Below are 56957 nucleotides of genomic sequence, written 5' to 3' on the forward strand. Positions count from 1 at the left end.
GCCCACATGCTCGGCTCCTCGCTGATGTGGATCGCGGTCCTGCGGCTCGCCCTCAGCATGCGCGAGCGCCCGGCGGCCGCCCCGGCGATCCCGGCCCAGACCGACCCGGAGCTCGCGAAGGCCTGAGGCCCCGCCCGCTCCCGTACGTACGCACGGACACACAGAAGGGCCCACCGGCTCCCCGCGAGCCGGTGGGCCCTTCGCGTGTGCGCCCCGCGCCGCTTCAGCGGTCGGAGGGGCCACCGATCTGGATGCCCGCCATCCGGGTCCACTCGTACGGACCGGTGACGACCTTCGCGGCGAACTCGCCGTCGAACTCCTCGTGGAGCGTCAGCCCGGCCTTCTCGGCGGCCCGCTCCGCGAGCGCGTACGTGGGGGCGACCAGGTCGCCCCAGAGGCCGTCCGCGCCGACGAGGACGATCCGGGTGCCCGCCTGGCCGATGTGCTCCAGGTGTCCCTCGGAGCCGCCGTGCTCCTCGGAGAAGGCCTGGATCTGCTTGGCGAGCCGGGCGACCCTGCGCTCGTCCTTCTTCGTGTCTGCCTTCGTGTCTGCCATGGCAAGGATGCTACCGACGGGTAGATCGAACGGCGACGGCCGGGCCGCGTGGTGTTTCCCACGCGGCCCGGCCGTCGGCCGAGCGGTTCTGACGGAGGTCAGCGGAGGAAGGGGTCCACCGCGACCGCCACGAAGAGCAGCGAGACGTAGGTGATGGACCAGTGGAAGAGCCGCATCTCCTTGAGCTTGGCGCCCGTCGCGCCGTCCTTGGCGCGGTTCAGGAGCCCGTGGGCCTCCCAGAGCCACCAGCCGCCGGTGACCAGGGCCACGGCGGTGTAGAACCAGCCCGTGTAACCCAGCGGGGTGAGCAGCAGCGAGACGGCGACCATGACCCAGCTGTAGGCCACGATCTGCTTGGCGACGACCTTGTTGGAGGCGATCACCGGCAGCATGGGGACGCCCACGCGCGCGTAGTCCTCCTTGACCTTCATCGACAGCGGCCAGTAGTGCGGCGGCGTCCAGAAGAAGATCACCATGAAGAGGACGACGGCGGCCCAGGACATCGAGTTCGTGACCGAGGACCAGCCGATGAGCACGGGCATGCAGCCGGCGATGCCGCCCCAGACGATGTTCTGCGCGGTCCGCCGCTTCAGGATCATCGTGTAGACGACCACGTAGAAGAGGAGCGCGCCGAGCGAGAGCCAGGCGGAGAGCCAGTTGACCAGCAGGCCGAACCAGAGGGTGGAGACCACCGCGAGGGCGAGGCCGAAGACCAGGCCCTCGCGCGGCGACACCATGCCGGTGACCAGCGGACGCTGCGATGTCCGGTCCATCAGGGCGTCGATGTCGCGGTCGATGTACATGTTCAGCGCGTTCGCGCCGCCCGCCGACAGGTAGCCGCCGAAGCAGGTGGCGAGCACCAGCCAGAGGTTCGGCACGCCCTGCTCGGCGAGGAACATCACCGGGACGGTCGTGATGAGCAGCAGCTCGATGATCCGCGGCTTGGTCAGCGCCACGAATGCCTTGACGCGGGCCCCGAACGGCCGATGGCCCCCCGGGCTGGGAGTCAAGACGACCCCTGCGGGTCGGGACTCGACGGCCGTCACGCACACCCCTGACAGAGAAATCCCAGCAAGCTCCCCGAATGAAAGCGGGGTGAAGCTTGCGCGTACCACGCCACTCTAGACGTTGCCCAGACGCCGATCTTCGCGGGGGTGGGGTCGTGTTGGAGGGGTACGTCCCAAGAGGTGGACGCGGTTCGGGAGGCGAAGTGCCACGGCCACCGGCAGTCTTGCCATGTGCGCTCATTTGAGGGGCATGAGCACGAAAAGAGGGCCGTCCGACGGGGGTAGGCTCGACACCGCCGGTACACCCTCAGTCACCGGCTTCAGACATGTGGAGAGGAGCCCTGACCCAGGGTGAGCACTAAGCCGACCACCACAGACCTCGAGTGGACCGAATTGGACCAGCGGGCCGTAGACACCGCCCGCATCCTGGCCGCGGACGCCGTACAGAAGGTCGGCAACGGCCATCCCGGTACGGCGATGAGCCTGGCGCCCGTCGCGTACACCCTCTTCCAGAAGGTGATGCGCCACGACCCGGCCGACCCCGAGTGGGTCGGACGCGACCGGTTCGTCCTCTCCGCCGGCCACTCGTCCCTGACCCTCTACACCCAGCTCTACCTGGGTGGCTTCGGTCTCGAACTGGACGACCTGAAGGCCTTCCGGACCTGGGGTTCGAAGACCCCCGGCCACCCGGAGTACGGCCACACCGCCGCCGTCGAGACCACCACCGGCCCGCTGGGCCAGGGCGTCGCCAACGCCGTGGGCATGGCGATGGCCGCCCGCTTCGAGCGCGGCCTGTTCGACCCGGAGGCCCCGGCCGGCACCTCGCCGTTCGACCACCGCGTCTACGCGATCGCCGGTGACGGCTGCCTCCAGGAGGGCATCTCCGCCGAGGCGTCCTCACTGGCCGGCCACCAGAAGCTCGGCAACCTGATCCTGCTGTGGGACGACAACCACATCTCGATCGAGGGCGACACCGAGACGGCCGTCTCCGAGGACACGCTGAAGCGGTACGAGGCGTACGGCTGGCACGTGCAGCGCGTCGAGCCGCAGGAGAACGGCGACCTGGACCCGGCCGGCCTGTACGCGGCGATCAGGGCCGCCGAGGCCGAGACCGGGCGCCCGTCGTTCATCGCGATGCGCTCGATCATCGCCTGGCCCGCGCCGAACGCGCAGAACACCGAGGCCGCCCACGGCTCGGCGCTCGGCGACGACGAGGTCGCGGCCACCAAGCGCGTCCTGGGCTTCGACCCGGAGAAGACCTTCGAGGTCTCCGACGAGGTCATCGCGCACACCCGGGCCCTCGGCGAGCGCGGCCGCGAGGCGCGCGCGCAGTGGGAGAAGCAGCTCTCGGAGTGGCGTGCGGCCAACCCGGAGCGCGCGGCGGAGTTCGACCGCATCGAGGCCAACGAGCTGCCCGCGGGCTGGGCGGAGAAGCTCCCGGTCTTCGAGCCGGGCAAGAGCGTCGCCACCCGTGCCGCCTCGGGCCAGGTCCTCAAGGCGCTCGGCGCGGTCGTCCCGGAGCTGTGGGGCGGCTCGGCCGACCTGGCCGGCTCGAACAACACGACGATCGACAAGGACTCGTCGTTCCTGCCCGAGGGCAACCCGCTGCCGGAGGCCGACCCGTACGGCCGCACGATCCACTTCGGCATCCGCGAGCACGCCATGGCCGCGGAGATGAACGGCATCGCCCTGCACGGCAACACGCGCATCTACGGCGGCACCTTCCTGGTGTTCTCCGACTACATGCGCAACGCGGTGCGCCTCTCGGCCCTGATGCACCTGCCGGTCACCTACGTCTGGACCCACGACTCGATCGGTCTGGGCGAGGACGGCCCGACGCACCAGCCGGTGGAGCACCTGGCCTCGCTGCGCGCGATCCCGGGTCTGAACCTGGTCCGTCCGGCCGACGCCAACGAGACCGCCCTGGCCTGGCGCGAGATCATGCAGCGCCACACCAAGGTCTACGGCAAGGGCGCCCCGCACGGTCTGGCGCTCACCCGCCAGGGCGTGCCGACGTACGCGCCGAACGAGGACACGGTCAAGGGCGGCTACGTGCTGTTCGACGCCGAGGGCGGCGAGGCGGAGGTCGTGCTGATCGCGACCGGCTCCGAGGTGCACCTGGCCGTCGAGGCCCGCGAGCGGCTCCAGGCCGCCGGCACGCCCACCCGGGTGGTGTCGATGCCGTCGGTGGAGTGGTTCGAGGAGCAGGACCGGGCGTACAAGGACTCCGTCCTGCCGCCGTCGGTCCGCGCCCGGGTCGCGGTCGAGGCCGGCATCGGCCTGACCTGGCACAAGTACGTCGGTGACGCCGGCCGGATCGTCTCCCTGGAGCACTTCGGCGCCTCGGCGGACGCGAAGGTCCTCTTCCGCGAGTTCGGCTTCACGCCCGAGGCGGTCGTCGCCGCCGCGCGGGAATCGATCGCCGACGCCGCGCGCTGACCCCGATACGTACGACTTAATTGGAGATGCAACTCTCATGACAGACGCACTCAAGCGCCTCTCCGACGAAGGCGTCGCGATCTGGCTGGACGACCTCTCGCGCCAGCGGATCACCTCCGGCAACCTGGCGGAGCTGATCGACCAGAACCACGTGGTCGGGGTCACCACCAACCCGTCGATCTTCCAGAAGGCGATCTCCGAGGGCCACGGCTACGACCAGCAGGTCTCCGACCTCGCCGCCCGCCGGGTGACGGTCGAGGAGGCGATCCGGATGATCACGACGGCGGACGTCCGCGACGCCGCCGACATCCTGCGTCCCGTCTTCGACGCGACCGACGGCCAGGACGGCCGGGTCTCCATCGAGGTCGACCCCCGCCTGGCGCACGACACCAAGGCGACGGTCGCCGAGGCCAAGCAGCTCGCCTGGCTGGTGGACCGGCCCAACGCGCTGATCAAGATCCCGGCCACCGAGGCGGGTCTGCCGGCGATCACCGAGGTCATCGGCCTCGGCATCAGCGTCAACGTGACGCTGATCTTCTCCCTGGAGCGCTACCGCCTGGTCATGGACGCCTACCTGGCGGGTCTGGAGAAGGCCCGCGAGCGCGGCCTGGACCTCTCCACGATCCACTCGGTGGCCTCCTTCTTCGTCTCCCGCGTGGACACGGAGATCGACAAGCGCCTGGACGGCATCGGCACCGACGAGGCCAGGGCGCTCAAGGGCAAGTCCGCCCTCGCCAACGCCCGTCTGGCCTACGAGGCGTACGAGGAGGTCTTCTCCGGCGAGCGCTGGGAGGCCCTCGACAAGGCGCACGCCAACAAGCAGCGCCCGCTCTGGGCCTCGACCGGCGTGAAGGACCCGGCGTACAAGGACACCCTGTACGTGGTGGACCTGGTCGCCCCCGGCACGGTCAACACCATGCCCGAGGCCACCCTGGAGGCCACCGCCGACCACGGCGAGGTCACCGGCGACACCATCCGGGGCACGTACGACGACTCCCGCGCGGTCCTGGAGGCCGTCGCGAAGCTGGGCATCGGCTACGACGAGGTCGTCCAGCTCCTGGAGGACGAGGGCGTCGAGAAGTTCGAGGCGTCCTGGAACGACCTGCTCAAGTCCACCGAGGCGGAGCTGAAGCGCCTCGCACCTTCGGAGGCGTAACACCTTGAGCGCAGCACACGGAGCCAACCCGCTCCGTGACGCCGCAGACCGACGGCTCCCGCGCATCGCGGGGCCGTCGGGTCTGGTGATCTTCGGCGTCACGGGCGATTTGTCCCGAAAGAAGCTGATGCCCGCCGTCTACGACCTGGCCAACCGCGGCCTGCTGCCGCCGGGCTTCTCGCTCGTCGGCTTCGCCCGGCGCGAGTGGCAGGACGAGGACTTCGCGCAGGAGGTCTACGAGGCCGTCAAGCAGCACGCGCGCACCCCCTTCCGCGAGGAGGTGTGGCAGCAGCTCATCCAGGGCATGCGGTTCGTCCAGGGCGACTTCGACGACGACGAGGCCTTCGAGCAGCTGAAGACCACCGTCGAGGAGCTCGACAAGGCCCAGGGCACCGGCGGCAACTTCGCCTTCTACCTGTCGGTCCCGCCGAAGTTCTTCCCCAAGGTCGTCCAGCAGCTCAAGAAGCACGGGCTCGCCGACCAGAAGGACGGGTCCTGGCGCCGCGCGGTCATCGAGAAGCCCTTCGGGCACGACCTGGTCTCCGCCAAGGAGCTCAACGAGGTCGTCCACGAGGTCTTCCCGCCGCACGAGGTCTTCCGGATCGACCACTACCTCGGCAAGGAGACCGTCCAGAACATCCTGGCGCTCCGCTTCGCCAACACCCTCTTCGAGCCGATCTGGAACCGGTCGTACGTCGACCACGTGCAGATCACCATGGCCGAGGACATCGGCATCGGCGGCCGCGCCGGCTACTACGACGGCATCGGCGCCGCCCGTGACGTCATCCAGAACCACCTGCTCCAGCTGCTCGCGCTGACCGCGATGGAGGAGCCCGCCTCCTTCGACGCCGACGCGCTGGCCGCCGAGAAGACCAAGGTCCTCGGCGCGGTGAAGGTCCCCAAGGACCTGGGCGCCTCCACGGTCCGCGGCCAGTACGCGGCCGGGTGGCAGGGCGGCGAGAAGGCCGTCGGCTACCTCCAGGAGGACGGCATCGACCCGCGGTCGAAGACCGACACCTACGCGGCCGTCAAGCTGGAGATCGACAACCGCCGCTGGGCGGGCGTCCCCTTCTACCTGCGCACCGGCAAGCGCCTGGGCCGCCGCGTCACCGAGATCGCGGTCGTCTTCCAGCGCGCCCCGCACTCCCCCTTCGACCACACCGCGACCGAGGAGCTCGGCCGCAACGCCATCGTCATCCGGGTGCAGCCGGACGAGGGCGTGACGGTGCGGTTCGGCTCCAAGGTGCCCGGCACCCAGATGGAGATCCGGGACGTGTCGATGGACTTCGCCTACGGCGAGTCCTTCACCGAGTCCAGCCCGGAGGCGTACGAGCGGCTCATCCTCGACGTCCTGCTCGGCGACTCGAACCTCTTCCCGCGCGTGGAGGAGGTCGAGCTGTCCTGGAAGATCCTCGACCCGATCGAGAGGTTCTGGGACGAGCACGGCAAGCCCGCGCAGTACCAGTCCGGGACCTGGGGTCCGGTCGAGGCGGACGAGATGCTCGCACGAGACGGCAGGAGCTGGCGCCGGCCATGAAGACCGACCTGACGGACACCACGTCCTCCAAGATCAACAAGGCGCTGGTGCTCGGGCGGCGGGCCATCGGCGCACCGGCCGTCGGCATGGTGCTCACCCTCGTCATCGTCACCGACGAGGAGAACGCCTACGACGCGCTGAAGGCGGCCAACGAGGCGTCCCGCGAGCACCCCTCGCGGACCCTCGTCGTCATCAAGAGGGTCTCGCGCTCGCCGCGGGACCGCGCCAAGGCGCGGCTCGACGCCGAGGTCCGCCTCGGCGCCGACGCCAGCGCCGGCGAAACGGTGGTGCTCCGGCTGTACGGCGAGGTCGTCGACCACGCCCAGTCGGTGGTGCTGCCGCTGCTGCTCCCCGACGCCCCGGTCGTCGTCTGGTGGCCGGTGGACGCGCCGACCGACCCGGCGAAGGACCCGCTGGGCGCGCTCGCCCAGCGCCGGGTGACCGACACGTACGCCTCCGCGCAGCCCATCGAGGAGCTGACGGCGCGGGCGGAGACCTACACCCCGGGCGACACGGACCTGTCCTGGACCCGGATCACCCCGTGGCGTTCGATGCTGGCCGCCGCGCTCGACCAGGTCGTGTGCGAGGTCTCGGCCGCCGAGGTGGAGGGCGAGGAGTTCAACCCGAGCGTGGAACTGCTCGCGATGTGGGTGGCGGACCGGCTGAAGGTGCCGGTGCGGCGCTCGAAGTCGGCGGGGCCCGGCCTCACCTCCGTACGCCTGGAGACCGACTGCGGGCCGATCGTGCTCGACCGGCCGGACGGGTCGCTCGCCACGCTCTCCATCGAGGGACAGCCGGACCGCGGGGTGGCGCTCAAGCGCCGCGACACGGCCGAGCTGATCGCGGAGGAGCTGCGCCGGCTCGACCCGGACGACACCTACGCGGCGGCGCTGAAGTTCGGCGTCGGGCGGCTCGACGAGCGGGCGGCGGTCACCGCGCCCGAGCCCGAGGAGGAGGCCGGGGCCCCGGCGGTCGAAGCCGTCGCGGAGACCGCTCCCGACGCCTCCCCCGCCGAGGAGGAGGCCGCTCCCGCCGCCAAGCCCGCGGCGAAGAAGGCCCCGGCCAGGAAGGCGGCCAAGTGAGCGCCCCGCAGCTCGTCGTCCACCGCGACAAGGAGCTGATGGCGCAGGCCGCCGCCGCCCGGCTGATCACCCGGATCGTGGACGCCCAGGCCTCCCGGGGCTCCGCCTCGGTGGTGCTGACCGGCGGACGCAACGGCAACGGGCTGCTCGCGGCGCTCGGTTCGGCGCCCGCGCGGGACGCGGTCGACTGGTCGCGGCTCGACCTGTGGTGGGGCGACGAGCGCTACCTGCCCGACGGGGACCCGGAGCGGAACGACACCCAGGCCCGCGAGGCGCTGCTCGACCGGGTGCCGCTGGACCCCGCGCGGGTGCACGCCATGCCCGCCTCGGACGGACCGTACGGCGACGACGTCGAGGCCGCCGCCGCAGCCTACGCGGAGGAGCTGGCCGCCGCGGCCGGTCCCGGCGGCCGAGGCGGCGTGCCGGGCTTCGACGTGCTGATGCTGGGCGTCGGCCCGGACACGCACGTGGCCTCGCTCTTCCCGGAGCTGCCCGCCGTGCGCGAGACCGAGCGGACGGTGGTCGGGGTGCGCGGCGCGCCGAAGCCGCCGCCGGTCCGGATCTCGCTGACGCTCCCGGCGATCCGGGCGGCCCAGGAGGTCTGGCTGCTCGCGGCCGGTGAGGACAAGGCGAAGGCGGCGGCGATCGCGCTGTCCGGCGCGGGCGAGGTGCAGGCCCCGGCGGCCGGCGCCCGCGGACGCGCGCGCACGCTGTGGCTGCTCGACTCGGCGGCGGCCTCGGAGCTGCCGCGGAGCCTGTGTCCGCCGGCCACGGCCTGATCCTTCCCGGCAGCGTCGGACGGAGGCCCGGTTCACCCCCCGGTGGACCGGGCCTCCGGCGTCTCCGGGGCGTCCGCGGGCTCCAGGAAGGGCGCGAGGAGGCCCGGTACGGCCTCGGCGGCGAAGCTCAGGCCCTGTCCCCGGCCGACGTCGAGGATCTCGTACGCGCCCGATCCGGCCGCCGTCGTGGCGGCCAGGGTGAGGAGACCGGCGCGGCGCTGGAAGTACGACTGCTTGACGGTCCAGCCGATGACGCCGGAGCGCTGGAGGGCGACCGTGGCCCGCCGGACCGTACCCGAACGGGTGACCAGATACGCCCCGCTGACGCCGTGTCCGAGGTTCCGGTGGGCGTCGAGGGCGAGGAGCAGGGCGAGCGGGGTGAGGACGACGGTCCAGCCGGCCGCCACGTACAGCAGGACCGGGGTGAGCAGGAGGCCGAGGACGGCGAGGAGCGCGGCGGGGGTCAGGGCGCCCCACAGGGCCCGGCGGATCCGCCGGTTCCGGGCGGCCCGGGGGTGGGCGGCGAGCGGCGCCCCGGTGGGGGGTTCGGGCTCGCGCAGGACCTGGGCGGCGACCCGGTCGGCGAACGGCCGGGGGACGGCCGGCACCAGGTTCTTGAGGTCGCCGTGCTTGTCCTCGTCCTTCTCGGCGAGGCCGGTGGCGACGGCGTCGACGCGGGCCGCGCCGAAGAGGCGCACGCCGAGCGGTTCGACGAGCTCGACGCCGCGCAGCCGCCGCTCCTCGATGGAGACCGAGCGGGCGGTGAGGAGGCCCCGGGTGACGCGCAGGGTGCCGCCGGGCTCGCGCTCAAGGCGGTAGTTCCACCACATCTCGATCCAGAGGCCGAGGGCGCCGACGGCCCCGGCGGCGAGGGCGACGAGCACCAGCCAGAGGATCGTCCAGGGGATCGCGACGGAGTCGAAGCGCTCCCCTATCCAGTCGATGACCTCGCCCTGGGCGCCGAACCACTCGCTGACCTGCATGACCGCTCCGGCGGCGGCGCCGCCGAGGGCGGGGGCGACGAAGGAGACGGGGGCGTAGCGGATCCAGCGCGGGTCGAGGGCGGCGAGGGCGCCGTCGTGGCGGGGGTCGCCGGATCCGGTGGCGCGGGTGAGGAGGGCGCGGCGGAGCCGCTCGCCCTCGGCGCGGGCGACCAGTTCGAGTGCGAGGGCGGCGTCGCCGCCGCTGTGCTCGCCGGTCCCGATGCGGACCTTGACCAGGCCGAGGACGCGCTGGAGGGGGTTGGCGGTGAGGTCGACGCTGCGGATGCGCTCGCGGGCCAGGGACCGGCGCTTGAGGTGGAGCAGTCCGGTGTGGAGGTCGACCCGCTCCGGGCCGACGCGGTAGCGGGTGCGGCGCAGGCGGACGGAGTCGGCGCCGGTGCCGCCGAGGACCAGGAGCAGGGCGCCGGCCAGGACCCAGGCGAGGGCCTGCCAGAGGGGCCGGGAGCCGGCGAGGCCGAGGGCGACGGGGAGCCCGGCGCCGCCGGCCACCCCGCACAGGACGGCGGCGGTGGCGAACAGGGTGCGCGGATCGAGCCGCCGCCACTCCGCCTCCGGCACGCCGGGACGGTGCGGCTCTTCCACAGCCCGTACGCCGGGCCGCCGCCGTTCCGCCTCCGGCGCGCCGGGACGGTGTTGTTCTCCTTCCGGCGCGCCGGGCCGTCGCCGCTCCTCCTGCGGTGCCTCGGGAGCCGGCTCGTTCACGTGGCGTCCCCGGGTGTGGCCTGGGTGACGGCGGTCAGCCGTTCGGCCAGGTCGGCGGCCAGTTCGTGGTCCAGCCCCGCGATCCGGATCGCGCCCTCGGAGGAGGCCGTGGTCACGGTGACGGTGGCGAGCCGGAAGTACTGCTCCAGGGGACCGCGCGAGGTGTCGACGGTCTGGATCCGGGACATCGGGGCGATCCGCCACTCCTGCCAGAGGGCCCCGGTGCGCACGTAGACGGCCTCGTCGGTGACCTCCCAGCGGTGCACCCGGAACCACCAGGCGGGGAGGAACGCGGTGCAGGCCAGGCCCACGGCCGCCACGGCGCCGGCCGTGACGAGCAGCCAGGACCTGGCGGGCCCGATCAGCGCGCCGAGGACGGCGAGGACCGCCACCGGTGCGGCGGTGGTCGCCAGGAGCTGGACCCGCCACCAGGTGGCGGCCCGCCCGTCCACGGCGTTCCTGGGCGGCCTCAGCCGCACCGCGTTCTCCCCCCGCACGCTTCTACCGTCCGCGCAGCGATCGGTAGGCGGCGACCAGGCCGGCGGTGGAGCTGTCGAGCTCCTCCGTGCCCTCCCCGGTCGTCAGGACCGGTTCGATCCGCTTGGCGAGGACCTTGCCGAGCTCGACGCCCCACTGGTCGAAGGAGTCGATGTTCCAGATCGCGCCCTGGACGAAGACCTTGTGCTCGTAGAGCGCGATCAGCTGTCCGAGGACGGACGGGGTGAGCGCGTCGGCGAGGATCGTGGTGGTGGGGTGGTCGCCCCGGAAGGTCTTGTGCGGGACGAGCTCCTCGGGGACGCCCTCGGCCCGTACCTCCTCGGGCGTCTTGCCGAAGGCCAGCGCCTGCGTCTGGGCGAAGAAGTTGGCCATGAGCAGGTCGTGCTGGGCGACGAGGCCGGGCTCCAGGTCGTCGACGGGCCGGGCGAAGCCGATGAAGTCGGCCGGGACCAGCTTGGTGCCCTGGTGGATCAGCTGGTAGTACGCGTGCTGGCCGTTGGTGCCGGGGGTGCCCCAGACCACGGGCCCGGTCTGCCAGTCGACCCGGTTCCCCTCGCGGTCCACCGACTTGCCGTTGGACTCCATGTCGAGCTGCTGGAGGTAGGCGGTGAACTTCGACAGGTAGTGGGAGTACGGCAGGACGGCGTGCGACTGGGCGTCGAAGAAGTTGCCGTACCAGACGCCGAGGAGGCCGAGGAGGAGCGGCGCGTTCTCCTCGGGCGGGGCGGTGCGGAAGTGCTCGTCGACGAGGTGGAAGCCGTCGAGCATCTCGCGGAAGCGCTCCGGGCCGACGGCGATCATCAGGGAGAGGCCGATGGCGGAGTCGTAGGAGTAGCGGCCGCCGACCCAGTCCCAGAACTCGAACATGTTGGTGGTGTCGATGCCGAACTCCTCGACCTTCTCGGCGTTGGTCGAGAGGGCGACGAAGTGCTTGGCCACGGCCTCCTGGCCGGCGCCGAGGCCGGCGAGGAGCCAGTCGCGGGCGGAGGTGGCGTTGGTGATGGTCTCGATGGTGGTGAAGGTCTTCGACGCCACGACGAACAGCGTCTCGGCGGGGTCGAGGTCGTGGACGGCCTCGTGGAGGTCGGCGCCGTCGACGTTGGAGACGAAACGGAGCGTCAGGTCCCGCCGGGTGTAGGCGCGCAGGACTTCATGAGCCATGGCGGGGCCGAGGTCGGAGCCGCCGATGCCGATGTTCACGACGTTCTTGACCGGCTTGCCGGTGTGGCCGGTCCACTCGCCCGCGCGGACCTCGTCGGCGAAGGCGCCCATCCGGTCGAGGACGGCGTGGACGCCGGGGACGACGTTCTCCCCGTCGACCTCGATCACGGCGTCGCGGGGGGCGCGCAGTGCGGTGTGGAGGACCGCCCGGTCCTCGGTGGTGTTGATCTTCTCGCCGCGGAACATGGCGTCGCGCAGCTCGGCCACGCCGGTGGCGGCGGCCAGTTCCCGCAGCAGCGTCAGCGTCTCGCCGGTGACGAGGTGCTTGGAGTAGTCCAGGTAGAGGTCACCGACCCTCAGGGTGAGGTCGGTGCCGCGCGTCGGGTCGGCGGCGAACAACTCGCGCAGATGGGGTTCGCCCAGCTGCTCGCGGTGCTTGCCGAGGGCCGCCCACTCGGGCAGCCGGTTGAGCCTCGTACGTCCTTCGCCAGTCATCTCGGACATCGCCCTCTTCTTCTTCGTGCGTTTCTGCCCCGCTGCCCCTCCAACCTAATTGATCAGGGGGGCCAGTGACGCGACGGCGAGCGCGAACAGTGCCGCAGCGGCGAGGACGGGCGCGTGCGGCCCCCAGCCGGCGGCCGCCGCGCCGCCGAGGAGGGCGCCCAGGGGCGTGCCCGCGACGGCGAGGGTGCGGAAGGCCGCGGCGATGCGGCCGAGCATGCCGTCGGGGGACCTCTCCTGCACGAGGGTGGTCTGCTGGACGTTCCACACCGTCCCCATGAAGCCGAACACCGCCATGGCCCCGACGGACGCCCCGAGGAGCGGCACCGTCCCCATCAGGACCAGACAGCCGGTCTGGACGGTCCCGGCGAGGAGCACCGCGCGGGTCCGCCCGGTCCGCTCGGCGATCCGGCGGGCGAGGAACCCGCCCGCGACGCCGCCGGCCGCGTAGGCGGTGATCGTGGCCGCGTATCCGCCGGGGCCGGTGCGCAGGCCGTCGGTGACGTGGACGACGAGGGTGGCGATGAGGGCGCCCATGCCGACGTTGCAGAGGGTGGTGGCGGCGCAGAGCCACCGCAGGATCCGGTCGGCGCGCAGGGCGGCGATCCCCTCGGCCGTCTCGGCGCGGAGGGTGGATCCGGCCGGGCGGGGCGGCCGTTCCGGCGCCCCGGTCCGCAGCGAGGCGATGAGGAGCGCGGCCAGGACGTAGGTGGCGGCGTCGGCCGCGTACGGCACGGCGGGGCCGGCAAGGAGCAGGGCGGGCACCAGGGGCGCGGCGAGCAGGCCTCCCGCGAACTGCTGACCGGTCGTCAGGCGCGCGTTGGCCGCGGCCAGGGCTCCGGTGGGGACGACGGCGGGGAGCAGGGCGGTGGCGGCGTTGTCGAAGAGGGTCTGCAGGGTGGTGAGGGCGAAGGCGAGGACGAGCAGCAGGACGATGCCGGCCTGTCCGAGCGCGACGGCGACGGCGAAGCCGCCCATGAGCGCGGCGCGGGCGAGGTCGACGGCCCACATGGCGCGCCGCTGGTCGACGCGGTCGGCGACGGCTCCGCCGAGGAGGCCGAAGAGCAGCCAGGGCAGGAAGCCGCAGGCGGTGACGGAGGCGATGAGCAGGGGGTCGTCGGTGAGGGAGGCGGCGAGGAGCGGGAGCGCGGCGGTGCGCAGGGAGTCGCCGAAGCGGGAGACCACGGCGGCCGCCCACAGGCGCCCGAAGCCGCCGCGCCAGGCGGGCGCTGCTCCGCCGCCCACTGCCGCCGTCGCCGCCATGCCGCCCCCTCGGTCCGCCGCCTCCCCGTCCGACCGACGGTAGGGGGTGCCACTGACAACGGCGTCCGGGACGGGGGACGGGCACGGACGGGCAGGTGAACGGGCCCGGTGGACAAAACGGCCGGACGGGCCCGGCGGACGGGACGGCGGACGGGCCCGGCCCGCGAATCGAGTTCGCGGGCCGGGCCCGTTCGTCACACCGTCACGCCGTGCTCAGATCTCGCCGCGGAGCTTGGCGAGGGCCTCGGCGAGGATCGCCTCGCCGTCCGCGTCGCTGCGCCGCTCGCGCACGTACGCGAGATGGGTCTTGTACGGCTCCGTGCGCGGCGGGTCCGGCGGGTTGTCCCGGTCCTGTCCGGCCGGGAAGCCGCAGCGCGGGCAGTCCCAGGTCTCCGGGACCTGTGCGTCGCTGGCAAAGCTCGGCTGTGTCTCGTGCCCGTTCGAGCACCAGAAGGAGATGCGGAGGCGCGGCGCCGACTCGCCCCGCTCGGCCTCGCCCATCGGCCCCGCTCCGACCCGGCTTCCCCGAATCGCGTTGCCACTTGCCACGGTCGTAACTCCCTGCGTGATGGTGCTCGAAGATGCCCCAGTCTACGTAAGGCCCAACGCGCGTCCAGTGATTGGAGTTACCCGTCCAACTTCATCAGCAGACCGAGCACCACAATGCAGGCGAACCAGAGCAGACCGACCACGATGGTGATGCGGTCCAGGTTGCGCTCGGCGACCGAGGAGCCGCCGACGGAGGACTGCATGCCGCCACCGAACATGTCGGAGAGGCCGCCACCCTTCCCCTTGTGCATCAGCACGAGCAGCATCAGCAGCGCGCTGAAGACGATCAGGGCGATCGAGAACCCCATAACCACGGCTGGACCAACTTCCTCGGACTTATACGGACGGGGGCCGGGCGCCTGCCCGACCCCCGCAAGGGTACGACGTAACTCCGCTACCGCATACTCACTGGTCGCGGAAGCGGACGATCTTGACGAACTCGTCGGCGTCCAGTGCCGCGCCGCCCACCAGGGCGCCGTCGACGTCCGGCTGGGCCATGATCGCGGCGACGTTCCCGGACTTCACCGAGCCGCCGTACTGGATGCGGACCTTGTCGGCCAGCTCCTGGGAGTACAGCTCGGCGAGGCGGCCGCGGATCGCCCCGCAGACCTCCTGGGCGTCCTCGGGGGTGGCGACCTCGCCGGTGCCGATGGCCCACACCGGCTCGTACGCGATCACGACGGTCTCGGCCTGCTCGGCCGGGACGTCCTTGAGGCCGCCGTCGAGCTGGGCGAGGGTGTGCTCGACCTGCCGGCCGGCCTTGCGGACGTCGAGGCCCTCGCCGACGCAGAGGATCGGGGTGATGCCGTGCTTGAAGGCGGCCTTCACCTTGGCGTTGCAGACCTCGTCGTCCTCGGCGTGGTACTGGCGGCGCTCGGAGTGGCCGACGGCCACGAAGGCGGCCTTGAGCTTGGCCAGCATCAGGCCGGAGATCTCGCCGGTGTAGGCGCCGGAGTCGTGCGCCGAGATGTCCTGGGCGCCGTACTTGATCTTGAGCTTGTCGCCGTCGACCAGGGTCTGGACGGACCGCAGGTCGGTGAAGGGGACCAGGACGGCGACCTCGACCGCGTCGTAGTCCTTGTCGGTGAGGGCGAAGGCGAGCTTCTGGACGTGGGCGATGGCCTCGAGGTGGTTGAGGTTCATCTTCCAGTTGCCCGCCATCAGCGGGGTGCGGGTGGTCATAAGGGGGTCAGTCCTCCAGTGCGGCGAGGCCGGGAAGCGTCTTGCCCTCGAGGTATTCGAGGGAGGCGCCGCCGCCGGTCGAGATGTGTCCGAACGCGTTCTCGTCGAAGCCCAGGATGCGGACCGCGGCGGCGGAGTCGCCGCCGCCGACCACGGTGAAGGCCGGGGAGTCGACGAGCGCCTGGGCGACGGCCCTGGTGCCCTCGGCGTAGTCGGGGTGCTCGAAGACGCCCATCGGCCCGTTCCAGAAGACGGTGGCCGCGTCGGCGAGCTTCGAGGCGTAGAGCTTGCGGGTCTCGGGGCCGATGTCGAGGCCCTCCTCGTCCGCCGGGATGGCGTCCGCGGCGACCGTGGTGGGGTTCGCGGGGGCCTTGGTCTTCAGGTCCGGGAACTCGGGCGCGACCAGGACGTCGACGGGGAGCACGAACTCCACGCCGCGCTCCTTCGCCCGTGCCAGGTACTCCTGGACCGCCGGGATCTGGTCCTCCTGGAGGAGCGAGGTGCCGACCTCGTGGCCCTGGGCCTTGAGGAAGGTGTACGCCATGCCGCCGCCGATGAGGATGCGGTCGGCCTTCTCCAGGAGGTGGTCGATCACGCCGAGCTTGTCGGAGACCTTGGCGCCGCCGAGGGCGACCGCGTACGGCCGCCGCACGTCGTCGGTCAGCTTCTTCAGGACGCCGACCTCGGTGGCGATGAGGTAGCCCGCGGCGTGCGGGAGGCGCGCCGGGAGGTCGTAGACCGAGGCGTGCTTGCGGTGCACGGCGCCGAAGCCGTCGCCGACGTAGAGGTCGGCGAGGGCGGCGAGGCGGTCCGCGAAGGCGCCCCGCTCGGCGTCGTCCTTGGAGGTCTCGCCCGCGTTGAAGCGGAGGTTCTCCAGGACGGCGACCCGGCCGTTCTCCAGGCCCGCGACGGTCTCCGTGGCGGAGTCGCCGACCGTGTCGGTCGCGAACGCCACGTCGGCGCCGAGCAGTTCGCCGAGGCGGGCGGCGGCCGGGGCGAGCGAGAACGCCGGGTCCGGGGCACCCTTGGGGCGGCCCAGGTGCGAGGCGACCACGACGCGGGCACCGGCTCCGGCGAGCGCCTCGACCGTGGGGACGACGGCGCGGATGCGTCCGTCGTCGGTGATGGTGGTGCCGTCGAGCGGCACGTTGAGGTCGGCGCGGACGAACACCCGCTTGCCTTCGACGCCCTCGTGGAGAAGCTCGTCGATCGTCTTCATCTGTTAACTGACTCCTTGGTACGCGGTGGAGCACACGAACAGGGCTCGCGCAGCGCGGCGTTGCGCTGCCCGAGCCCTGCTCACCATCGAAAGCCCGCCCTGAAGGTCAGAGCCGGCCGCCGACGAAGACGGTGAGGTCGACGAGACGGTTGGAGTAGCCCCACTCGTTGTCGTACCAGCCGAGGATCTTGACCGAGTTGCCGTCCTGGACCATGGTCAGGGAGGCGTCGAAGGTGCAGGACGCCGGGTCGCCCACGATGTCGGAGGAGACGATCGGGTCCTCGGTGTAGAAGAGGAAGCCCTTGAGGTCGCCGTCGTCGGCGGCCTTCTTGAACGCGGCATTGACCTCGTCCCTGGTGACCTCGCGGTCCAGGGTGACGACCAGGTCGGTGGCGGAGCCGGTCGGGACCGGGACGCGCATGGCGATGCCGTCGAGCTTGCCCTTGAGCTGCGGGAGGACCAGGGCGGTGGCCTTGGCGGCACCGGTCGTGGTCGGGATGATGTTCTCCGCGGCGGCGCGGGCGCGGCGCAGGTCCTTGTGCGGGAAGTCCAGGATCCGCTGGTCGTTGGTGTACGCGTGGACCGTGGTCATCAGGCCCTTGACGATGCCGAAGTTCTCGTCGAGGACCTTCGCCATCGGCGCCACGCAGTTGGTGGTGCAGGAGGCGTTCGAGATGACGTGGTGCTGCGCGGGGTCGTACTTGTCCTGGTTGACGCCCATCACGATGGTGATGTCCTCGTCCTTGGCCGGAGCCGAGATGAGGACCTTCTTGGCGCCGCCCGCGAGGTGCTTCTCGGCGTCGGCCTTCTTGGTGAAGATGCCGGTCGACTCGATGACGATGTCGACGCCGAGCTCGCCCCAGGGGAGGTCGGCCGGGTCGCGCTCGGACAGCACCTTGATGGTGTGGCCGTCGACGGTGATGGTGTCCTCGGTGTGGGTGACCTCGGCCTTGAGGCGTCCCAGGATGGTGTCGTACTTCAGCAGGTGGGCCGTGGTCGCGGTGTCACCCAGGTCGTTGACAGCCACGATCTCGATGTCGGCACCCTGCTCAAGGAGCGCGCGGAAGTAGTTCCGGCCGATGCGGCCAAAGCCGTTGATGCCTACGCGGATCGTCACGAACCGATCTCCTCGTTAGGTACGCCGGTGTGTTCGACGCCGGCGAGATTTTTGTTTTTGGGATGTCCCCGACCGCTTACGACCCTACCTCCCCATGGCCGCCGGAGTGACATCGAGCGCATCCGTGCGAGCCCGGAACGTGAGGGAAAACGGCCGGCGGCCCGCACCTACCGACGGGTAAGGGCCGCCTTGGGACGTTTTTCCCCACTACTCTCCGTCAAACGGACGGGATGCTCCCCTCAGCGGTGGAGGGCCTTGAGGGCGCGGCCCAGGAGCCGGGCCCGCTCCGCCGTGCCGGGCACGTGCTCCAGGCCGAAGCCGAGGAGGACGGTGTCCCGGGTGGTGACCGCCGCCCACGAGTGGAAGAGCGCGCCGGAGCGCGTCCAGTCCGAGCCGTTGCCGGGGCTGCCGGCCGGGGCGCCGGGCGTGGACCAGGCGCCGAGGGAGGTCTCGAAGCCCTCGGCCTCGGTGGTGGTCCCGGTGACGAGCCGGACGTCGTCGACGAAGGCGCCCGTCTCGCCCGTGCCGGGGTCGGAGACGTACGAGAGGGAGAGCTCGACCTTCCTGCCCGCCCAGGCGCTCAGGTCGACGGAGGCCTGCCGCCAGCCGTTGGAGGGGCCGGTGAAGGCGTTCCAGGAGCCGGTGGTCCCGGTGGCGGCGCAGCCGTCCTCGCCGACGGTGAGGTAGTGGGCGAGGAAGGGGTGGCCGCGGACGTAGTAGCCCTCGCCGCAGTCGGCCGGGGGCTCGGCGGAGGTGCCGCCGTTGGTGTCGGGCAGGGTGGTCCAGTCGTCCTGTCCGGCGGTGTGGGCCTCGACGACGAGGTTGTCGTAGCCGGGCTCGGTGTCGTGGCTGACCTGGAAGTCCAGGCGGGGCTTCGCGCCCGCCGGGACGCCGGTGAGGTCGACGGTCCTGGCGAGCCGGGCCCAGGTGTCGTCGGCGTGCTTCACCGCGGCGAAGGTCGTGCCCTCGGCGGGTTCGAAGGGGGTGCGGACGCCCGGGTAGTCGCCGGCGGAGGCGCTGCTCGCGAACTGCGGGAAGTCCTTCGGCCTCAGGGTGTCGGAGGTGACGGTGTACGCGCCCGCGTCGTCCAGCGGGTTCCCGGCGGCGGCGCCGAGGGCCGCCCGCGCGCCTCCGAAGGCGCCCGTGCCGGCGAAGGCGGACGGGCCCTTGAGCCCGGCGCGGCGGTAGGCGCCGAGGTAGTACTGGGCGAAGTCGTTGGTCTCGGCGGGGCCGACCCGGGTGAGTCCGCCGGACTTCTCGCCCGCGTTGACCAGCTTGCCGCCCTCGTTGAGGTAGGAGCGGACGGCGAGTTCCGCGGCCCCGGAGGGGCGTTCGGCGCCGGTGTACCAGACGACGGCGTCGAAGTGGGAGAGGACGCCGAGGGCGTCCGGGGCGCCCTGGACGGCGACGTCCCAGACGGCGGCCTTCCGTCCGCCGTCGGCGAGCGCCCTCACGTAGGCGGCGGTGTGCCGTCCGGCGGTGGTGCCGCCCTCGTCGGCGAGGACGAGGACGTCGCCGCGCGCCCGTTCGGCCACCCGGTAGGTGAAGGGGGCGGAGGCGGTGGCCCGGCCCTCGCGGGTGCGGGCGGTGAAGCGGACCTCGACGGAGTCGCCGGGCCGGGCGCCCCCGACCTCGGCGCGGTACTCGTCGAAGTAGAGGTTGTCCTCGCCGCCGTAGGTCTCGCCGCCCTTCCAGGCGCGGAGCTCCTCGCGGTGGACGCGGCCGCCGTTGATCCGGTATTCGAGCGTCTTGCCGCGCAGCGACCTGCGGGCGGTGACGGCGACCTCCTGCTCCCCGCCGCGGGCGTAGGAGGTGGCGAAGGCCTTCGGCGTGAAGTCGGGGGCGTCGGTGCCGACCGGGGAGACGGGCCGGTCCGGATGGGCGGAGGACTCGGCGACGGCGAGCGCGAAGGGCACGTTCTTGGCGAACTCGGCCCGGATCAGCTTCTCGTCGTCCGGGAAGGTGAAGACGGAGGCGCAGTCGGCCGGGTTCCAGGCGTCGTTCGGGTCGACCCGGGAGGCGGTGGCGCAGGTGGACATCTCCGGGGTGAACATCTGCGTGCCGTTGACGTTGGCGGCATGCCCGTCGGCCTCGCCGTTGGTGGTGTACAGCTCGGAGGAGACCTGCGGCCGGTAGCCGGGCACGGCGGAGTTCTCCGGGGTGCCCGCGAGGGCCTTGAGGGCCACGTCGTCGGGGGTGTCGGTGGCGACCTGCCAGCCGACGCCGTACAGCAGGAGCTGGGCGGCGGAGTGGTAGTTGATGCCGTACGCGAAGCCGATGCGCTTCTGGAAGGCGTCGATCGCCCTGGTCTCGGGCTCCGACATGGGGCCCTCGCCGCGGAAGGTCTCGTCGGCCGGGTCGGGGGACGAGCCCTCGTTGTCGTAGCCCCACTTGTAGGCGAAGTTGCGGTTGAGGTCGACGCCGTCGCCGGGGCCGGTCCGCCCGTCGCCGTCGTTGTCGCGGAGGTTCTTGCGCCACTGGCGGTTGGCGGGGTCGGCGTGGGTGTGGTCGTAGCCGTCCGGGTTGGCGGAGAGCACGAACCACAGTTCGGTGGTGTCGACGATCCGGGTGATCCGCTCGTCCTTGCCGTAGCCGTCGAGGTAGTGGTGCATCAGCCGCCGGGTCATCTCGGGGGTGATCCACTCGCGCGCGTGCTGGTTGGACATGTAGAGCGTGGCCGGCTTGGAGCCGTCCTCGCTCCGTCCGGCACCCTTGCTGATCTTGAGGGCGAGGATGTCCTGGCCCTTGAGGGTCTTGCCGATCGAGACGGCCTTGGTGAGCCCGGGGTGGGTCCGGGCGGTGTCCAGGATCTCCTGCTTGAGGCCGCCGGGGCCGCCGTACGGGCGGAAGACGCCGTCGCCGGCGGCGGCGACCCGCTTCTCGGCCCCGTCCGACAGGGCGTGCTCGGCGAGTTCGACGCCTTGGCCGCGGAGCTGTCCGGCCTGGGCGCCGGTGAGGAAGAGCTCGACCGTGGCGCTGCCCTTCGCGGGCACCCGCTCGGTCAGCTCGTGGGCGTCGGCGCCGGCTTCGAGGAGGAGCGGAACCTGCTCCCGGGTGACCTCGGCGTGCCATACGGAGAGGGCGTCGGCGTTCCGGTCGTCGGGCCGCGCTCCGGCGACGGGTGCGGCCGCCACTCCGGCGATCAGCAGTGAAGCCGCGGCGAGGATCGATCCCGCTCTGCGTCTCATGGGCTCCCCTTGGTGTCGTCCGTCTCGAAGGTGAACAGATCTCGCGGGTGGAGCAGGTCTCGCGGATGGAACGGGTCCGACCGGTGCAACGGGTCCCACTGGTGGAACGGGTCCCACTGGTGCAACGGGTCTCGCGGATGGACAGACGACAGACTCATGGGCGCCCCGGGGAGCGTCAAGGGTGCCTCCCGGCGCGTCGCGCACACCGGGAAAAGAAACTGCCGGTGCGTCAGGAACGCACCGGCAGTGAGGGGTCGACCGAAAAGGACCGGCGTCAGCCGACCAGGCTGTCGTCCAGCTCCTCGGTCAGGTTGGACTCGGTCCCGGGGATGCCCAGGTCCTGCGCCCGCTTGTCGGCCATGGCGAGCAGCCGGCGGATCCGGCCGGCCACCGCGTCCTTGGTCAGCGGCGGGTCGGCGAGCGCGCCCAGCTCCTCCAGGGAGGCCTGCTTGTGGTCCATCCGGAGCCGGCCGGCGGCGGCGAGGTGCTCGGGCACCTCCTCGCCGAGGATCTCCAGGGCGCGCTGCACCCGGGCCCCGGCGGCGACCGCGGCGCGGGCCGAGCGGCGCAGGTTGGCGTCGTCGAAGTTGGCCAGGCGGTTGGCGGTGGCGCGGACCTCGCGCCGCATCCGCCGCTCCTCCCAGGCCAGCACCGACTCGTGCGCGCCGAGCCGGGTCAGCAGGGCGCCGATCGCGTCGCCGTCACGGACGACGACCCGGTCCACGCCCCGCACCTCGCGGGCCTTCGCCGCGATGGAGAGCCGCCGCGCCGCGCCGACCAGGGCGAGGGCGGCCTCGGGGCCCGGGCAGGTCACCTCCAGGGAGGAGGAGCGGCCGGGCTCGGTCAGCGAGCCGTGCGCGAGGAAGGCCCCGCGCCAGGCGGCCTCCGCGTCACAGGTCGCGCCGGAGACCACCTGCGGGGGGAGGCCCCGGATGGGGCGGCCCCGGCCGTCCACCAGACCCGTCTGGCGGGCGAGCTGGTCGCCCCCGGCCACCACCCGCACCACGAAGCGCGAGCCGCGCCGCAGCCCGCCGGGGGCCATCACGATCAGTTCGGAGCTGTGTCCGAAGATCTCCAGGATGTCCCGCTTGAGGCGGCGGGCCGCCATCGCGGTGTCGAGCTCCGCCTCGATCACGATGCGGCCGCTCACCAGGTGCAGCCCGCCCGCGAACCGCAGGATCGACGAGACCTCTGCCTTCCTGCAGCAGGTCCGGGTGACGGGAAGCCGGGAGATCTCGTCCTTCACCGCTGCCGTCATCGCCATGGGCCGATCCTTCCATGCATCCGAAAAATACGGTCGTACGCGGCGGCCAGCAGCTCCGGGTCGTGCTTCGCGGAGCCGTCGGGCCGGGCCACCGGCGCCAGCTCGACCGCGGCGCCGAACCGCTTGGCGGCGTCGGCGAGGGAGTCGCGGTCGGGCACGGCGGCCTCGTCGGCCAGCACCACGTCCAGGGCGAGTTTAGGGGCGTGTCGGCCCAAAACCTCCAAATGACGCTGCGGGGAGAAGCCGTCGGTTTCTCCGGGCTGCGGCGCGAGGTTCAGGGAGAGCACCTTCCGGGCCTTGCTCACGACCAGTGCGTCGAGGAGGTCGGGGACCAGGAGGTGCGGGATCACCGAGGAGAACCAGGAGCCCGGGCCCAGGACGACCCAGTCGGCGTCCAGGACGGCGGCGACCGCCTCGGGGACGGCCGGCGGGTCGTTCGGCACGAGGTGCACGGACTGCACCTCGCCGGGGGTGAGCGCCACGGTCGCCTGGCCGCACACGGTGTCCACGTCGTCCGGCCGCTCCGGGTCGTGGCCCTTGACCAGGGCCTGGAGCTCCAGGGGCACGGCGGACATGGGCAGCACCCGGCCCTGGGCGCCGAGCAGCAGGCCGACCAGGTCCAGGGCCTGCACGGGGTCGCCGAGCTGCTCCCAGAGGGCGACGATCAGCAGGTTGCCGACGGCGTGCCCGTTGATCTCGCCCTTGGAGTGGAAGCGGTGCTGGATGACCCGGGCCCAGGTCTGGCCCCAGTCGTCGTCGCCGCAGAGCGCGGCGAGCGCCTTGCGCAGGTCGCCGGGGGGCAGCACGCCCAGTTCCTCCCGGAGCCGGCCGCTGGAGCCGCCGTCGTCGGCGACGGTGACGACGGCGGTGAGGTCGCCGGTGATCCGGCGGAGAGCGGCGAGGGAGGCCGAGAGGCCCATGCCCCCGCCCAGCGCGACGACCTTGGGCTGGGCGCCGCGTCTGCGGAGCGCGCGACGCACCGTGAGGGTGGAGGCACGCCGACGGTACGGCTTCACTCTCGCCCCATGTCCCGGTGCACGACGACGGTCTCGACCCCTTCGGAGGCGAGGCGGGCGGCCAGGCGCTCGGCGGTGGCCACCGAGCGGTGCTTGCCGCCCGTGCAGCCGACGGCGATCGTCACGTACCGCTTGCCCTCGCGGCGGTAGCCCGCGGCGATCAGCTGGAGGAGCTCGGTGTAGCGGTCCAGGAACTCCTTGGCGCCGGGCTGGTTGTAGACGTAGTTCGACACCTCCTCGTTGAGGCCGGTGAAGGGGCGCAGCTCGGGGACCCAGTGCGGGTTCGGCAGGAAGCGCATGTCCACGACGAGGTCGGCGTCGACGGGCAGGCCGTACTTGAAGCCGAAGGACATCACGGTGGCCCGCAGCTCGGGCTCCTCGTCGCCGGCGAACTGGGCGTCCATCTTGGCGCGCAGCTCGTGGACGTTGAGGCTGGAGGTGTCGATCACCAGGTCGGCGTCGCCGCGCAGCTCGCGCAGCAGGTCGCGCTCGGCGGCGATGCCGTCGGTGATGCGGCCGTCGCCCTGGAGCGGGTGGGGCCTGCGGACCGACTCGAAGCGCCGGACGAGGGCCTCGTCGGAGGACTCCAGGAAGACGATCCGGCGGGTGACCCGCTTGGCGTCCAGGTCGGCGAGGGACTCGCGCAGGTTGTCGAAGAACTGCCGGCCGCGGACGTCCACGACGACGGCGATCCGGGCGACGTTGCCCTGGGAGCGGGCGCCGAGCTCCACCATGGTGGGGATCAGCGCGGGCGGCAGGTTGTCCACGACGAACCAGCCGAGGTCCTCCAGACACTTCGCCGCGGTGGACCGGCCGGCCCCGGACATGCCGGAGATGATCACCAGCTCGGGAATGGCCGCCTCGGCGCCGCTGTCGCCGGGGATCTCCTTGGTGCCCGTACTCACGTGTCCTGCTCCGTCTTCTCGGTGGTGCTCGTCGTGCCGTGCGCGCGCGGCCGTGCCGTGACGTCCGCGTCGTCCTCCATGATCTCCCCTGTCGCCGTGTTCACGGCGGGGGCGGCCGGAGCCGCCTGTGCGGGAGCCGTGTCGTCCTCCATGATCTCGCCCGTCGCCGTGTTCACGGCGGGGGCGCCGGGAGCCGCCCCGGCCAGGGCCGCGACGACCGCCTCCGCGGTCTTCCGGCCCATGCCGGGGACCTCGCAGATCTGCTCGATTGTCGCCTGCCGGAGCCGCTTCACCGAGCCGAAATGCTTGATCAGGGTCTGCTTCCGGGTCTCCCCGAGGCCGGGGACGGCGTCGAGGGGCCCGGTCCTGATGCGTTTCGTCCGCTTGGACCGCTGGTAGCGGATGGCGAAGTCGTGAGCCGTGTCACGCACCCGCTGGAGAAGGTACAGGCCTTCGCTGGAGCGGGGCAGCACCACGGGGTCGTCGTCACCGGGCAGCCAGACCTCCTCCAGGCGCTTGGCGAGGCCGCAGACCGCGATGTCGTCGATGCCGAGCTCGTCGAGGGCGCGCCGCGCGGCGGCGACCTGGGGCTGTCCGCCGTCGACCACGACGAGCTGCGGCGGGTAGGCGAACCGCTTGGGCCGCCCGTCGTCCTCGGACTCCTCGGCCGGGACCTCGCCGTCCACCCACTCCCCCGTCCGCTCCTTCTCGGCGAGGTAGCGCTTGAAGCGGCGGCCGATCACCTCGTGCATGGAGCGGACGTCGTCCTGCCCCTCGAAGCCCTTGATCTGGAAGCGGCGGTACTCGCTCTTGCGGGGCAGTCCGTCCTCGAAGACGACCATGGAGGCGACGACGTCCTCGCCCTGGAGGTGCGAGACGTCGAAGCACTCGATGCGCAGCGGCGCCGAGTCCAGGTCCAGGGCCTCGGCGATCTCCTCCAGGGCCCGGGAGCGGGTGGTGAGGTCGCTGGCCCGCTTGGTCTTGTGGAGCACGAGCGCCTGCTGGGCGTTGCGCGCGACGGTCTCCATCAGGTCCTTCTTGTCGCCGCGCCGGGGCACCCGCAGCGAGACGAGGGAGCCGCGGCGGCCGGAGAGCCAGGCGGAGACGGCCTCGGCGTCCTCGGGGAGCGCGGGGACCAGGACCTCCTTGGGGACCGCCTCGCCGCTCTCCTCGCCGTACAGCTGCTGGAGGGCGTGCTCGACGAGCCCGGCGGTGTCGACGGCCTCGACCTTGTCGGTGACCCAGCCGCGCTGGCCGCGGACGCGTCCGCCGCGCACGTGGAAGATCTGGACGGCGGCCTCCAGCTCGTCCTCGGCGAGGGCGATCAGGTCGGCGTCGGTGGCGTCGGCGAGGACGACCGCGTTCTTCTCCATGGCCCGGCGCAGGGCCCCGATGTCGTCGCGGAGCCGGGCGGCCCTCTCGTACTCCATGTCCTCGGCCGCGATCGTCATCCGCTTCTCCAGACGGCGGATGTACGTGCCGGTGCGGCCGGCCATGAAGTCGCTGAAATCCTCGGCGAGTTCGCGGTGCTCCTCGGGGGTGACCCGGCCGACGCAGGGCGCCGAGCACTTGCCGATGTAGCCGAGGAGGCAGGGCCGGCCGGCCGAGGCGGCGTTCCGGAAGACGCCCGCCGAGCAGGTGCGGACGGGGAAGACCCGCAGCATGAGGTCGACGGTCTCGCGGATCGCCCACGCGTGCGCGTACGGCCCGAAGTAGCGCACGCCCTTCTTCTTCTGGCCGCGCATGACCTGGACGCGGGGGAACTCCTCGTTCATGGTCACGGCGAGGTACGGGTAGCTCTTGTCGTCCCGGTACTTGACGTTGAACCGGGGGTCGAACTCCTTGATCCAGGAGTACTCCAGCTGGAGCGCCTCGACCTCGGTGGAGACCACGGTCCACTCGACGGAGGCGGCCGTGGTCACCATGGTGGCCGTGCGCGGGTGCAGGCTCGTGAGCGGCTGGAAGTAGTTGGCGAGGCGCTGGCGCAGGGACTTCGCCTTGCCCACGTAGATCACCCGGCGGTGCTCGTCGCGGAACTTGTAGACCCCCGGGGAGTCGGGGATCTGACCCGGCTTGGGGCGGTAGCTGGAGGGGTCTGCCATGGTCCCCACCCTACTGGCGGGGACCGACACTCCGGCCGGGCGCGCGGGTGCGTCCGGCCCCGTGCGGACGGGGTGGGGACCCGCCCGCACGGGGCTCGCCCCGGCCGGGACCGAGGCGGGCCCGGAGCGGGCCCGGGTCAGGCCGCCGGGCCGCTCCCGGCCGCCCGGCGGCGGCGTATCGCGGCCGTGCCCGCCAGGGCGAGGCCCAGGGCGGCGCCGACGCCGGCCACGGCGGCGGCGGTCTCCCCGGAGGCGTCCGTACGGGGTCCGGGGGCGGCCTGGTGTCCGGGAACCGCGCGGGACGCCGCTCCCGGGGCCGCGGCCTCCTGCGGCCCGTACCCGCCCGCCGCGCCCTTCTTCGCGTAGGCGGAGCCGGGGAGCTTGTCGCCGTACGCCCGTGCGACCCGCTCGCGGTACGCGGCGAGGCTCGTCCCGTTCTTCCCGACGGCCCGCGCCGCGTCCTCGTCCAGCGGGAGCACCTTCGCGCCCTTCTGGACGTACCAGGCGTCGATCTGGGGCTCGCGGAAGACGAGGCCGCCGGGCAGCAGGCGCCCGCCCTGCTCCGCGTACCGGATCTCGTCGTCGCCGGTGGCGATGTTCACCACCTGCCAGCCGTCGGCCCCCCGCACCGTCCACAGGGAGGCCTTCCGCCCGTCCGGGGCGACGGCCCGGCTGGCGCGGAACTCGACGCGGGCGACCGGGGCACCGGCCTTCCCGGCGACGAAGTCCGGGGAGAGGATCCGGACCGGGACGGAGGCGCCCTCGATCCGCGGGGTGCCCGCCGTGCGGGCGGCGGGCGCGGCGGCCGCCCCGGCTCCCTTCCCGTCCCGGGCGAAGAACCGGGACAGGGTTTCCAGGGTCCCCGGCGCGGCGGCGGCCCGCTCGGGGGTGGGCGCGGACGGCAGGCTCTCGGCGGCGGACGCCGGGAGGGCGCCGAGGGCGACGAGGGCGGCGGCGGTCAGGAGGCCGGCGGCGGTGGCACGCGCGCGTGCCGTGGTCGCGGTGATCACGGTGGTCACGCCCCGATCCGGTAGAGCGAGTGGGTCCAGGAGAAGGAGTCGTTGTCGACGTACCAGGCGTGCGAGGCCCAGTTGTAGCGGTCGCTGGAGGGCCAGGGGTCGCCCCAGTAGACCCAGCTGCTCGCGTCGTCGTAGCCGTAGATCACGTGCATGTGCCCGCCGCCGCTGGACCACTGGATCCGGGTCTCGATCGGCCGGTCGGCGTTGATCTCGGTCTGCACGGTGGGGTAGCGCAGCCAGCCGGTCACGTACGAGCCGGGGCGGACGCCGGCCCAGCTCAGACCGGTCTGGACGTTGCCGAGGGTGGCCTGGTTGTTGGGGCAGTCGTAGCCCTGCTGGCGGTTGAAGGCGGCGTTGCAGAACTGGTTCTGGCTGTAGGTGCGGCCGAACCAGGTGGCGATGGTGTTGCCGGCCGCCGCCCAGCACCAGTTGCTCTTCTGCTGGGCCTGCATGGTGATGTTCAGACGCTTGGCGGCGAGGGCGGAGGCGTCCTCACCGGCCGGCGCGGCGGACGCCGGGGTGGTGGGGACGAGGAAGAGGGCGGCTGCGGCGAGTGCCGCGAGGTTCAGCTTTCTTCTGCGCATCGCGTTCCTCCCGGGTGGGGTGGGGGTGTGGAGGAGCGCGTCCGGACGCTGGTCAGGAGCATCTGCCGTTGTCCGGTCCGGGTCAACACGCTTCAATGCGGGATGACATCGGACTGTGAACGGTGCGACCCGGGTGTGAACGGACGCCCTCGGCCCACCTGCCCGCCCGTCCCCGGCGGTGCGACGGTCCGCTCCCCCACCGTGAACGTTCACCGAGGAGTCCTCGTGAGCCACACCGAGGCCGATCTTGCGCAGCTGCTGCACACCGGTCCCTTCCATCTGGCGCTGCGCACCGCGCTCGCCGTGCGCGGGCTGCCGCTCCAGCGGGTCCAGCACCATCTGGCGCACCGGGGCGTGAGGGTCGGGGTGACGAGTCTGAGCTACTGGCAGCAGGGCGCCCGCCGCCCGCAGCGGCCGGAGTCCCTGAAGGCCGTCCGGGCCCTGGAGGAGGTGCTCCAGCTGCCGGGCAACTCGCTCCTGCGCCTGTTGTCGGAGGACACGGCCGCCCGGTCCGAGGTGGAGCGCCCGGCGGGCCGCTCGTACCGCTCGCTGGTGGAGGCGTCCGGCTCGGTGGAGGAGCTGCTCGCGGAGATGGAGTGCCCGACGGACGGGGGGCTGCACACGGTGGGGCACCACGAGCGGGTGCGGATCGGGGCCGGGCGGGAGCTGGTGGGGCGCGAGTCCCAGCACGTGGTGCGGGCGCACCGGGACGGGGTGGACCGCTATCTGGCCATCCACCACGGGGACCCGGGCTGCGACCCGTCGCGGGTGGTGGTGCGGGCGGTGGAGAACTGCCGGACCGGGCGGGTGCGGTGGCACGCGGGGACGGGGGTGCTGGTCGCGGAGCTGCTCTTCGACGCGCGTCTGCGCGCCGGGGACACGTACCTCTTCTCGTACGGCTTCGAGGACGGCACGGCGGGGGCGAGCGGGGAGTACGTGCGCGGGTTCAGCTTCGCGGGCGGGCAGTACGTGCTCCAGGTGCGCTTCGACGAGGCGGCGCTTCCGGTGCGGTGCCGGAGGTTCGCGCAGGTCTCGGCGGGGGCGTCGCGCGGCGGCCGTGCGGAGCTGACCCTGAGCGGCCGGCACCGCACGGTGCACCTGGTGGAGCAGGGGGTGCGCCCGGGGATCCTGGGGATCGACTGGGACTGGTCCTGAACCGTCCGTCCGGTCAGGCCTCGGGTCCGGCGACGAGCCTGCCGCCCTCGACGCGGACCGGGACCTCGGGGAGCGGGACGGTGGCCGGGCCCCGGAGCGCCTTGCCGGTCGTGACGTCGAAGCGGCTGCCGTGGCAGGGGCAGTTGCCCTCGTTCTCCTCGACCTTGTCGAGGACGCAGCCCGCGTGGGTGCACTGGGCGCTGAAGGCCTTGTACTGACCCGCGGCGGGACAGCTGACCACGAGGCGCTGCTCGCGGTAGAGCCTGGCGCCGCCGACCGGGACCTCGTCCGGGGAGCCGAGGGGGACCGGGGCGGTCGGGGTCGGGACCTCGGCGTGGCCGAGCTTGGACTCGGTGGAGCAGGCGGCGGCCCCCAGTCCGGCGGCACCGGCGAGGGCGGCGCCTTTCAGTACGGTGCGACGGCTGGACTGGCCGGACATGAGCGCTCCACGGTGAGATCGGGGACGAGACACCCCAGCGGTGACCGAACCGACGATACCGGCGCGCCCCGCGCACGGGTCGCGGGGGCCGTGGGTGCGGGCGGGGCCGCGCGGGCGGAAGCCCCGGTCCCGGCGACGACCCGTGGGTGCGGCGGCGCCCCCGGCGCGGAGCCCCCGCCGATGGGGCGGAGGTCCGTGCGCGGGGGCGCGCCGGTCCGGCAGGGGCCCGGGCGGGGCCCCTACCGGGTGGCGGGCCGGGTCAGGCCTTGCGGGCCCGGGTCGCCGTCTTCTTGGCGGCGGCCTTGGTCGCGGTCGCCTTGGTCGCGGCCGTCTTCGCGGCGGCCGTCTTCTTCGCCGGGGCGGCCTTCGTGGTGGCGGCCTTCTTCGCCGTCGCCGTCTTCTTCGCCGCCGTCCTCTTCGTGCCGCGCGCCGCCGGGATCGCCGCGTCGCTGATCCGGTCGGCGCCGAGGACCTCGCGGAGGAACTTGCCGGTGTGGCTCGCCGGGACCGAGGCGACCTCCTCCGGCGTGCCCTCGGCGACCACCAGGCCGCCGCCGCTGCCGCCCTCCGGGCCCATGTCGACGACCCAGTCCGCGGTCTTGATGACGTCGAGGTTGTGCTCGATGACGATCACCGAGTTCCCCTTGTCGACCAGTCCGGAGAGGACCTTGATCAGCTTCGAGATGTCCTCGAAGTGCAGACCGGTGGTCGGCTCGTCCAGGACGTAGACCGTGCGGCCCGTCGAGCGCTTCTGGAGCTCGGAGGCGAGCTTCACGCGCTGGGCCTCGCCGCCGGAGAGCGTCGGCGCGGACTGCCCGAGCCGGACGTATCCGAGGCCGACCTCGTTGAGCGTGCGCAGGTGGCGCGAGATCGTCGGGACGGCCTCGAAGAAGTCGAGGGCCTCCTCGATCGGCATGTTCAGGACTTCGGCGATGGACTTGCCCTTGTAGTGGACCTCCAGGGTCTCCCGGTTGTACCGGTCGCCGTGGCAGACCTCGCACGGGACGTAGACGTCCGGGAGGAAGTTCATCTCGATCTTGATCGTGCCGTCGCCGGAGCAGTTCTCGCAGCGGCCGCCCTTGACGTTGAAGGAGAAGCGGCCGGGCAGGTAGCCCCGGACCTTGGCCTCCATCGTCTCGGCGAAGAGCTTGCGGACGTGGTCGAAGACGCCGGTGTAGGTCGCCGGGTTCGACCGGGGGGTCCGGCCGATCGGGGACTGGTCGACGTGCACGACCTTGTCGACGAGGTCGTCGCCGTCCACACGCGTGTGCCGTCCGGGCACCGACTTGGCGCCGTTCAGCTCGCGCGCCAGGTGGGTGTAGAGGATGTCGTTGACCAGGGTCGACTTGCCGGAGCCGGAGACGCCGGTGACGGCGGTGAGGACGCCGAGCGGGAAGGAGACGTCGATGTCCCGCAGGTTGTTCTCGCGGGCCCCGTGCACGGTGAGCCTGCGCTCGGGGTCCACCGGCCGGCGGACGTCCGGGGTGGTGATCGACCTGCGGCCGGACAGGTACTGCCCGGTCATCGACTCCTCGTTGGCGAGGAGCTCCTTCAGGGAGCCGGAGTGGACGACCTTGCCGCCGTGCTCGCCGGCGCCGGGGCCGATGTCCACGACCCAGTCGGCCACCTTGATGGTGTCCTCGTCGTGCTCGACCACGATGAGCGTGTTGCCCATGTCCCGGAGCCGCACCAGGGTCTCGATCAGCCGGTGGTTGTCGCGCTGGTGGAGGCCGATGGAGGGCTCGTCGAGCACGTAGAGCACGCCGACCAGGCCGGAGCCGATCTGGGTCGCGAGCCGGATGCGCTGGGCCTCGCCGCCGGAGAGCGTCCCGGCGGCCCGGTTGAGCGAGAGGTAGTCGAGGCCGACGTCGACGAGGAAGCGCAGCCGCTCGTTGACCTCCTTGAGGACCCGCTCGGCGATCTGCTTGTCCCGGGCGCTCAGGGTGAGCCGCGAGAGGAACTCGGCGCAGTCGCTGATGGACATCGCCGAGACCTCGGCGATGGACCTGTCCATGACCGTGACCGCGAGCACGATCGGCTTCAGCCGGGTGCCCTCGCAGGTGGGACACGGCACCTCGCGCATGTAGCCCTCGAAGCGCTCGCGGCTGGAGTCGCTCTCGGCCTCGGTGTGGCGCCGCTTGACGAAGGAGACGGCCCCCTCGAAGGCCGGGGTGGTGTACGCCCGCTCCCGCCCGTACCGGTTCCGGTAGCGGACCTCGACCTGGGTCTTGTGGCCGTGCATCAGCGCCTTCTTGGCGCGCTGCGGCAGCCCCGCGTACGGGATGTCCGTGCGGAAGCCGAGGGCCTGGGAGAGCCCGCCGATGAGCCGGCCGAAGTACTCCTTGGTGTGACCGTGCGACCAGGGGTGGATGGCGCCCTCGTCGAGGGACTTGTCCTCGTCGGGGACGATCAGCTCCGGGTCGACCTCCATGCGGGTGCCGATGCCGGTGCAGTCCGGGCAGGCGCCGAAGGGCGAGTTGAAGGAGAAGGAGCGCGGCTCCAGCTCCTCGAAGGAGAGGTCGTCGTACGGGCAGTAGAGGTGCTCCGAGTACATCTTCTCGCGCTCGGGGTCGTCCTCGGGGAGGTCGACGAAGTCGAGCACGACCATGCCGCCGGAGAGTCCGAGCGCGGTCTCGACGGAGTCGGTGAGCCGGCGCTTGGCGCTGTCCTTGACGGTGAGGCGGTCGACGACCACCTCGATGGTGTGCTTCTCCTGCTTCTTCAGCGTCGGCGGCTCGCTGAGCTGCACGGTCGCGCCGTCGACGCGGGCGCGGCTGTAGCCCTTGGTCTGGAGGTCGGCGAAGAGGTCGACGAACTCGCCCTTGCGCTCGCGCACGAGCGGGGAGAGCACCTGGAAGCGGCTGCCCTCGGGCAGCTCCAGGACCCTGTCGACGATGGCCTGCGGCGACTGGCGCGAGATGGGGCGGTGGCACTCGGGACAGTGCGGCTTGCCGATGCGCGCGAAGAGCAGGCGGAGGTAGTCGTAGACCTCCGTGATGGTGCCGACCGTCGAGCGCGGGTTGCGCGAGGTCGACTTCTGGTCGATGGAGACGGCGGGCGACAGACCTTCGATGAAGTCGACGTCCGGCTTGTCCATCTGGCCGAGGAACTGCCGGGCGTACGAGGAGAGCGACTCGACGTACCGGCGCTGCCCCTCGGCGAAGATCGTGTCGAACGCGAGGGAGGACTTGCCCGACCCCGAGAGCCCGGTGAAGACGATGAGGGAGTCACGCGGGAGATCGAGGGAGACGTTCTTGAGGTTGTGCTCGCGAGCGCCACGGACGATGAGACGGTCGGCCACGCCGGTCCGCACCTTTCTTGAGAGAGCGGATGTGCCTACACACCAACAACCGGGGACGCCGGATGCTTCCATCGAGCGTATAGCACGTACATTCGATTTCCGGTCTTCCGGAGACCTCTTCACCCGAACGAGTGGTCCGGCCCGGCCGGCGCTAGGGTCGACGCCATGATCGACCACGAGCGTGACCTTGTTTCCGTACAAGAGGCGACCGATCGGCTCCTGGAAGCCGCCGCCTCCTGGGACAACGCCGCGACGGCCGAGCCGTCACGGCTTCCCGGCTGGACCCGCGGCCATGTCCTCGCCCACCTGGCCCGCAACGCCGACGCCCTGGTGAACGTCCTCGAGGGACGTCCCATGTACCCGGACGCCTCGACCCGCGAGGCCGACATCGAGCGCGACGCGTACCGTCCGCTCGACGTGCAGCTCGCCGACGTGCGCGAGAGCGCCGACCGGCTGCGGGCCGTGGGCGGGAGGCCCGCCGACTGGGGCCGGACCGTCGAGCTGCGCAACGGCGTCACCGACAGCGCGGCCCGGGTCCCCTTCCGCCGCTGGGTGGAGGTGGCCCTGCACCACGTCGACCTGGACGCCGGCTACGACCTGGAGGACCTGCCGGAGGAGTTCGTCCTGCGGGAGATCGAGTTCCTGGCCGACCGCTGGGCGGGGCGCCCGGAGGTCCCCCCGGTGACCCTCGGCCTCGGGCAGGACGGATCCGGCCCCACCTGGCGGACCGGCGGCGACCAGGGCGCTCCCGTCGTCCTCGCGGGCACCGGCCCCGAACTGCTCGGCTGGCTGTCCGGCCGGGGCGACAAGGGCGCCCGTCTCGTCGTCCTCTCCGGCGACGGCCTCCCGGACCTGCCCCCGCTATAGGCTGAGCGCATGACGTACAGCGGAGTGGTGAGGGTCGGCGGCCCTGCGGACGTGCACGAGCTGGCGGACCTGATGATCTCGAAGGTCGCGGTCGGTCCGATGGACAACAACGCGTACCTGCTGCGCTGCCGGGCCACCGGCGAGCAGCTGCTGATCGACGCGGCGAACGACGCGGAGACCCTGCTCACGCTGATCGGTGACGACGGCGTCGGCGCCGTCGTCACCACCCACCGGCACGGCGACCACTGGCAGGCGCTGGCCGAGGTGGTCGCCGCGACCGGCGCGCGCACCTACGCGGGCGCGTACGACGCGGAGGGCATTCCGGTCGCGACCGACGTGCCCGTCGAGGACGGCGACACGATCCGGGTGGGCCGGGTCGGGCTGACCGCCCGTCGGCTCGTCGGCCACACCCCGGGCTCGATCGCCCTCGTCTACGACGACCCGCACGGCCACCCCCACGTCTTCACCGGCGACTGCCTCTTCCCCGGCGGCGTGGGCAACACCCGCAAGGACCCGGAGGCCTTCGCGAGCCTCCTCCACGACGTGGAGACCAAGCTCTTCGAGGCCCTCCCGGACGAGTCCTGGGTCTACCCGGGCCACGGCAAGGACACGACGCTCGGTGACGAGCGCCCCCACCTCGCGGAGTGGCGCGAGCGCGGCTGGTGACCCGGGGGCGGACGGAGGGCGCGCGCCCCACCAGCGGCGCGCTCCCGCACGCCCCCGTAGCGGGGGCGGCCGGCGGGTAGATCGCGGGGCATGCACCGCCGTCACTCTCCGTCGCCTCCCACCGGTCCCTCGATGGGCCGGATCGCCGCCGCCTCCCTGGTCGGCACCGCCGTCGAGTTCTTCGACTTCTACGTCTACGGGACCGCCGCCGCCCTCGTCCTGGGGCCGCTCTTCTTCCCGACCTTCTCCCCGCTCGCCGGAACCCTGGCCGCCTTCGGCACCTTCGCCGCCGGCTTCGTGGCCCGGCCGCTCGGCTCGGTCCTCTTCGGCCACGTCGGCGACCGGTACGGCCGGCGCCCGGTCCTCTTCGCCTCGCTGCTCCTGACCGGCTGCGCCACGGTCGCGGTCGGCTGCCTCCCCACGTACGCGACGCTCGGCATCGCCGCACCCGTGCTGCTGCTCCTGCTCCGCTTCCTCCAGGGGCTCGGCCTGGGCGGCGAGTGGGGCGGGGCGGTGCTGCTCACCGCCGAGCACGCGCCGGAGCACCGGCGCGCGCTGTGGGCGAGCTTCCCGCAGATCGGCCCGGCGGTCGGCTTCCTCCTGGCGAACGGGGTGGTGCTGGGGCTCACGGCCGGACTGAGCGACGCGGAGTTCCGCTCCTGGGGCTGGCGGGTGCCGTTCTGGGCCGCGGGGCTGCTCGCCGCGGGCGGGCTGCTGCTGCGCTCCTCGCTCGCGGAGACCCCGCAGTTCGAGGAGCTGTCCGCGTCCGGGCGGCGCGCGGGCGCCCCGCTGGCCGAGGTGGTCCGGGACCACTGGCGGCTGGTGCTGCTGACGGCGGGGGCCCTCGCCGTCGGGTACGCCGTCTTCTACGCCGTCTCCACCTGGGCCCTGGCCTACGGCACCGGGCGGCTGGGCCTGAGCGGCCCGGTGATGCTGGGCTGCGTCATGGCGGCAGTGGCGGTGATGGGCGCGGCCACCCCCTTCGCGGCGCTGCTCGCCGACCGCTGGGGCCGCCGGACGCTCTGCCTGGCCGGGTGCGCGGGCTGCGTGCTCTGGATGTTCCCGATGGTGGCGCTGCTGCACACCGCGCGGCCGGCGCTGATGTTCCTCGGCTTCCTGGGCGCGCTGCTGGCCTTCATCACCATGTTCGCGGTGGTCTCCGCGTACCTGCCGGAGCTGTACGAGCCCCGGGTCCGGTGCACGGGCGCGGCCGTGGGCTACAACCTGGCGGGGGTCCTCGGCGGCGCCCTGACCCCCCTCGCGGCCACCGCGCTCTCCGAGGGCGGCTCCGGCCCGCCGTGGGGCGTGGCGGCGTATCTGACCCTGGTGGCCCTGGTCAGTCTGGGCTGCTTCGCCCTGCTCCCGGAGACCCTGCCGGCCCGCGCGGCGGCGAAGGAGCCCGCGCCCGCATAGAGGAGGCCGTCCGGGAGGGGCGTCCGGAAACGGCGAAGGCCGGCCGGGGAGGGGGTCCCGGGCCGGCCGTCGCCGTGTGTGCCGCGTCAGGCGCCGATGCTGTCCTTCTCGGCGCCGTCGGCATCGGCCACGCTCTGGGCGGCCTCCCGGTCGGCCTGCCGCTTGGAGGCGATCAGGCTGGTGATCGTGGTGATGACCAGAACACCGCAGATGACCGCGAGGGAGACCGGGATGGAGATCTCCGGAACGTGCACCCCGGACTCGTGCAGGGCGTGCAGCACCAGCTTGACGCCGATGAAGCCGAGGATCACCGACAGGCCGTAGCTGAGGTGGACCAGCTTCTTGAGCAGGCCGCCGATCAGGAAGTACAGCTGCCGCAGGCCCATGAGGGCGAAGGCGTTGGCGGTGAAGACGATGTACGGGTCCTGGGTGAGGCCGAAGATCGCCGGGATGGAGTCGAGGGCGAAGAGGATGTCGGTGGTGCCGATGGCGAGCATGACCACCATCAGCGGGGTCATGACCCGCTTGCCGTTGACCCGGATGAAGAGCTTGGTGCCGTGGTAGCGGTCGGCGACGCCGAACTTCTTCTCGACGCTCTTGAGGAGCCTGTTCTCCTCGAACTCGTCCTCCTCCTCGTCGGAGCGCGCCTCCTGGATGAGCTTCCAGGCGGTGTAGATCAGGAACGCGCCGAAGATGTAGAAGACCCAGGAGAAGCTCGCGATGATCGCGGCGCCGGCGGCGATGAAGATCGCGCGGAGCACCAGGGCGATCAGCACGCCCACGAGCAGCACGCGCTGCTGGAGGTGCGAGGGGACCGAGAACTTCGCCATGATCAGGACGAAGACGAAGAGGTTGTCGACGCTGAGCGACTTCTCGGTGATGTATCCGGCGAAGAACTCTCCGGACGCCTGGGCGTTGCCGAAGAACAGCAGGCCGATCCCGAAGAGTGCGGCGAGCACGATCCAGACGATCGTCCAGATCCCGGCTTCCTTGACCGACACGTCATGGGGCTTGCGCCCGATGAAGAAGTCGGCACCGATCAGGGCACCCAGACCGAGGATGGTCAGGACCCACATGGTCGTTGAAACGTCCATTGCGCCTCCGGCGTCGTACGGCTACTTGATCAGCGTCGTCGCTGCCGGAGGTCTCTTCCACCCGGGCGGCGGGCTGACCGCCGCCGGGCCGACGCCCCGGGATCGGATCACTGGGATCCGTCCGTACTGACGGGCACGCCGCGCTTGGGGAGTACTCCCCTCCGCACGAAGAACACTACCCGAAACACCAAGAGAAGGTAAAGGCGAGGGTAAAGGATCATCAAAACGCCAGGTCAGAACTGCTTTCCTCGGCGACCTTCCGCCACTTGGGCGAGGACCTGCCGCAGCACCCCGCTGCCCGGCGGGAGCGTCGGCGGCTCGTACGACCAGGCGTGTCCCACCCACGGGTCGGCGAGGTGGTCGTCGGGCACGGGGGTGAGCCGCAGCAGCGAGCGCCACAGGGGGTCGAGCAGCGGCCCGTACGCGGCCGCGTCCGCCCGGTCCGCCACCATCAGCAGGTGGACGCCGACCGAGGGGCCCTCGTCGGCGAGGTACCGGAGCCGGGTGACCGCCCGGTCGTCGAAGCCGTGCGGGAAGTCGTGCACGACCAGGAGCTGCCGGGCCGTGTCCAGACCGGGCGGCAGCGCGTCGGCCGCGCCGCCCCGCAGCGCCATCTGGAGCAGGTCGACCCGCTCGGTGAGCTGCTCCAGGACCGCCGAGACGCCCGCCGCGCCCCGGGCCGGCGGGGCCGCGAGGACGCCCGAGTCCACGAGCGGCGCGAGGGAGGCGGCGCCCGCTCCGGCCGCGTCGAGGACGTGGACGGAGAAGCCGTCCGCCGGGTGCGCCGCGAGCAGCCGGGCCGCGTGCGCGACCGCGCTGTCCAGGGCGAGCCGCCGCAGCTCGGTCTCGTCGAGGAGGCCGGCCGCCTCCGAGTGGCCCCGCCCGCTGTCCACCCACAGCCCCCGCTCCAGTGGCAGCCGGACGAGCATGGGGATCCGCAGCTCGGTCCGCTCGGGCAGGTGGAGGTCGCCGAGCCGGACGGCCATCGGCTCCTCGGCCGGGACCCGGTAGGCGTGCCAGACGGGGTTGTCCCAGCGGGCGTAGGCGGGCGGCAGGGCCGGCTCGACCACCTCGGACTCGGCCGCGAGCTGGGCGAGGTCCCGGTCCAGGACCGCCCGGGCCCGCTCCACCAGCTCGTCGTGCCGGGCCCTGGCGGTCGCCCGGGCGGCGTCGTTCGCGCCCCCGTTCCGCGCGCGGTAGTCGGAGAGCGTCCGGTCCAGCTCGCGGTCGAGCCGGGACTCCGCGAAGTCGCAGGCGCTGCGGTAGGCGGCGGCGGTACGGGCCAGGTCCTCGAACATCCCCCACACCTGGTTGTACAGGCGCTCGTCCATGGACCAGCCGGAGGCGTCCCCGGCGACCGGCGCGGGCGGCGCCTGGGTCGGGGCCCGCGGCGGCTCCGGCGCCGCGGCGGGCCCGCGGCGCGGGTGGGAGTAGTCGATGGGGCCGCCCCGGGCGGTCGTGTCCGTGCCCCTCGGCGGGGTCACCGGCACGGTCGGCGTCGGGTCGGAGACGACCGGCGGAAGCGGCGGGGGCGGGGGCGTGGGGTCCGAGGACGCCGGGGAGGCGGGAGCCGGAACGACCGGGGTGGCCAGGGGCGTGGGGTGGTCCGAGCCGGCCGGGACCACCGGCGCCGGGGCGGCCGGGAGGACGGGGTCCGGAGCCGTCGGGAGTACGGGGTCGGGGGCCGGGGGCGTCGGCCGGGGCACCCGCTCCGGCTCGGGGGCGCGCGGTCGCGGGGCGGTCGCCGCGGCGGCGGGCTCCGGGGCGGCCGCCGCCAGGATCGCCGCGGCGGCGTCGGCGGGCCGCTCCAGGCCCTGGTCGCCGAGGAGGTCGGCGAGTCCGCCCTCGTACCCCTGGCCCATGGCGCGGACCTTCCAGGCGCCCCGGCGGCGGTACAGCTCCAGGGCGACGACGGCGGACTCGCTGTCGAGTCCCGTGATGGTGTAGCTGGCGATCTCGTCGCCGTCGGGTCCGGCGACCGCGACGAAGGGGGCGGCGACGGCCCCGAAGCGGGTGGCCCCGCCGCGTCCGGGCAGGGCCAGGAGGACCGAGATCCGGTGGACGGTCCCGGGCATCGCTCCCAGGTCGACGGAGAGGCGGTGGTCGGCCGCGGCGGCCCGGGAGACGTCGACGCCGGGGAGCGAGGGCGCGCCGGGGTGGGCGATCCACTCCGCGCCGGGGACCCGGCCCGCCTCGTCGCCGAGGGTGGCTCCGGCGAGGACCGGATGACCGGCCGACACCCGGATCTCCAGTCGGGTGTCGGGCAGGGGGTGGTTCTGCCCCCGGACCAGCTCGGCCGTCATCGACTCTGTCCCCTCGGTGCTTCCCGGCGCGGATTCGCGCGTTCCGGTGCGGTTCAAACGGGTCGTTCGCGGGCCGTCCGGACCAGGGCGCCGGACGGGTCATGCGGGACAGCTCCCGGCGGCGGCTGCCTCCGGGAGCTGTGGGTGCGGGGCGCGCGGGCCGTCTACAGGTGCGGCAGGATCGCCGGCATCAGGTCCTGGAAGGTGCGGCCGTTGGCCGGGTTGCCCAGGGCCGTCATCTGCCAGCCGGAGCCGGCCCGGTGCACCTTCGCCATGATCTGGGCGGTGTAGCGGCCGCCGCCGTCGAGGGTGTAGCGCGCCAGCTCCTGTCCGTTCGTCTCGTCGACGAGCCGGCAGAAGGCGTTCTGCACCTCCTGGAACGTCTGCCCGGTGAAGGAGTTCACCGTGAAGACGATCTGGTCGATGTGGACCGGGATCCGCTCCAGGTCGACGAGGATCGCCTCGTCGTCGCCGCCCTGGCCGGCGCCGCCCACCAGGTTGTCGCCGGTGTGCTTGACCGAGCCGTCGTCGCTGACCAGGTGCCGGAAGAAGACCACGTCGACCGGCTGCTTGTCGGCGAAGAGGACGGCCGAGGCGTCCAGGTCGATCTCGCGGGTGCGCGAGCCGAACAGACCTCGGCGCGGCGCCGCCTGCCAGCCGAGCCCCATCCGCACCTGGGTGAGGCTGCCCCCGCCCTTCTTCTCCAGGCTGATGGCCTGACCCTTGGTCATGTTCACGGTCACGCGCTTGCCCCTCTCGTTGCGTTCCCCGCGCCCGCGGTCCGGTGCGTGCGGTTGTTCAGCACCCTACGCAGGGTCACTGACACCGCGGAGGGGCGGTCCGGTTTTGTGTCGGTCTTGCAACACACCGGACCGCCTCCGGTCAGGCGAGGCCCGCCTCCTTCATCTGGCGCAGCTCCTTCTTCAGTTCTCCCACCTCGTCGCGGAGCCGGGCCGCCACCTCGAACTGGAGCTCGGCGGCGGCGGCGCGCATCCGGTCCGTCATCTCCTCGATGATCGCGGCCAGTTCGGTGGCGGGCCGGTCGCCGAGCTCGACCGTGGAGCCGGCCCGGCCCCGGCCCTTGGGCGCGTGCGCGGCGAGCGCGGGGACGGGGGCCTTGGCGCCCTTGCCCTCCTTCGCCTGCCGGTAGCCGGTGCCGAGCAGCTCCTCGGTGTCGATCTCCTCGCGCGCGATGGTCGCCACGATGTCGTTGATCTTCTTGCGGAGCGGCTGCGGGTCGATGCCGTGCTCCGTGTTGTACGCGATCTGCTTCTCGCGGCGCCGGTTGGTCTCGTCGATGGCCTGCTCCATCGCCGGGGTGATCCGGTCCGCGTACATGTGGACCTGGCCCGAGACGTTGCGCGCGGCGCGGCCGATCGTCTGGATGAGGGAGGTCCCGGAGCGCAGGAAGCCCTGCTTGTCGGCATCGAGGATGGCGACCAGGGACACCTCGGGGAGGTCGAGGCCCTCCCGGAGGAGGTTGATGCCGACCAGGACGTCGTACTCGCCGGCGCGCAGCTCGCGCAGCAGCTCGATGCGGCGCAGGGTGTCGACGTCGCTGTGCAGGTAGCGCACCTGGATGCCGAGCTCCAGGAAGTAGTCGGTGAGGTCCTCGGCCATCTTCTTGGTGAGGGTGGTGACGAGGACCCGCTCGTCCCGCTCGGTGCGCAGCCGGATCTCGTGGACCAGGTCGTCGATCTGGCCCTCGGTGGGCTTGACGACGACCTCGGGGTCGACGAGGCCGGTGGGGCGGATGATCTGCTCCACGAAGCCGTCGCCGCGGGAGAGCTCGTACGTGCCGGGGGTCGCGGAGAGGTAGACGGTCTGGCCGATCCGCTCCTGGAACTCCTCCCACTTCAGCGGGCGGTTGTCCAGGGCCGACGGGAGCCGGAAGCCGTGGTCGACCAGGGTCCGCTTGCGGGAGGCGTCGCCCTCGTACATGGCGCCGATCTGCGGCACGGTGACGTGCGACTCGTCGATGACGAGCAGGAAGTCCTCGGGGAAGTAGTCCAGGAGCGTGTTGGGCGCGGAGCCGGGCTCGCGTCCGTCGAAGTGCATCGAGTAGTTCTCGATGCCGGAGCAGGAGCCGATCTGGCGCATCATCTCGATGTCGTACGTGGTCCGCATGCGCAGCCGCTGGGACTCCAGGTGCTTGCCCTGCTTGTCCAGCTCGGCGAGGCGGCCCTCCAGCTCCCGCTCGATGTCGTTGACGGCCCGCTCCATGCGCTCGGGTCCGGCGACGTAGTGGCTGGCCGGGAAGACGTACAGGTGCTCGTCCTCGCTGATGACCTCGCCGGTGAGCGGGTGGAGGGTGGAGAGGGCCTCGATCTCGTCGCCGAACATCTCGATGCGGACGGCGAGCTCCTCGTACACCGGGAAGATCTCGATGGTGTCGCCGCGGACGCGGAAGGTGCCCCGGGTGAACGCCAGGTCGTTCCGGGTGTACTGGATGTCGACGAAGCGGCGGAGCAGCTGGTCGCGGTCGATCTCCTCGCCGACCTTGAGCGGGACCATCCGGTCCACGTACTCCTGGGGCGTGCCGAGGCCGTAGATGCAGGAGACGGAGGCGACGACGATCACGTCCCTGCGGGTGAGCAGGGAGTTCGTCGCGGAGTGGCGCAGCCGCTCCACCTCCTCGTTGATCGAGGAGTCCTTCTCGATGTAGGTGTCCGACTGCGGGACGTACGCCTCGGGCTGGTAGTAGTCGTAGTACGAGACGAAGTACTCGACGGCGTTGTTGGGCAGGAGCTCGCGGAACTCGTTCGCCAGCTGGGCGGCCAGCGTCTTGTTCGGCGCCATCACCAGGGTGGGGCGCTGGAGCTTCTCGATCATCCAGGCGGTGGTCGCCGACTTGCCGGTGCCGGTGGCACCGAGGAGGACGACGTCCTTCTCGCCCGCGCGGATCCGCCGCTCGAGGTCGGCGATGGCCGTCGGCTGGTCGCCGCTGGGCTGGTAGGAGCTGACGACCTCGAAGGGCGCCACCGTACGTTCGATCTTGGAAACGGGCCGCATGCAACCACCGTACGACCCGGCACCGACACTCGGGCGGCGATCGGCCCACCGCACGGCCTCCGGACGGCCCCTCACCAGTCCTGGGAGCGGTGCACGCCGTGGACCGCGGCGGTCCTGCGGGTGGCGCGGCGGGCGGGCCGGCGGGCGGGCTCGCCGTAGTGGGTCGGCACGTGGCGCGGGGCGGGCACGCCGGGGCGGTGCACGGCCCGGACCTGGGTCCGCCTCCACTCGGGGTCGCCCATCACGAGCAGCGGGTCGAACATGACGACGACCGCGGCGAGGATCAGGAAGACCGCCGGGCCGATCAGCATCGGCAGGAGGAGCGAGGCGGCGGGGGCGGTGGCGGCCCCGGGGGTGGCGGCTCCGTTCAGGTGGACGCTGACGGCGGCCATGGCCGTGTAGTGCATACCACTGACGGCGACGCCCATCACCAGGCTCGCACCGAGACTGGCCAGAAATCCATGGACGGAAACGGCGGCCCAGAGGGCCGTGGTGGCGGCCACGACGGCGATGACCACGGAGAGGGCCACGGTCGCCGTGTCGTACTCGACGCGGCCGTGCAGGCGCATGCCGGCCATGCCGAGGTAGTGCATGGTGGCGATGCCGAGGCCGGTGATGGTGCCGCCGGTGACCAGGGTGAGGGCGGTCGCCCCGCGGTAGCCGACGATGAGGATGCCGATGCCGACCATGAGGATGGCGACGCCCAGGCTGGCGAAGGTGATGGGCCGGTCGTAGTCGACCGGGGCCTGCTGGACCGAGAAGCCCATCATGGCGATGAAGTGCATGGTCCAGATGCCGGTGCCGATCGAGGTGGCGCCGAGGACGAGCCAGCCCGCCTTGAAGCTGTCGCGGTGGCGGAGGGACCTGGTGGTGCACCTCAGACCGAGGGCGCCGCCGAGGCAGGCCATGAGGAACGAGGCCACCGGGGTGACGAGCCCGTAACTGAATCCGTCGACCGTGCCCTGCATGAGCTGCGCCCTCCACCCCTGGTGCGACGTAGGCCGAAAACAGTCGGTCCCGCCGCCTTCTGACTCCCCGGGGCGAGATTATGGCGCGCGGGAGTCGCGGCGACCACGCGACCGGGGAATTTCCCGTCGCGAGTCCGGAGCGAGACCGGTCCGTGATCTTGGTGCCGGTTCCGGGCGGTCCCCGCGGCCGCGGCCGGGTTGTCGGTGGGGGGTCGTAGCGTGGTCGGCATGGACATCGAAGCGGTGGAGTGGGCGGTCGTGGAGAGCGACGTCGGTCCGCTCTTCCTCGCCGCGACCGGGCGGGGGCTCGTACGGGTCGAGTTCCACGCGGACGCGGCGCGGCGGGAGCGGCTGCCCGACCGGCTGGGGTCCCGGCTCGGCACGGAGCCGGTGGAGCGCGCCTCGGGGCTGCTCGCGGAGCCGATACGCCGGCTGGAGCGGTACTTCGCGGGCGTCCCGGACGAACTCGACCTGCCCCTGGACTGGAGCCTGACGGCCGGGTTCAACCGGCAGGTGCTGCGCGAACTGGCGGCCGGCGTGCCGTACGGGACGGTCGTCGGGTACGGGGAGCTGGCGAGGCGGGTGGGGCAGCCGGGCGCCGCGCAGGCGGTGGGGGCGGCGATGGGCTCCAATCCGCTGCCGGTGGTGGTGCCGTGCCACCGCGTGGTGGAGGGCGACGGCGGGCTCGGGGGCTTCGGCGGCGGCCTGGAGACCAAGCGGCGGCTGCTGGCCCTTGAGGGCGTGCTGCCGGCACCGCTGTTCTGAGGGTCGCCGCTCCGAGGGGCGTCGCAGGACGGAGAGGCGCTGCCGGGCGGGGCGCGTCGACGGGCGGGGCGCGTCGACGGGCGGGGCGCGTCGACGGGCAGGGTGCGTCGACGGGCGGGGCGCGTCGACGGGCAGGGTGCGTCGACGGGCGGGGCGCGTCGACGGGCAGGGTGCGTCGACGGGCGGGGCGCGTCGGCGGGTGGAGCCGCACCCGCGATCGGGACGTTCCCATCACGTGGGACGGCTGGCACACTCTCGTAAGTGACCCACACCCCCGGTGCCCCTGACGCCACCCTGCCCGGCCGCATACCCGGCCCCGCCCCCGTCACCGCCGCCGAGCTGCCCGCGCTGCGCCGTCGCGTCCAGGCCGTGCTGATCGCCACCCAGATCCTCGGCGGCCTCGGCATCGCCATCGGCGTCGCGCTCGCCGCCGTCCTGGCCACGGAGGTCGGCGGCACCGAGGCGCTGGCCGGTCTGGCGTCGACGGCCACGGTGGCCGGTCCCGCGCTGCTCGCCATGCCGCTGGCCGCCCTGATGGCCTCGCGGGGGCGCCGGGCGGGGCTCGTCCTCGCGTATCTGCTGGGGGCGGTGGGCGCCGGGGTGGTGGTGGTCGGGGCGGTCGTCGGGAGCTTCGCCCTGCTGCTCGTCGGGCTCGTCGGCTTCGGTGCCGGTTCCTCGGCCAATCTGGCGGCCCGTTTCGCCGCCGCCGACCTGGCCGAGCCGGACCACCGGGCCCGGGCCATCTCCACGGTGGTGTGGGCGACCACGATCGGCGCGGTGCTCGGGCCCAACGTCGCGGCGCCCGCCGGGAAGAGCGTCGCGGGCCTGGGCGTGCCGGCCACGGCGGGCCCCTTCGTCTGGGCCGCCGGCGTCTTCGTGGCCTCCGCGGTCGTGGTGGCCCTGCTGCTGCGCCCGGACCCGCTCCTCACCGCCCGCGCGCTGACCGACGAGGACCCGGGCGGGAAGGCGGCGGTCGAGGGCCGCTCCCTGCGGGCCGGGATGCGGGCGGTGCGGGAGTCCCCGAAGGCCCGCCTCGCCCTGGTCACCGTCACGGGCTCGCACACCGCCATGGTGTCGATCATGTCGATGACCCCGGTGGCGCTCACCCACCACGGCGCGGACATCCAGCTGATCGGCCTCGTCATCAGCGGCCACATCGCGGGCATGTACGCCTTCTCGCCGCTGATGGGCTGGCTCTCCGACCGGCTGGGACGCCTGTCGGTGATCGGGCTCGCGGTGGGGCTGATCGGCGCGGCGGCGCTCGTCGCGGGCACGGCCGGGGCGAGCCACGGCCGGGTCGCCCTGGGGCTGTTCGTCCTCGGCCTGGGCTGGTCGGCGGGGCTCGTGTCCGGCTCGGCGCTGCTCACGGACTCGGTGCCGCAGGCCGCCCGGGCCGCCGTCCAGGGCCTCTCCGACTTCGTCATGAACACGACCGCCGGGCTCGGCGGCCTCGCGGCGGGCCTGATCGTCTCGCAGGCGGGCTACGGGCCGCTGAACGCGATCGCCGCCTGCCTGCTCCTCCCCATGGCGGCGCTCGCCCTGCGGGGCGTCTTCCGGAAGGCCTGAGCCGGGCCCCCGGAGGACGCGCCGTCAGCGCGGTGCCGCCGGGGAGGAGGCTCCGGCGGCCAGGCGGCGCGGGGCGCCCGTGCCGTCGGCCGGGACGGACCAGACCGCTCCGCCCCGTCCGTACGCGAGGGTCCGCGCGTCCGTCCACAGTGCCTGGTCGTCGATGCCGCGCCGCTCGGCGACGGGGTGCTCGCGGCCGGTGCGCAGGTCGTACACGTACAGCCGCCACGGATCGCGCGGGCCCTCGGAGACCCGTTTCTTGAAGGCGAGCCGGGTGCCGTCCGGGGAGAGCGAGGGGCATTCGACGTTCTCCCGCAGGGCGCGGGCCGACCACTTCCCCATGTCCCCCTCGACGAGGTGGGTGCGGCCGTTCGTGGAGACGGTGGCGTAGAAGCGGTTGTCGTCGGCCGCGAAGCCGACCCCCCAGTAGTTGACGTCGGGGGCGTGGTACCGGCGTCCTCCGAGGGTGAGCGGGATCAGCTCCATGTTCTTCACCAGGTAGCCGGTGCGCAGGTCGAGGATCGAGGTGCGGGTGGAGAAGGACGAGCGCGCGTACGAGTCGCCGGTGGCGAACATGGTCCAGGAGAGCATGTTCCCGGAGGCGGAGACCCGGGCCCGGCTGGGGATGCCCGGCAGGGCGATGCGCCGGATCTCGCGCAGTTCCCGGTCGAGCACGATCGCGTACGAGCGGGCCGGGACGCCGGGGCGCCGCTGGAGGCAGAGGGCGGTGGGGCCGGCCGCGTGGAAGCGGTCGCAGGACGGGCCGCCGACCGTCCGGCCGCCGGGCGCGGACGGGTCCACGCGCGCGACGCGCCCGCTCGCGGTGTCCCGGACGTAGAGCGCCCCGACGAGGGCGAAGCCGGGGTCGGCGGTGTCGGCGGCCCCGGCCCGGCCGGAGGCGGCCCGCAGGGTGTAGGCGGTGGCTCCGCCGCCGAGCAGGACGAGGGCGAGCACGATGATCCACACACGCGTGCGCGTGGACGGGCCGCCGGTGGTCGGGGCGTTCACGGTTCGGTCCTCTCGGGAGTGCGCGGGGAGCCGGACGGCAGCAGGCGGGCGGCGCAGCACAGGGCGGTCGCGAGGGCGGCCAGCGCCGCGACGAGCGCCGCCTCCTGTCCGCTCGCGGTCCAGACGGCGCCGAACGCGACGGCGGCGCCGACCCGGGCGAGGGCCTGCACGGTCTGGACGAGGGCGAGGCCGCCGGCCTGCCGTCCCTCGGCGAGGAACGGCCCGGTCAGGGCCATCAGGACGCCGTCGGTGGCGGCGTAGAAGACCCCGAGCAGTCCGAGGACGCCGACGAGGGCGGCCGTGTCGGGCACGGGGGCCAGGAGCAGTCCGTAGGCGAGGAGCAGCGCGCCGTGGCCGTACAGGAACGGCCTCCGGCGCCCGGAGCGGTCGGCGAGCCGGCCGACCGGGACGGCGAGCAGCAGGTAGACGCCGGCCGCGCCGAGCGGCAGGAAGGGGAACCAGGTGGCGTCGAAGGCGAGGCGCCGCTGGAGCAGCAGGTAGAGGAAGGCGTCGCCGACGGTGGCGGCGCCGAGGAGTCCGGCGCAGAGCACGATCCGGCGGTACGCGGGTGAGCGGAGCGTGGCGAGGAAGCCGTCCCGCGCGCGTGGGGACGCCGACCGCTTTCCACGAACCGGCGTGGAGCCGGGTCTTCCCCGCTCCTCCGGGGCCGGTGAGGACTCGGACGGCGATCGTCGGCCCGGCACGCGCGCCGGGACCGGCGCGCTCCCCCGCCCGGGGACGAGCAGCACCCACAGCAGTACGCCGAAGGCTCCGACGCAGAAGCTGACGGCGAAGACCGCCTCGTACGCCTCGGTCGTCGCCCACAGCAGGGCGACGGCGGCCAGGGGGCCGAGGAGGGCGCCGGTGGTGTCCATGGCGCGGTGGGTGCCGAAGGCGCGGCCGAGGTCCTCGGGCGGGCTGTGCAGGGTGATGAGCGCGTCCCGGGGCGCGGTGCGGACGCCCTTGCCGAGCCGGTCGGCGACGATCGAGGAGGCGATCGGGCCGGTCGCGCCGCCCGCGAGGAGGAGGCCGAGCCGGGAGCAGGCGGAGAGGGCGTAGCCGAGTCCGGCGATCTGCTTGTGGCGGCCGCCGCGGTCGGCGGTGGCGCCGCCGAGGAGCCGTACGAGCGCGGTGGCGCCGGTGGAAAGCCCGTCCAGGAGGCCGAACTGGAGCGGGGAGAGGCCGAGTCCGAGGACCAGGTAGAGCGGCAGGACGGCCGTCACCATCTCCGAGGAGACGTCGGTGACCAGGCTGACCGCGCCGAGCGCGAGGACGGTGCCGGGGACGCGCCGCCGGGCCCCGGAGGGCCGGGGCGGCGCGTCGCGGCGACCTGTGGTCGCGAGGTACATCAGTGGCAGGTGTAGGTCGGGCCGGAGTCCTTCACCTTGTCGTCGGTGCCGACGTACTGCCAGGTGAAGGTGGTGTCGGTGAGGTCCAGCTTCAGGACGCCGTACGGACCGCTGATCCGCTTCTGGCTGTTCGGCTGGACCGTCTCGATGTCGTAGGGTTCGGCGCCGCCCATGCCGCCGACGATCTCGACGATGCCGTTCGCGGTGGCCTTCCCGTTGTGGTCCTGCGGGGCGAAGCGCTCGTAGTGGTGGTCGTGCCCGTTGAGCACCAGGTCGGCCCCGGCCTCGTACAGGATCTTCCAGACGGGCTTGGAGACCGGGTCGTTGCCGTGGCCGCCGGAGGAGTACAGCGGGTGGTGGAAGTGGGCGGCGACGCAGCCCTTGGCGTTCCGCGCGAGGTCGTCCTTGAGCCACTGGATCTGCGCGGGGTCGTCGAAGGAGTTGGAGTCGAGGGCGACGAAGTGCCAGTTGCCCTGGTCGTAGCTGTAGTACGGCTTGCCCTGCGGGTAGGCGATCGAGCCGAAGTACGCCTTGTAGCCGGCGAGCGGCCCGGCCGGGTCGTAGGTCTCGTGGTTGCCGGGCACGGGCCGTGTCCTGGCCTTGAAGGCGCCCCAGCTCTTGTCGTAATAGGCGCGGAAGTCGGAGATCATCGCGTCGTCGTACTGGTTGTCGCCCATCGTCAGGTAGAACGACGGGGCGATCCGCCGGGCGAGCGCGGCGGTCCTGGGGTGGGCGCAGGAGCTGCTGGAGGCGGTGCACCGCGCGGCGATGTCACCGGCCGCGACGACGGTGAAGGCGCCGGTGGGCGGGGTCGTGGAGCCGGTGGTGCCGTAGACCTCGACGGTGTGGAGCGAGTAGCCGTACGAGGTGCCGCGGGTGGTTCCGTAGACCCGGAGGTGACGGCCGGTGCCGGTCAGGCCGGTCCAGTCGTCCGTGCCGCCGTTGCCCGCGGTCTCGGTGGCGAGGCGGGTCCAGGCGGTGCCGTCGGCGGAGATCTCGATCCGGTAGGCCTTGGCGTAGGCGGCCTCCCAGACGAGTTTGACGCGGGAGACGGTGGCCGAGGGGCCGAGGTCGACCCGGATCCACTGGGGGTCGGAGCCCTCGGCGCTGGCCCAGCGGGTGGTGGAGACGCCGTCGAAGGCCTTCTCGGGGCCGAGGGTGGCGTCCTCGACGGAGGAGGAGGTGGCCGGCCGGCCCTGGGAGATCACCGCGTCGGCGGCTCCGGCCCGGTCCGGGAGGGCGAGGAGGAGGCCGCCGACGAGCAGGAGGACGGCGGTGAGGACGAGGGGGAGGTGGGGGGTGGTGGTGCGGGGTGGTGGGACGGAGGCGTACAGGCGCATACCTGGGCTCCCTGACCTGAGGGGGTGGCGAGAGCTGGACACGGGTGCGTGGACACCACGGTCTCGCCGCGCGGCGCGGGCCGGCCGTCCGTGCCGGGCGTGCGCACGGCCGACCGGCCGGTGGCGGTGCGGACGCCACGCGGCGGGGTGGTGCTCGGCGGCCGGGTCAGAGCTCTCGCTGAGCGCGTCACGCCCTCGGAGGAGGGACGCCGCGCCAAGCCGCCGACCGGGATGCTAGCGGACAGGAAGGTTTCCTACCAGACTCCCGGCGGCGGCTCGCGGGCGGGCCCCAGAAGGTCTTGGGGAGGCCGCCGAAAGACCCCGAGGGGCCCCGGGAGACCTCGGAAGGTGCCGGGAGAGGCCTCAGAGACTGATGTGGTACGCCTTGCGCAGGGTCTCGTGGACGGTCCAGGTGGTCCGGTCGCCCTCGCGCAGCACACAGGCGTCGCCGGGGCCGATCTCCAGGGTCTCCCCGCCCTCGACGGCGACGGTCGCCCGTCCGGAGACCACCACGAACAGCTCGTTCGCCTCGGTGTCGGTGACGACGCCGGGCGTGATCTGCCAGATGCCGCGCACCTGCTTGCCGTCGGCGGACTCCCACAGCACCCTGCCCGTCACCTCGGGCGCGCCGGAGACGATCTGGGCGGGGTCGAGGGGCTCCGCCTCGAGCTCCGCGTCGGGGATGTGGACGGCGAAGGAGGGCAGGTCGTGTGTCGTCATGGGCGGTGACTGTAGCGGGGGTCCGGGGGCCGTCCGAGACCGGGACCGGGTGAACGGCACCGCTCCCACCAGGCACGATGCCCGGTTCCCGCGGCGACGACGGAATCCGCACCGCCGTCCCGGCGCGGCGCCGCAAGGGCGTCGCGGGCGCCCGGGACGGTCGACGGGGGTGGCCGGTGACGGATTCCGCGGTGCGCGGCGACCTCGCTGGCGGGAGGTCGCCAACGAGGTTTGCGGGGTTCGCGGGTGCGCCAGGAATGGGGCATGTCCACACACGTGTCCGAAGAGGTACGGGAGGCGCTCCACGAGGGCCGTCCCGTCGTCGCGCTGGAATCGACGCTCGTCGCCCACGGCCTGCCGCGCCCGCGCAACCTCGCGGTGGCCCGTGAGCTGGAGGAGCTGGTGCGGGCCGGGGGCGCCGTCCCTGCCACGATCGCCGTGGTGGACGGCAGGGCCAGGGTGGGCCTGGACGAGGCGGCGCTGGTCCGGATCGCCGAGGACCCGACGGTGCGGAAGCTGGGCCACCGCGATCTGGCCCCCGCCCTCGCGACGGGCACGACCGGCGCGACGACGGTCTCGGCGACGGCCTGGCTGGCGGACGCGGCGGGCGTCCGGGTGTTCGCGACGGGCGGCCTCGGCGGGGTGCACCGCGAGTGGGGCGAGACGCAGGACGAGTCGGCCGACCTGCGGCTGCTCGCCCGGGTCGGGACCACCGTCGTCTGCGCCGGGGTCAAGTCGATCCTCGACGTGCCGGCGACGCTCCAGCGCCTGGAGACGCTGGGGGTGACGGTCGTCGGGTACGGCACGGAGCACTTCCCCGGCTTCTACCTCTCCTCCTCGGGCGAGCCGGTCGACTGGACCCTGCGGACGCCGGAGGAGGTGGCGGCGGTGATCCGCGCGCAGGACCGGCTCGCGGGCCTCCGGACGGCGCTCGTCGTGGCCAACCCCGTGCCGGAGGCGGAGCAGTTGGACCCCGCGCTGCACGACCGGGTGCTCGCGGACGGCCTGGCGGCGGCGAAGGAGAAGGGGATCACGGGCCAGGCGGTGACGCCGTTCCTCCTCGCCCACCTGACGGTCCACACGGCGGGCGCCTCCCTGGAGGCCAACCTGGCGGCGGTCCGGGGGAACGTGCGGCTCGCGGCGGAGATCGCGGGGGCGTACGGGGCGGACACCGGGGACACGGGAGTCCTGAGGGCTTGCGGAGCGGGCATATCCGGTGCGGGAGGGACGGGCGGCGGCGCGGGGGGACGTGACACGGGAGTACCTGAGGGGGCGCGGGTCACGGGGGCGGGTGACGGAGGGGGCGGTACGGAGGCATACGGCGGAGAAGGCGGCCCACGGGCACGCGGCGGAGAGGGCGGTACGGAGGCGCACGGCGCGGGCGGCCGGTGAACCGCGCCGGGCGGGCGCTGCTCGTGGTCGGGGACGTGGTCACGGACGTCGTCGCCCGGCACTGGGCCCCGCTCGCGCCCGCCACGGACACGGTGGCGGAGATCCGGACCCTGCCGGGCGGCGCCGGAGCCAACGCGGCCTGCTGGGCGGCGCGTTCCGGCGGCGGGGAGGTGCGGCTGCTCGGCCGGGTGGGGACGGACGCGGCCGACTGGCACGAGCGGGCGCTGCGGGCGGCGGGCGTGCGTCCCCTGCTCGTCCGGGACGCGGAGGCGGCGACGGCGACCGTCATCGCGCTCGTGGACGCGTCGGCGGAGCGCACCTTCCTGACCGACAGCGGTGCCGCGCTGCGCCTCTCCCCAGCCGACTGGTCCCCGGAGCTGCTCGACGGCGTGGGCCGACTGCACCTCTCGGGATACCTGTTCTTCGCGGATCCGAGCCGCGAGGCGGCCGGGCGGGCGCTGCGGGACGCCGCCGGGGCGGGGGTTCCGGTGAGCGTGGACCCGGCCTCGGCGGGGTTCCTGACGACGCTGGGCACCGACCGGTTCCTGGCGGCCGCGGCCGGGGCCGAGGTGCTGCTGCCCAACGCCGACGAGGCCCGGGTGCTGACCGGGCGGGCCGAACCGGGGCGGGCGGCGGCGGAGTTGAGCCGGCGCTTCCCGCTGGTCGTGGTCACCCTCGGGGCGGCGGGCGCGCTGGTCGCCGAGGGCGGCGCGGTCACCGCGCGGGTGGCGGCGCCTCCGGTGCGGCCGGTGGACTCGACGGGCGCGGGCGACGCGTTCACCGGGGCCTTCCTGGCGGCGCGGCTCGCGGGCGCGGACCCGGCGAAGGCGGCGGAGGCGGGCTGCGGGGCGGGTGCGGAGGCCGTCACGGTGGTGGGCGGCAGACCGCCGTCGCCGTCGGCGGTCGGCTGATCGGCCTCCCGGGGAACGGCAGGTCCGGGGCGCCTACCGCTGGAACCCCGTCCAGGCCGGGTGGCGCGGGTCGTCGGCGCGCACGACGACGTCCGCCGTCCCGACCGGGTCGACCTCCGTCTCGTACCGGGCGAAGGCGGGGAGCGTCCAGTCCTCCTCCGTGCGCCGGGCGAGGGCGGCGGGCGAGAGCCGCAGGTGCACGGCGAGGTCGAAGGGGAACCAGTGGCCGAGCAGGAAGGGGCCGTGCAGGACGAGGACGCCGCCGGGCGGCAGCGTGACGTACGGGCTGCGGGTGGCCCGGTCCCTGACCGGGTCCCACAGGTCGGGCAGCACGCGCCCGGTGCCGCCGGGCTCCAGCGGGCCGAAGACCTCCCGCCACAGGGCCCCGGTGTCGGTCCACCCGCCGTAGTACGCGTCGGGGTCCTGCTTGCCGTACTCGTACCGGAGGGACGCGGGCCGCAGGAAGCCGTCCGTGCCCGCGAGGTGGACGGGGCGTCCGCGCGCCCGCAGGACCCCGGCCAGCGCGGCGGCGAGTTCGCCGCCGGGCGCGGCGGGCGGCCCGTCGATGCCGACCTTGAGCCACTCGCCGCCGTCGCCGGGGGCGGACGCGTCGACGTGCCCGGCGAGCGCCTCCGCCAGCCGGTCCCAGGTGATCGCCTCGTACCGCATCCCCTCACTCTGCCCGTACCTGCGGCGGGCGGTCGCCACCGGGTCCGCGCGGCGGCGCGGCGAGCCGGTCGGCGAGGGGCTTCGTCCGGTCGATCCGCCGACCGCCGCGGACGCCCGGGTGGGCCGGGCGGGACGGCGCCGAGCAGCGGGCTCCGGCCCCGCGGGCGGCCGGCCGTGCTCGACGCCCGGATCGCGGCGCGGGCCGCGGCCCGCGACCGCCCGGCGAAAGTCCCGGGGGGGGCGGAGTCCGTCAGGACGTGGGGCCGACGGCCGCGACCGGGACCGCCTTCGTCCCTTCGAGCTCCGCCCGTCCCGACGCCACCGCCCCGGCGAGCGTCAGCTCCCCGTCCGCGAGCGCCCGGCAGGTCGCCGCGTCGGTCCGCAGCCGGGCGTCGGGGGACTCCGCCGGGCCGTCCCCGTACGCGACGGCGCCGTCGGCCCCGACCCGTACGTGGAACTCCCCCTCGTCCAGGGTGACCTGGACGGTCCCCGCGCCCAGCTCCGCGAGCGCCCCGAGGAGCGGGATCGCGTACCAGTGGGCGCGCACGGCGTCGGTCGGGCGCGGCTCCCCCAGGTCGGGCGCGCCCCACGCGGCGAGGGCGCGCAGGACGGGCAGCAGGTCCCGGCCGCGCGGGGTGAGCTCGTAGACGGACGCCGAGGCGGGCGGGGGCAGCCGGCGGCGGGTGACCAGTCCGGCGCCCTCCATGTCCTTGAGGCGGCCGGCCAGCATGTCCGTGCTGACGCCGGGGAGGTCGGCGTGGAGGTCGGTGTAACGGCGCGGCCCGGCGAGGAGTTCGCGGACGACGAGCAGGGTCCAGCGGTCGCCGACGAGGTCGAGGGCGCGCGCGGCGGCGCAGTGCTGGTCGTAGCTGCGGCGTGTCTGACGTGGCATGCGACGTAGTCTAGACATGTCGTTGGACTTTCCAAGCTCGAACTTGGTAAAACCAAGCAACAACGAGCGGTGCTGGTTCCGGGAACTGGGGAGGTCGGACATGGAGTTCCGGCAGTCGAGCAAGCTGAACGAGGTCTGCTACGAGATCCGCGGCCCGGTGATCGAGCACGCCAACGCCCTGGAGGAGGCGGGCCACAGCGTCCTGCGCCTCAACACGGGCAATCCGGCCCTCTTCGGCTTCGAGGCGCCCGAGGAGATCGTCCAGGACATGATCCGGATGCTCCCCAGGGCCCACGGCTACACCGACTCGCGCGGCATCCTCTCCGCCCGCCGCGCGGTGGCCCAGCGCTACCAGGAGATGGGCCTCCCCGAGGTCGACGTCGACGACGTCTTCCTCGGCAACGGCGTCTCGGAGCTGGTCTCCATGGCCGTGCAGGCCCTCCTGGAGGACGGCGACGAGGTCCTGATCCCCGCCCCCGACTTCCCGCTCTGGACGGCCGCCACCACCCTCGCGGGCGGCAAGGCCGTGCACTACCTCTGCGACGAGTCGGCCGACTGGTACCCCGACCTCGACGACATGGCGTCGAAGATCACCGACCGGACCCGGGCCGTCGTGATCATCAACCCCAACAACCCCACCGGCGCGGTCTATCCGAAGGAGATCGTCGAGGGGATCCTCGACCTCGCCCGCCGCCACGGCCTGATGGTCCTCGCCGACGAGATCTACGACCGGATCGTCTACGACGACGCCGTCCACCATCCGGCCGCCTCCCTCGCCGATGACCTGGTGATCCTCACCTTCGGCGGCCTCTCCAAGACGTACCGGGTGGCGGGCTTCCGCTCCGGCTGGCTGGTCGTCACCGGCCCGAAGCGGCACGCCGCCAACTACCTGGAGGGCCTCACCATGCTGGCTTCCATGCGCCTGTGCCCCAACGCCCCCGCCCAGTACGCCATCCAGGCCGCGCTCGGCGGCCGCCAGTCGATCCACGAGCTGACCGCCCCGGGCGGCAGGCTGCGCGAACAGCGCGACCGCGCCTGGGAGAAGCTCAACGAGATCCCGGGCGTCTCCTGCGTGAAGCCGAAGGGCGCCCTGTACGCCTTCCCGCGCCTCGACCCGGCCGTGCACAAGATCCACGACGACGAGAAGTTCGTCCTCGACCTGCTGCTCCGGGAGAAGATCCAGGTCGTCCAGGGCACCGGCTTCAACTGGCCGCGCCCGGACCACTTCCGCATCCTCACCCTGCCGTACGCCGACGACCTCGACGCCGCGATCAGCCGCATCGGCCGCTTCCTGAGCGGATACCGGCAGTAGCGGACACGGGCGGTGACGCGGGCCCTCCCGGCTGTCATGATCAAGGGGTCGGACGGTCGAGGAAACGGGAGGGCGGCCGGTCATGGACGCCGCACTGATAGCCGTGGCGGGAACGCTGCTGGGTGTCGTCTTCACGCACTGGTTCCAGGGGCGGGCCGCCGAGCGCACGGCCGCGCTCGCCCGGTCCGAACAGCTCCGGCAGGAGCGGATCGCGACCTACAGCGCCTTCGCCGGCGCGGTCGTCGACTACCGGCACAGCCAGAACGACCGCTGGTTCCGGGCGGCCGAGGAGCCCGGTTCGGAGGAGGCGGAGGAGTCCCGCTACGCCTCCTACCGGCAGCGCATCGCCGCCCGGCAGGCCCTCTTCCGCGTCCAGCTGGTGTGCGACGACCCCGAGACCCGGCGCCTGGCGCAGACGGCCTTCGAGGAGACCCACTGCATGCACGAGGCGGTGGGGACCGCGGACCGCGCCCGCCGCTCCGAGCGGGCCAAGGAGGCCCTCGCCCTGTTCGTCGCCGCCGCCGCGCCCGGCGTCCGCTGACGGGGGCGGCCGTGGACCTCGTCGCGCCGGTCGTCGTCGAACCGCTCAAGCGCCGCCGCTGCTCGGAGTGCCACCGCGGGCCGCTGGAGCGGATGATCCTCGAATTCAACGCGCCGGTCTGCCTGGACTGCGCCGACCTCGGGCACCTGGTCTTCCTCCCCCGGGGCGACACGGCCCTCACCCGCCGCGCCCGCGAGGGCAGCACCCTCTGGGCGGTGGTGGTACGGCACAACCGGCGCCGCACCCGGTACGAACGCCGGGGCCTCCTCGTCGAGGAGGCGGCGCTGGCCGAAGCGGAGCGGACCTGCCTGGCGGACGCGGAGGCGCGCGCCAGACGGCGGGCGCGGGACGCGGCGCGGCGCGCGGTCCTCGACGCCGGGATCACCGCGGCCCTCCGGGCGGAGATCCTGCGGCTCTTCCCGTCCTGCCCGGCGGACCGGGCCGACGAGATCGCCGCCCACGCCTCGGCGAAGGGCAGCGGGCGGGTGGGGCGCACGGCCGCGGGCCGCTCGCTCGACCACGGCGCGGTGACCGCCGCGGTACGGGCCGGCGTACGGCACGTCGACACCCCGTACGACACCCTGCTGATGCGGGGGGTGCCCCGTCACCAGGCCCGGACGAGGGTCGCGCCCGCCATCGAGGCGGTGCTCCGGGCCTGGCGCGGTGGCGACGGGGAAGCGCGCGGCTGACGGCTCGGGCGTCAGTGCGCGCCGGTCCCGCCGCGCGGAACGTCCCCTCAGGCCCGGTCTCCGGCGCGGCGCGCGCGGCGGTACAGCAGGGCGCCGCCGAGGAGCAGCGCGGCGCTTCCCGAAGCGGCGTAGCCGAGGCCGTCCGACGAACCGGTGTGGGCCAGCGCGGCCTCGCCCGTCTCGCCCTGCGCCGCGGGGGCCGGGGCGGGGGCGGGCGGCACGGTCTGCGGGGCCGGGATGTTCCGCACGGGGGTCTGCGGGCGCGGCGTGGGCGTCTCGATGGGCTGGGCCGGCTTCGCGGGGCCGTTGACGGCGGTGTTGCCGAAGGCCGGGTTGCCGATGCCGACCACGTTGACCGAGTTCCCGCTGACGTTCACCGGGACGTCGACGGGGAGCTGGAGGCCGTTCCCGGAGAGGACGCCGGGCGATCCCTGGGCGTGGCCCTCGGCGGTGGAGCCGCCCCCGTTGGAGGAGCCGCCGCTCTGGGAGCCGCCTCCGGAACCGCCGGCCTGCTCTCCGCCGCGCGGGGTGCCGGGCTCGTCCTTGTGGGAGTGGGTGCGGCCGTCGTCGTCCGATCCGTAACCCGTCGGCCCGTCCGAGACGTTGGCGCAGCTGTTGCCGAAGGCCGGGTTGAGCAGGCCGACGACGTTGACCGTGTTGCCGCAGACGTTGACCGGCACGTGCACCGGCAGCTGAACCGTGTTGCCGGAACCGACTCCCGGCGAACCGACCGCGGCGCCCTGGGCGCCGGCGTC

Annotated in this window: 48 protein-coding genes and 1 pseudogene (2 of these 49 running past the window's edge); 17 read left to right on the top strand and 32 right to left on the bottom strand. The window is 73.2% G+C overall.

Features of this window, described 5'->3' with window-relative positions:
- A protein-coding gene (locus ACIQKA_RS23770) for a heme A synthase (protein WP_383148984.1) crosses the window boundary here: on the top strand, window positions 1-126 show its 3' end. It extends 834 nt beyond the left edge of the window; the window shows 126 of its 960 coding nt (coding positions 835-960); its start codon lies off the left edge, out of view; its stop codon occupies window positions 124-126.
- 97 nt (window positions 127-223) lie between these two features.
- On the opposite strand, the gene ACIQKA_RS23775 is transcribed toward ACIQKA_RS23770, so the two are convergent.
- Entirely contained in the window at window positions 224-556 is a 333-nt protein-coding gene (locus tag ACIQKA_RS23775; protein WP_383438213.1) for a hypothetical protein, read from the bottom strand.
- Between the two features lie 98 nt (window positions 557-654).
- Window positions 655-1602, bottom strand: a complete 948-nt coding sequence (locus ACIQKA_RS23780) for a heme o synthase (RefSeq protein ID WP_383148985.1) — start codon at window positions 1600-1602, stop codon at window positions 655-657.
- Window positions 1603-1914: 312 nt separating this feature from the next.
- On the opposite strand from ACIQKA_RS23780, the gene tkt reads away from it, so the two are divergent.
- The 5 genes from tkt to pgl are packed head-to-tail and all read left to right on the top strand — an operon-like array spanning window position 1915 to window position 8556.
- A complete protein-coding gene (gene tkt / locus ACIQKA_RS23785) occupies window positions 1915-4002 on the top strand; it encodes a transketolase (protein WP_402542330.1) in 2088 nt (695 codons plus the stop codon).
- Between the two features lie 37 nt (window positions 4003-4039).
- Entirely contained in the window at window positions 4040-5158 is a 1119-nt protein-coding gene (tal, locus tag ACIQKA_RS23790; RefSeq protein ID WP_383432056.1) for a transaldolase, read from the top strand.
- A gap of 4 nt (window positions 5159-5162) precedes the next feature.
- Window positions 5163-6695 (top strand): glucose-6-phosphate dehydrogenase, encoded by a 1533-nt coding sequence (gene zwf, locus ACIQKA_RS23795; protein WP_383148990.1) that lies wholly within the window; start codon window positions 5163-5165, stop codon window positions 6693-6695.
- Window positions 6692-7777: a glucose-6-phosphate dehydrogenase assembly protein OpcA gene (gene opcA / locus ACIQKA_RS23800; RefSeq protein WP_383148991.1), complete on the top strand. Its 1086-nt coding sequence runs from the start codon at window positions 6692-6694 to the stop codon at window positions 7775-7777. The genes zwf and opcA overlap by 4 nt, the downstream gene beginning before the upstream one ends.
- Complete coding sequence (gene pgl / locus ACIQKA_RS23805) at window positions 7774-8556, top strand: 6-phosphogluconolactonase (protein WP_402542332.1); 783 nt, start codon at window positions 7774-7776, stop codon at window positions 8554-8556. Before opcA ends, pgl begins: the two co-directional genes overlap by 4 nt.
- Window positions 8557-8588: 32 nt before the next feature.
- Here pgl and ACIQKA_RS23810 read toward each other — a convergent pair whose 3' ends face one another.
- The 16 genes from ACIQKA_RS23810 to ACIQKA_RS23885 form a co-directional block, all read right to left on the bottom strand.
- Window positions 8589-10118, bottom strand: coding sequence for a PH domain-containing protein (locus ACIQKA_RS23810; RefSeq protein WP_402542333.1), 1530 nt, complete (start codon window positions 10116-10118; stop codon window positions 8589-8591).
- Window positions 10119-10258: 140 nt separating this feature from the next.
- Window positions 10259-10759 carry a PH domain-containing protein gene (locus ACIQKA_RS23815; protein ID WP_383148996.1) on the bottom strand — a complete coding sequence of 167 codons (501 nt, stop codon included), beginning with the start codon at window positions 10757-10759 and terminating at the stop codon, window positions 10259-10261.
- A 4-nt stretch (window positions 10760-10763) separates the two neighbouring features.
- Window positions 10764-12425 carry a glucose-6-phosphate isomerase gene (gene pgi, locus ACIQKA_RS23820; RefSeq protein ID WP_383148998.1) on the bottom strand — a complete coding sequence of 554 codons (1662 nt, stop codon included), beginning with the start codon at window positions 12423-12425 and terminating at the stop codon, window positions 10764-10766.
- A 45-nt stretch (window positions 12426-12470) separates the two neighbouring features.
- Entirely contained in the window at window positions 12471-13685 is a 1215-nt protein-coding gene (locus ACIQKA_RS23825) for an MFS transporter (protein WP_402542335.1), read from the bottom strand.
- A 213-nt stretch (window positions 13686-13898) separates the two neighbouring features.
- On the bottom strand, window positions 13899-14234 hold the full coding sequence (locus ACIQKA_RS23830) for an RNA polymerase-binding protein RbpA (protein WP_003976875.1): 336 nt from the start codon (window positions 14232-14234) through the stop codon (window positions 13899-13901).
- A 77-nt stretch (window positions 14235-14311) separates the two neighbouring features.
- Complete coding sequence (secG, locus tag ACIQKA_RS23835) at window positions 14312-14542, bottom strand: preprotein translocase subunit SecG (RefSeq protein ID WP_309055488.1); 231 nt, start codon at window positions 14540-14542, stop codon at window positions 14312-14314.
- Between the two features lie 97 nt (window positions 14543-14639).
- Complete coding sequence (gene tpiA / locus ACIQKA_RS23840; RefSeq protein WP_383149002.1) at window positions 14640-15416, bottom strand: triose-phosphate isomerase; 777 nt, start codon at window positions 15414-15416, stop codon at window positions 14640-14642.
- A 7-nt stretch (window positions 15417-15423) separates the two neighbouring features.
- Window positions 15424-16635: a phosphoglycerate kinase gene (locus tag ACIQKA_RS23845; RefSeq protein ID WP_383149004.1), complete on the bottom strand. Its 1212-nt coding sequence runs from the start codon at window positions 16633-16635 to the stop codon at window positions 15424-15426.
- 106 nt (window positions 16636-16741) lie between these two features.
- On the bottom strand, window positions 16742-17752 hold the full coding sequence (gap, locus tag ACIQKA_RS23850) for a type I glyceraldehyde-3-phosphate dehydrogenase (protein ID WP_402542336.1): 1011 nt from the start codon (window positions 17750-17752) through the stop codon (window positions 16742-16744).
- A 239-nt stretch (window positions 17753-17991) separates the two neighbouring features.
- Window positions 17992-20940 carry a M14 family zinc carboxypeptidase gene (locus tag ACIQKA_RS23855; protein WP_402542338.1) on the bottom strand — a complete coding sequence of 983 codons (2949 nt, stop codon included), beginning with the start codon at window positions 20938-20940 and terminating at the stop codon, window positions 17992-17994.
- A gap of 274 nt (window positions 20941-21214) precedes the next feature.
- A complete protein-coding gene (gene whiA, locus ACIQKA_RS23860) occupies window positions 21215-22204 on the bottom strand; it encodes a DNA-binding protein WhiA (RefSeq protein ID WP_366376718.1) in 990 nt (329 codons plus the stop codon).
- On the bottom strand, window positions 22195-23220 hold the full coding sequence (gene yvcK, locus ACIQKA_RS23865; protein WP_383149010.1) for a uridine diphosphate-N-acetylglucosamine-binding protein YvcK: 1026 nt from the start codon (window positions 23218-23220) through the stop codon (window positions 22195-22197). Before yvcK ends, whiA begins: the two co-directional genes overlap by 10 nt.
- Window positions 23217-24125 (bottom strand): RNase adapter RapZ, encoded by a 909-nt coding sequence (gene rapZ / locus ACIQKA_RS23870; RefSeq protein WP_383149012.1) that lies wholly within the window; start codon window positions 24123-24125, stop codon window positions 23217-23219. The genes yvcK and rapZ overlap by 4 nt, the downstream gene beginning before the upstream one ends.
- Complete coding sequence (gene uvrC, locus ACIQKA_RS23875; protein ID WP_383432044.1) at window positions 24122-26227, bottom strand: excinuclease ABC subunit UvrC; 2106 nt, start codon at window positions 26225-26227, stop codon at window positions 24122-24124. The genes rapZ and uvrC overlap by 4 nt, the downstream gene beginning before the upstream one ends.
- 137 nt (window positions 26228-26364) lie before the next feature.
- A complete protein-coding gene (locus ACIQKA_RS23880) occupies window positions 26365-27246 on the bottom strand; it encodes a hypothetical protein (protein WP_402542339.1) in 882 nt (293 codons plus the stop codon).
- On the bottom strand, window positions 27243-27830 hold the full coding sequence (locus tag ACIQKA_RS23885) for a papain-like cysteine protease family protein (protein ID WP_383432042.1): 588 nt from the start codon (window positions 27828-27830) through the stop codon (window positions 27243-27245). Before ACIQKA_RS23885 ends, ACIQKA_RS23880 begins: the two co-directional genes overlap by 4 nt.
- A gap of 225 nt (window positions 27831-28055) precedes the next feature.
- Here ACIQKA_RS23885 and ACIQKA_RS23890 point away from each other — a divergent pair, with 225 nt between their 5' ends.
- The gene (locus ACIQKA_RS23890) at window positions 28056-28985 is read left to right on the top strand and encodes a hypothetical protein (RefSeq protein WP_383149019.1); all 930 of its coding nucleotides are present in this window, start codon (window positions 28056-28058) and stop codon (window positions 28983-28985) included.
- Window positions 28986-28998: 13 nt separating this feature from the next.
- Here the strand turns inward: ACIQKA_RS23890 and ACIQKA_RS23895 are convergent, their stop codons facing one another.
- Together ACIQKA_RS23895 and uvrA are read right to left on the bottom strand one after the other, a co-directional pair.
- Complete coding sequence (locus tag ACIQKA_RS23895; protein WP_383149020.1) at window positions 28999-29424, bottom strand: Rieske (2Fe-2S) protein; 426 nt, start codon at window positions 29422-29424, stop codon at window positions 28999-29001.
- 259 nt (window positions 29425-29683) lie between these two features.
- Window positions 29684-32725, bottom strand: coding sequence for an excinuclease ABC subunit UvrA (uvrA, locus tag ACIQKA_RS23900; RefSeq protein WP_383441527.1), 3042 nt, complete (start codon window positions 32723-32725; stop codon window positions 29684-29686).
- Window positions 32726-32890: 165 nt separating this feature from the next.
- On the opposite strand from uvrA, the gene ACIQKA_RS23905 reads away from it, so the two are divergent.
- From ACIQKA_RS23905 to ACIQKA_RS23915, 3 genes are all read left to right on the top strand, one after another.
- A complete protein-coding gene (locus ACIQKA_RS23905; RefSeq protein ID WP_390106125.1) occupies window positions 32891-33592 on the top strand; it encodes a maleylpyruvate isomerase family mycothiol-dependent enzyme in 702 nt (233 codons plus the stop codon).
- A 9-nt stretch (window positions 33593-33601) separates the two neighbouring features.
- Complete coding sequence (locus tag ACIQKA_RS23910; RefSeq protein ID WP_383149024.1) at window positions 33602-34258, top strand: MBL fold metallo-hydrolase; 657 nt, start codon at window positions 33602-33604, stop codon at window positions 34256-34258.
- Window positions 34259-34390: 132 nt separating this feature from the next.
- Window positions 34391-35671 carry an MFS transporter gene (locus ACIQKA_RS23915; protein WP_391093166.1) on the top strand — a complete coding sequence of 427 codons (1281 nt, stop codon included), beginning with the start codon at window positions 34391-34393 and terminating at the stop codon, window positions 35669-35671.
- Window positions 35672-35757: 86 nt separating this feature from the next.
- On the opposite strand, the gene ACIQKA_RS23920 is transcribed toward ACIQKA_RS23915, so the two are convergent.
- The 5 genes from ACIQKA_RS23920 to ACIQKA_RS23940 form a co-directional block, all read right to left on the bottom strand.
- A complete protein-coding gene (locus ACIQKA_RS23920) occupies window positions 35758-36765 on the bottom strand; it encodes a TerC family protein (protein WP_383149027.1) in 1008 nt (335 codons plus the stop codon).
- Window positions 36766-36998: 233 nt separating this feature from the next.
- Window positions 36999-39068, bottom strand: a complete 2070-nt coding sequence (locus ACIQKA_RS23925) for a TerD family protein (RefSeq protein ID WP_402542340.1) — start codon at window positions 39066-39068, stop codon at window positions 36999-37001.
- A 164-nt stretch (window positions 39069-39232) separates the two neighbouring features.
- Window positions 39233-39811 (bottom strand): TerD family protein, encoded by a 579-nt coding sequence (locus ACIQKA_RS23930; protein WP_030205232.1) that lies wholly within the window; start codon window positions 39809-39811, stop codon window positions 39233-39235.
- 139 nt (window positions 39812-39950) lie between these two features.
- The gene (gene uvrB / locus ACIQKA_RS23935; RefSeq protein WP_383149030.1) at window positions 39951-42080 is read right to left on the bottom strand and encodes an excinuclease ABC subunit UvrB; all 2130 of its coding nucleotides are present in this window, start codon (window positions 42078-42080) and stop codon (window positions 39951-39953) included.
- A gap of 71 nt (window positions 42081-42151) precedes the next feature.
- Complete coding sequence (locus ACIQKA_RS23940) at window positions 42152-43048, bottom strand: MHYT domain-containing protein (protein ID WP_383149032.1); 897 nt, start codon at window positions 43046-43048, stop codon at window positions 42152-42154.
- Between the two features lie 228 nt (window positions 43049-43276).
- Between ACIQKA_RS23940 and ACIQKA_RS23945 the strand changes: the two genes are divergently transcribed.
- The gene (locus tag ACIQKA_RS23945; RefSeq protein ID WP_390106119.1) at window positions 43277-43813 is read left to right on the top strand and encodes a methylated-DNA--[protein]-cysteine S-methyltransferase; all 537 of its coding nucleotides are present in this window, start codon (window positions 43277-43279) and stop codon (window positions 43811-43813) included.
- 261 nt (window positions 43814-44074) lie between these two features.
- Window positions 44075-45379, top strand: a complete 1305-nt coding sequence (locus ACIQKA_RS23950; protein WP_391093111.1) for an MFS transporter — start codon at window positions 44075-44077, stop codon at window positions 45377-45379.
- A 24-nt stretch (window positions 45380-45403) separates the two neighbouring features.
- Here the strand turns inward: ACIQKA_RS23950 and ACIQKA_RS23955 are convergent, their stop codons facing one another.
- The 4 genes from ACIQKA_RS23955 to ACIQKA_RS23970 form a co-directional block, all read right to left on the bottom strand.
- The gene (locus ACIQKA_RS23955) at window positions 45404-46387 is read right to left on the bottom strand and encodes a hypothetical protein (RefSeq protein WP_383149036.1); all 984 of its coding nucleotides are present in this window, start codon (window positions 46385-46387) and stop codon (window positions 45404-45406) included.
- The gene (locus ACIQKA_RS23960) at window positions 46384-47736 is read right to left on the bottom strand and encodes an MFS transporter (RefSeq protein ID WP_402542344.1); all 1353 of its coding nucleotides are present in this window, start codon (window positions 47734-47736) and stop codon (window positions 46384-46386) included. Before ACIQKA_RS23960 ends, ACIQKA_RS23955 begins: the two co-directional genes overlap by 4 nt.
- Window positions 47736-49076, bottom strand: coding sequence for a discoidin domain-containing protein (locus ACIQKA_RS23965; RefSeq protein ID WP_402542345.1), 1341 nt, complete (start codon window positions 49074-49076; stop codon window positions 47736-47738). The genes ACIQKA_RS23960 and ACIQKA_RS23965 overlap by 1 nt, the downstream gene beginning before the upstream one ends.
- 363 nt (window positions 49077-49439) lie before the next feature.
- Entirely contained in the window at window positions 49440-49796 is a 357-nt protein-coding gene (locus ACIQKA_RS23970) for a cupin domain-containing protein (protein WP_402542346.1), read from the bottom strand.
- 264 nt (window positions 49797-50060) lie between these two features.
- Between ACIQKA_RS23970 and ACIQKA_RS23975 the strand changes: the two are divergent.
- Window positions 50061-50957: pseudogene (locus ACIQKA_RS23975) on the top strand (pseudouridine-5'-phosphate glycosidase); the annotation flags it as partial.
- Window positions 50958-51184: 227 nt separating this feature from the next.
- On the top strand, window positions 51185-52099 hold the full coding sequence (locus ACIQKA_RS23980; RefSeq protein ID WP_402542347.1) for a carbohydrate kinase family protein: 915 nt from the start codon (window positions 51185-51187) through the stop codon (window positions 52097-52099).
- Between the two features lie 33 nt (window positions 52100-52132).
- On the opposite strand, the gene ACIQKA_RS23985 is transcribed toward ACIQKA_RS23980, so the two are convergent.
- On the bottom strand, window positions 52133-52768 hold the full coding sequence (locus ACIQKA_RS23985; protein WP_402542349.1) for a uridine kinase: 636 nt from the start codon (window positions 52766-52768) through the stop codon (window positions 52133-52135).
- A gap of 250 nt (window positions 52769-53018) precedes the next feature.
- Window positions 53019-53660, bottom strand: a complete 642-nt coding sequence (locus ACIQKA_RS23990) for a winged helix-turn-helix transcriptional regulator (RefSeq protein WP_402542350.1) — start codon at window positions 53658-53660, stop codon at window positions 53019-53021.
- Window positions 53661-53760: 100 nt separating this feature from the next.
- Here ACIQKA_RS23990 and ACIQKA_RS23995 point away from each other — a divergent pair, with 100 nt between their 5' ends.
- The 3 genes from ACIQKA_RS23995 (at window position 53761) to ACIQKA_RS24005 (ending at window position 56202) form a co-directional block, all read left to right on the top strand.
- Complete coding sequence (locus ACIQKA_RS23995; protein ID WP_383149049.1) at window positions 53761-54972, top strand: pyridoxal phosphate-dependent aminotransferase; 1212 nt, start codon at window positions 53761-53763, stop codon at window positions 54970-54972.
- A gap of 82 nt (window positions 54973-55054) precedes the next feature.
- Window positions 55055-55513 (top strand): hypothetical protein, encoded by a 459-nt coding sequence (locus ACIQKA_RS24000; protein WP_402542351.1) that lies wholly within the window; start codon window positions 55055-55057, stop codon window positions 55511-55513.
- Between the two features lie 11 nt (window positions 55514-55524).
- Window positions 55525-56202, top strand: coding sequence for a DUF2293 domain-containing protein (locus ACIQKA_RS24005; RefSeq protein ID WP_383149052.1), 678 nt, complete (start codon window positions 55525-55527; stop codon window positions 56200-56202).
- A 47-nt stretch (window positions 56203-56249) separates the two neighbouring features.
- On the opposite strand, the gene ACIQKA_RS24010 is transcribed toward ACIQKA_RS24005, so the two are convergent.
- Window positions 56250-56957 carry the 3' portion of a chaplin gene (locus ACIQKA_RS24010; protein ID WP_383432016.1) on the bottom strand. The gene runs 84 nt beyond the window's last position, so 708 of the gene's 792 nt are visible here — the last part of the coding sequence; its start codon lies off the right edge, out of view; it ends in the stop codon at window positions 56250-56252.

It is taken from the genome of Streptomyces sp. NPDC092045, assembly GCF_044756005.1.
GTDB lineage: Bacteria > Actinomycetota > Actinomycetes > Streptomycetales > Streptomycetaceae > Streptomyces.

Excerpts from the sequence above, each read along its gene's own strand:
- ACIQKA_RS23775 (WP_383438213.1), bottom strand. The coding sequence starts at position 556 with ATGGCAGACACGAAGGCAGACACGAAGAAGGACGAGCGCAGGGTCGCC.
- tal (WP_383432056.1), top strand. The coding sequence starts at position 4,040 with ATGACAGACGCACTCAAGCGCCTCTCCGACGAAGGCGTCGCGATCTGG.
- opcA (WP_383148991.1), top strand. The coding sequence starts at position 6,692 with ATGAAGACCGACCTGACGGACACCACGTCCTCCAAGATCAACAAGGCG.
- pgi (WP_383148998.1), bottom strand. The coding sequence starts at position 12,425 with ATGTCCGAGATGACTGGCGAAGGACGTACGAGGCTCAACCGGCTGCCC.
- ACIQKA_RS23825 (WP_402542335.1), bottom strand. The coding sequence starts at position 13,685 with ATGGCGGCGACGGCGGCAGTGGGCGGCGGAGCAGCGCCCGCCTGGCGC.
- secG (WP_309055488.1), bottom strand. The coding sequence starts at position 14,542 with ATGGGGTTCTCGATCGCCCTGATCGTCTTCAGCGCGCTGCTGATGCTG.
- tpiA (WP_383149002.1), bottom strand. The coding sequence starts at position 15,416 with ATGACCACCCGCACCCCGCTGATGGCGGGCAACTGGAAGATGAACCTC.
- ACIQKA_RS23845 (WP_383149004.1), bottom strand. The coding sequence starts at position 16,635 with ATGAAGACGATCGACGAGCTTCTCCACGAGGGCGTCGAAGGCAAGCGG.
- ACIQKA_RS23855 (WP_402542338.1), bottom strand. The coding sequence starts at position 20,940 with ATGAGACGCAGAGCGGGATCGATCCTCGCCGCGGCTTCACTGCTGATC.
- whiA (WP_366376718.1), bottom strand. The coding sequence starts at position 22,204 with ATGGCGATGACGGCAGCGGTGAAGGACGAGATCTCCCGGCTTCCCGTC.
- uvrC (WP_383432044.1), bottom strand. The coding sequence starts at position 26,227 with ATGGCAGACCCCTCCAGCTACCGCCCCAAGCCGGGTCAGATCCCCGAC.
- ACIQKA_RS23885 (WP_383432042.1), bottom strand. The coding sequence starts at position 27,830 with ATGCGCAGAAGAAAGCTGAACCTCGCGGCACTCGCCGCAGCCGCCCTC.
- ACIQKA_RS23895 (WP_383149020.1), bottom strand. The coding sequence starts at position 29,424 with ATGTCCGGCCAGTCCAGCCGTCGCACCGTACTGAAAGGCGCCGCCCTC.
- ACIQKA_RS23905 (WP_390106125.1), top strand. The coding sequence starts at position 32,891 with ATGATCGACCACGAGCGTGACCTTGTTTCCGTACAAGAGGCGACCGAT.
- ACIQKA_RS23910 (WP_383149024.1), top strand. The coding sequence starts at position 33,602 with ATGACGTACAGCGGAGTGGTGAGGGTCGGCGGCCCTGCGGACGTGCAC.
- ACIQKA_RS23915 (WP_391093166.1), top strand. The coding sequence starts at position 34,391 with ATGGGCCGGATCGCCGCCGCCTCCCTGGTCGGCACCGCCGTCGAGTTC.
- ACIQKA_RS23920 (WP_383149027.1), bottom strand. The coding sequence starts at position 36,765 with ATGGACGTTTCAACGACCATGTGGGTCCTGACCATCCTCGGTCTGGGT.
- ACIQKA_RS23925 (WP_402542340.1), bottom strand. The coding sequence starts at position 39,068 with ATGACGGCCGAGCTGGTCCGGGGGCAGAACCACCCCCTGCCCGACACC.
- uvrB (WP_383149030.1), bottom strand. The coding sequence starts at position 42,080 with ATGCGGCCCGTTTCCAAGATCGAACGTACGGTGGCGCCCTTCGAGGTC.
- ACIQKA_RS23940 (WP_383149032.1), bottom strand. The coding sequence starts at position 43,048 with ATGCAGGGCACGGTCGACGGATTCAGTTACGGGCTCGTCACCCCGGTG.
- ACIQKA_RS23945 (WP_390106119.1), top strand. The coding sequence starts at position 43,277 with ATGGACATCGAAGCGGTGGAGTGGGCGGTCGTGGAGAGCGACGTCGGT.
- ACIQKA_RS23960 (WP_402542344.1), bottom strand. The coding sequence starts at position 47,736 with ATGTACCTCGCGACCACAGGTCGCCGCGACGCGCCGCCCCGGCCCTCC.
- ACIQKA_RS23965 (WP_402542345.1), bottom strand. The coding sequence starts at position 49,076 with ATGCGCCTGTACGCCTCCGTCCCACCACCCCGCACCACCACCCCCCAC.
- ACIQKA_RS23970 (WP_402542346.1), bottom strand. The coding sequence starts at position 49,796 with ATGACGACACACGACCTGCCCTCCTTCGCCGTCCACATCCCCGACGCG.
- ACIQKA_RS23985 (WP_402542349.1), bottom strand. The coding sequence starts at position 52,768 with ATGCGGTACGAGGCGATCACCTGGGACCGGCTGGCGGAGGCGCTCGCC.
- ACIQKA_RS23990 (WP_402542350.1), bottom strand. The coding sequence starts at position 53,660 with ATGCCACGTCAGACACGCCGCAGCTACGACCAGCACTGCGCCGCCGCG.
- ACIQKA_RS23995 (WP_383149049.1), top strand. The coding sequence starts at position 53,761 with ATGGAGTTCCGGCAGTCGAGCAAGCTGAACGAGGTCTGCTACGAGATC.
- ACIQKA_RS24000 (WP_402542351.1), top strand. The coding sequence starts at position 55,055 with ATGGACGCCGCACTGATAGCCGTGGCGGGAACGCTGCTGGGTGTCGTC.